58 protein-coding genes, 2 pseudogenes and 1 riboswitch (1 of these 61 running past the window's edge) are annotated in these 55,151 nt (G+C 72.6%); of the genes and pseudogenes, 20 read left to right on the forward strand and 40 right to left on the reverse strand.

Annotation, left to right across the window (positions count from 1 at the left end; genetic code table 11):
- The first annotated feature begins 19 nt into the window (after positions 1-19).
- A complete protein-coding gene (locus FHR82_RS35380) occupies positions 20-400 on the forward strand; it encodes a hypothetical protein (RefSeq protein WP_184814955.1) in 381 nt (126 codons plus the stop codon).
- Positions 401-411: 11 nt separating this feature from the next.
- On the opposite strand, the gene FHR82_RS35385 is transcribed toward FHR82_RS35380, so the two are convergent.
- Genes FHR82_RS35385 through FHR82_RS35395 form a run of 3 tightly spaced genes read right to left on the reverse strand, consistent with a single transcriptional unit; the run spans position 412 to position 2,704 of the window.
- Positions 412-657 (reverse strand): hypothetical protein, encoded by a 246-nt coding sequence (locus FHR82_RS35385; protein ID WP_184814956.1) that lies wholly within the window; start codon positions 655-657, stop codon positions 412-414.
- Positions 654-2,018: a HAMP domain-containing sensor histidine kinase gene (locus FHR82_RS35390; protein ID WP_184814957.1), complete on the reverse strand. Its 1,365-nt coding sequence runs from the start codon at positions 2,016-2,018 to the stop codon at positions 654-656. The genes FHR82_RS35385 and FHR82_RS35390 overlap by 4 nt, the downstream gene beginning before the upstream one ends.
- On the reverse strand, positions 2,015-2,704 hold the full coding sequence (locus FHR82_RS35395) for a response regulator (RefSeq protein WP_184814958.1): 690 nt from the start codon (positions 2,702-2,704) through the stop codon (positions 2,015-2,017). The genes FHR82_RS35390 and FHR82_RS35395 overlap by 4 nt, the downstream gene beginning before the upstream one ends.
- Before the next feature lie 58 nt (positions 2,705-2,762).
- Between FHR82_RS35395 and FHR82_RS35400 the strand changes: the two genes are divergently transcribed.
- Complete coding sequence (locus tag FHR82_RS35400) at positions 2,763-3,194, forward strand: ATP-binding protein (protein WP_184814959.1); 432 nt, start codon at positions 2,763-2,765, stop codon at positions 3,192-3,194.
- Here the strand turns inward: FHR82_RS35400 and FHR82_RS35405 are convergent.
- The 4 genes from FHR82_RS35405 to FHR82_RS35420 all read right to left on the reverse strand — a co-directional run bounded on the left by FHR82_RS35405 (position 3,186) and on the right by FHR82_RS35420 (position 5,226).
- Entirely contained in the window at positions 3,186-3,734 is a 549-nt protein-coding gene (locus tag FHR82_RS35405) for a hypothetical protein (protein WP_184814960.1), read from the reverse strand. The two genes, FHR82_RS35400 and FHR82_RS35405, sit on opposite strands and share 9 nt — an antisense overlap.
- Complete coding sequence (locus FHR82_RS35410) at positions 3,731-4,102, reverse strand: ATP-binding protein (RefSeq protein WP_184814961.1); 372 nt, start codon at positions 4,100-4,102, stop codon at positions 3,731-3,733. Before FHR82_RS35410 ends, FHR82_RS35405 begins: the two co-directional genes overlap by 4 nt.
- Positions 4,099-4,761: a winged helix-turn-helix transcriptional regulator gene (locus FHR82_RS35415; RefSeq protein WP_311771424.1), complete on the reverse strand. Its 663-nt coding sequence runs from the start codon at positions 4,759-4,761 to the stop codon at positions 4,099-4,101. Before FHR82_RS35415 ends, FHR82_RS35410 begins: the two co-directional genes overlap by 4 nt.
- Positions 4,762-4,842: 81 nt before the next feature.
- A complete protein-coding gene (locus tag FHR82_RS35420; protein WP_184814963.1) occupies positions 4,843-5,226 on the reverse strand; it encodes a VOC family protein in 384 nt (127 codons plus the stop codon).
- Positions 5,227-5,269: 43 nt separating this feature from the next.
- On the opposite strand from FHR82_RS35420, the gene FHR82_RS35425 reads away from it, so the two are divergent.
- The gene (locus FHR82_RS35425; protein ID WP_184814964.1) at positions 5,270-5,410 is read left to right on the forward strand and encodes a hypothetical protein; all 141 of its coding nucleotides are present in this window, start codon (positions 5,270-5,272) and stop codon (positions 5,408-5,410) included.
- Between the two features lie 4 nt (positions 5,411-5,414).
- On the opposite strand, the gene cobN is transcribed toward FHR82_RS35425, so the two are convergent.
- Entirely contained in the window at positions 5,415-8,987 is a 3,573-nt protein-coding gene (gene cobN / locus FHR82_RS35430) for a cobaltochelatase subunit CobN (RefSeq protein WP_184814965.1), read from the reverse strand.
- A 96-nt stretch (positions 8,988-9,083) separates the two neighbouring features.
- On the opposite strand from cobN, the gene FHR82_RS35435 reads away from it, so the two are divergent.
- From FHR82_RS35435 to FHR82_RS35445, 3 genes are read left to right on the forward strand one after another with little or no spacing between them, the layout of a single operon-like run.
- The gene (locus FHR82_RS35435) at positions 9,084-10,133 is read left to right on the forward strand and encodes a ferredoxin-like domain-containing protein (protein ID WP_311771425.1); all 1,050 of its coding nucleotides are present in this window, start codon (positions 9,084-9,086) and stop codon (positions 10,131-10,133) included.
- Positions 10,130-10,756 carry a precorrin-8X methylmutase gene (locus FHR82_RS35440; RefSeq protein ID WP_184814967.1) on the forward strand — a complete coding sequence of 209 codons (627 nt, stop codon included), beginning with the start codon at positions 10,130-10,132 and terminating at the stop codon, positions 10,754-10,756. The genes FHR82_RS35435 and FHR82_RS35440 overlap by 4 nt, the downstream gene beginning before the upstream one ends.
- Positions 10,753-12,261 (forward strand): precorrin-2 C(20)-methyltransferase, encoded by a 1,509-nt coding sequence (locus FHR82_RS35445; protein WP_184814968.1) that lies wholly within the window; start codon positions 10,753-10,755, stop codon positions 12,259-12,261. The genes FHR82_RS35440 and FHR82_RS35445 overlap by 4 nt, the downstream gene beginning before the upstream one ends.
- On the opposite strand, the gene FHR82_RS35450 is transcribed toward FHR82_RS35445, so the two are convergent.
- A complete protein-coding gene (locus FHR82_RS35450; protein WP_184814969.1) occupies positions 12,233-12,973 on the reverse strand; it encodes a cobalt-precorrin-6A reductase in 741 nt (246 codons plus the stop codon). The two genes, FHR82_RS35445 and FHR82_RS35450, sit on opposite strands and share 29 nt — an antisense overlap.
- Before the next feature lie 182 nt (positions 12,974-13,155).
- On the opposite strand from FHR82_RS35450, the gene FHR82_RS35455 reads away from it, so the two are divergent.
- Positions 13,156-14,226 carry a cobalt-precorrin-5B (C(1))-methyltransferase gene (locus FHR82_RS35455; protein ID WP_184814970.1) on the forward strand — a complete coding sequence of 357 codons (1,071 nt, stop codon included), beginning with the start codon at positions 13,156-13,158 and terminating at the stop codon, positions 14,224-14,226.
- Here the strand turns inward: FHR82_RS35455 and cobM are convergent.
- Together cobM and cbiE are read right to left on the reverse strand one after the other, a co-directional pair.
- Positions 14,150-14,911: a precorrin-4 C(11)-methyltransferase gene (gene cobM, locus FHR82_RS35460; protein ID WP_184814971.1), complete on the reverse strand. Its 762-nt coding sequence runs from the start codon at positions 14,909-14,911 to the stop codon at positions 14,150-14,152. The genes FHR82_RS35455 and cobM overlap by 77 nt on opposite strands.
- 37 nt (positions 14,912-14,948) lie before the next feature.
- Positions 14,949-16,148: a precorrin-6y C5,15-methyltransferase (decarboxylating) subunit CbiE gene (gene cbiE, locus FHR82_RS35465; RefSeq protein ID WP_311771426.1), complete on the reverse strand. Its 1,200-nt coding sequence runs from the start codon at positions 16,146-16,148 to the stop codon at positions 14,949-14,951.
- Positions 16,149-16,163: 15 nt separating this feature from the next.
- Positions 16,164-16,308: riboswitch (cobalamin riboswitch) on the forward strand.
- Between the two features lie 29 nt (positions 16,309-16,337).
- On the opposite strand from cbiE, the gene FHR82_RS35470 reads away from it, so the two are divergent.
- From FHR82_RS35470 to FHR82_RS35480, 3 genes are read left to right on the forward strand one after another with little or no spacing between them, the layout of a single operon-like run.
- On the forward strand, positions 16,338-18,299 hold the full coding sequence (locus FHR82_RS35470) for a putative cobaltochelatase (protein WP_184814972.1): 1,962 nt from the start codon (positions 16,338-16,340) through the stop codon (positions 18,297-18,299).
- Positions 18,299-18,913, forward strand: a complete 615-nt coding sequence (cobO, locus tag FHR82_RS46740; RefSeq protein WP_184814973.1) for a cob(I)yrinic acid a,c-diamide adenosyltransferase — start codon at positions 18,299-18,301, stop codon at positions 18,911-18,913. Before FHR82_RS35470 ends, cobO begins: the two co-directional genes overlap by 1 nt.
- Positions 18,910-20,274 carry a cobyrinic acid a,c-diamide synthase CobB gene (locus tag FHR82_RS35480; RefSeq protein WP_184814974.1) on the forward strand — a complete coding sequence of 455 codons (1,365 nt, stop codon included), beginning with the start codon at positions 18,910-18,912 and terminating at the stop codon, positions 20,272-20,274. The genes cobO and FHR82_RS35480 overlap by 4 nt, the downstream gene beginning before the upstream one ends.
- Here the strand turns inward: FHR82_RS35480 and FHR82_RS35485 are convergent.
- Together FHR82_RS35485 and FHR82_RS35490 are read right to left on the reverse strand one after the other, a co-directional pair.
- Positions 20,166-20,918 carry a CbtA family protein gene (locus tag FHR82_RS35485; RefSeq protein WP_184814975.1) on the reverse strand — a complete coding sequence of 251 codons (753 nt, stop codon included), beginning with the start codon at positions 20,916-20,918 and terminating at the stop codon, positions 20,166-20,168. The two genes, FHR82_RS35480 and FHR82_RS35485, sit on opposite strands and share 109 nt — an antisense overlap.
- A gap of 5 nt (positions 20,919-20,923) precedes the next feature.
- On the reverse strand, positions 20,924-21,136 hold the full coding sequence (locus tag FHR82_RS35490) for a CbtB domain-containing protein (protein WP_184814976.1): 213 nt from the start codon (positions 21,134-21,136) through the stop codon (positions 20,924-20,926).
- A gap of 190 nt (positions 21,137-21,326) precedes the next feature.
- Between FHR82_RS35490 and FHR82_RS35495 the strand changes: the two are divergent.
- Positions 21,327-21,848: pseudogene (locus FHR82_RS35495) on the forward strand (histidine phosphatase family protein); the annotation flags it as partial.
- Here the strand turns inward: FHR82_RS35495 and FHR82_RS48110 are convergent.
- The 5 genes and pseudogenes from FHR82_RS48110 to FHR82_RS35515 form a co-directional block, all read right to left on the reverse strand.
- Positions 21,738-22,172: pseudogene (locus tag FHR82_RS48110) on the reverse strand (VMAP-C domain-containing protein); the annotation flags it as partial. The pseudogenes FHR82_RS35495 and FHR82_RS48110 overlap by 111 nt on opposite strands.
- Positions 22,103-22,480, reverse strand: a complete 378-nt coding sequence (locus FHR82_RS35500) for a hypothetical protein (RefSeq protein ID WP_311771427.1) — start codon at positions 22,478-22,480, stop codon at positions 22,103-22,105. The gene FHR82_RS35500 and the pseudogene FHR82_RS48110, both read right to left, overlap by 70 nt.
- A gap of 12 nt (positions 22,481-22,492) precedes the next feature.
- On the reverse strand, positions 22,493-22,837 hold the full coding sequence (locus FHR82_RS35505; protein ID WP_311771428.1) for an effector-associated domain 2-containing protein: 345 nt from the start codon (positions 22,835-22,837) through the stop codon (positions 22,493-22,495).
- A gap of 186 nt (positions 22,838-23,023) precedes the next feature.
- A complete protein-coding gene (rox, locus tag FHR82_RS35510; RefSeq protein ID WP_184814980.1) occupies positions 23,024-24,442 on the reverse strand; it encodes a rifampin monooxygenase in 1,419 nt (472 codons plus the stop codon).
- A gap of 360 nt (positions 24,443-24,802) precedes the next feature.
- Positions 24,803-25,543, reverse strand: a complete 741-nt coding sequence (locus tag FHR82_RS35515; RefSeq protein WP_184814981.1) for an SDR family NAD(P)-dependent oxidoreductase — start codon at positions 25,541-25,543, stop codon at positions 24,803-24,805.
- Between the two features lie 104 nt (positions 25,544-25,647).
- On the opposite strand from FHR82_RS35515, the gene FHR82_RS35520 reads away from it, so the two are divergent.
- On the forward strand, positions 25,648-26,256 hold the full coding sequence (locus FHR82_RS35520; RefSeq protein WP_184815099.1) for a TetR/AcrR family transcriptional regulator: 609 nt from the start codon (positions 25,648-25,650) through the stop codon (positions 26,254-26,256).
- Positions 26,257-26,259: 3 nt separating this feature from the next.
- Here FHR82_RS35520 and FHR82_RS35525 read toward each other — a convergent pair whose 3' ends face one another.
- The 5 genes from FHR82_RS35525 to FHR82_RS47745 all read right to left on the reverse strand — a co-directional run bounded on the left by FHR82_RS35525 (position 26,260) and on the right by FHR82_RS47745 (position 31,351).
- Positions 26,260-27,150, reverse strand: a complete 891-nt coding sequence (locus FHR82_RS35525) for a patatin-like phospholipase family protein (RefSeq protein ID WP_184814982.1) — start codon at positions 27,148-27,150, stop codon at positions 26,260-26,262.
- Positions 27,151-27,174: 24 nt separating this feature from the next.
- A complete protein-coding gene (locus tag FHR82_RS35530) occupies positions 27,175-28,260 on the reverse strand; it encodes an ABC transporter permease (RefSeq protein WP_184814983.1) in 1,086 nt (361 codons plus the stop codon).
- Positions 28,260-29,150, reverse strand: a complete 891-nt coding sequence (locus tag FHR82_RS35535) for an ABC transporter ATP-binding protein (RefSeq protein ID WP_184814984.1) — start codon at positions 29,148-29,150, stop codon at positions 28,260-28,262. Before FHR82_RS35535 ends, FHR82_RS35530 begins: the two co-directional genes overlap by 1 nt.
- Positions 29,151-29,222: 72 nt before the next feature.
- Positions 29,223-29,888, reverse strand: coding sequence for a response regulator (locus FHR82_RS35540; protein ID WP_184814985.1), 666 nt, complete (start codon positions 29,886-29,888; stop codon positions 29,223-29,225).
- The gene (locus tag FHR82_RS47745; protein WP_311771429.1) at positions 29,885-31,351 is read right to left on the reverse strand and encodes a histidine kinase; all 1,467 of its coding nucleotides are present in this window, start codon (positions 31,349-31,351) and stop codon (positions 29,885-29,887) included. Before FHR82_RS47745 ends, FHR82_RS35540 begins: the two co-directional genes overlap by 4 nt.
- A 165-nt stretch (positions 31,352-31,516) precedes the next feature.
- On the opposite strand from FHR82_RS47745, the gene FHR82_RS35555 reads away from it, so the two are divergent.
- Both FHR82_RS35555 and FHR82_RS35560 read left to right on the forward strand, forming a co-directional pair.
- Entirely contained in the window at positions 31,517-33,535 is a 2,019-nt protein-coding gene (locus tag FHR82_RS35555) for a cellulose binding domain-containing protein (protein WP_184814986.1), read from the forward strand.
- A 109-nt stretch (positions 33,536-33,644) separates the two neighbouring features.
- A complete protein-coding gene (locus FHR82_RS35560) occupies positions 33,645-34,220 on the forward strand; it encodes an AfsR/SARP family transcriptional regulator (protein WP_184814987.1) in 576 nt (191 codons plus the stop codon).
- On the opposite strand, the gene FHR82_RS35565 is transcribed toward FHR82_RS35560, so the two are convergent.
- Positions 34,210-35,148, reverse strand: a complete 939-nt coding sequence (locus tag FHR82_RS35565) for a helix-turn-helix domain-containing protein (RefSeq protein WP_184814988.1) — start codon at positions 35,146-35,148, stop codon at positions 34,210-34,212. The two genes, FHR82_RS35560 and FHR82_RS35565, sit on opposite strands and share 11 nt — an antisense overlap.
- Positions 35,149-35,153: 5 nt before the next feature.
- Between FHR82_RS35565 and FHR82_RS35570 the strand changes: the two genes are divergently transcribed.
- Positions 35,154-35,771 (forward strand): WD40/YVTN/BNR-like repeat-containing protein, encoded by a 618-nt coding sequence (locus FHR82_RS35570; protein ID WP_184814989.1) that lies wholly within the window; start codon positions 35,154-35,156, stop codon positions 35,769-35,771.
- Here FHR82_RS35570 and FHR82_RS35575 read toward each other — a convergent pair.
- Both FHR82_RS35575 and FHR82_RS35580 read right to left on the reverse strand, forming a co-directional pair.
- On the reverse strand, positions 35,722-36,543 hold the full coding sequence (locus FHR82_RS35575) for an SGNH/GDSL hydrolase family protein (protein ID WP_311771430.1): 822 nt from the start codon (positions 36,541-36,543) through the stop codon (positions 35,722-35,724). The two genes, FHR82_RS35570 and FHR82_RS35575, sit on opposite strands and share 50 nt — an antisense overlap.
- Positions 36,536-37,720: a metal-dependent hydrolase family protein gene (locus FHR82_RS35580; RefSeq protein ID WP_184814990.1), complete on the reverse strand. Its 1,185-nt coding sequence runs from the start codon at positions 37,718-37,720 to the stop codon at positions 36,536-36,538. The genes FHR82_RS35575 and FHR82_RS35580 overlap by 8 nt, the downstream gene beginning before the upstream one ends.
- 153 nt (positions 37,721-37,873) lie before the next feature.
- Between FHR82_RS35580 and FHR82_RS35585 the strand changes: the two genes are divergently transcribed.
- Entirely contained in the window at positions 37,874-38,575 is a 702-nt protein-coding gene (locus tag FHR82_RS35585; protein WP_184815102.1) for a lysophospholipid acyltransferase family protein, read from the forward strand.
- A 60-nt stretch (positions 38,576-38,635) separates the two neighbouring features.
- On the opposite strand, the gene FHR82_RS35590 is transcribed toward FHR82_RS35585, so the two are convergent.
- The 10 genes from FHR82_RS35590 to FHR82_RS35635 all read right to left on the reverse strand — a co-directional run bounded on the left by FHR82_RS35590 (position 38,636) and on the right by FHR82_RS35635 (position 49,806).
- Positions 38,636-39,292: a GntR family transcriptional regulator gene (locus FHR82_RS35590; protein WP_184814991.1), complete on the reverse strand. Its 657-nt coding sequence runs from the start codon at positions 39,290-39,292 to the stop codon at positions 38,636-38,638.
- Positions 39,289-40,290 carry a proline racemase family protein gene (locus FHR82_RS35595; protein ID WP_184814992.1) on the reverse strand — a complete coding sequence of 334 codons (1,002 nt, stop codon included), beginning with the start codon at positions 40,288-40,290 and terminating at the stop codon, positions 39,289-39,291. The genes FHR82_RS35590 and FHR82_RS35595 overlap by 4 nt, the downstream gene beginning before the upstream one ends.
- Positions 40,290-41,177 (reverse strand): dihydrodipicolinate synthase family protein, encoded by an 888-nt coding sequence (locus FHR82_RS35600; protein WP_184814993.1) that lies wholly within the window; start codon positions 41,175-41,177, stop codon positions 40,290-40,292. Before FHR82_RS35600 ends, FHR82_RS35595 begins: the two co-directional genes overlap by 1 nt.
- Positions 41,174-42,475 (reverse strand): FAD/NAD(P)-dependent oxidoreductase, encoded by a 1,302-nt coding sequence (locus FHR82_RS47750; RefSeq protein ID WP_311771431.1) that lies wholly within the window; start codon positions 42,473-42,475, stop codon positions 41,174-41,176. The genes FHR82_RS35600 and FHR82_RS47750 overlap by 4 nt, the downstream gene beginning before the upstream one ends.
- Positions 42,456-42,725 carry a (2Fe-2S)-binding protein gene (locus FHR82_RS35610; protein ID WP_184814994.1) on the reverse strand — a complete coding sequence of 90 codons (270 nt, stop codon included), beginning with the start codon at positions 42,723-42,725 and terminating at the stop codon, positions 42,456-42,458. The genes FHR82_RS47750 and FHR82_RS35610 overlap by 20 nt, the downstream gene beginning before the upstream one ends.
- Positions 42,722-43,864 (reverse strand): NAD(P)/FAD-dependent oxidoreductase, encoded by a 1,143-nt coding sequence (locus tag FHR82_RS35615; RefSeq protein WP_311771432.1) that lies wholly within the window; start codon positions 43,862-43,864, stop codon positions 42,722-42,724. The genes FHR82_RS35610 and FHR82_RS35615 overlap by 4 nt, the downstream gene beginning before the upstream one ends.
- Positions 43,865-44,019: 155 nt before the next feature.
- Positions 44,020-44,844 carry a carbohydrate ABC transporter permease gene (locus FHR82_RS35620; RefSeq protein WP_184814995.1) on the reverse strand — a complete coding sequence of 275 codons (825 nt, stop codon included), beginning with the start codon at positions 44,842-44,844 and terminating at the stop codon, positions 44,020-44,022.
- Entirely contained in the window at positions 44,841-45,698 is an 858-nt protein-coding gene (locus tag FHR82_RS35625; RefSeq protein WP_184814996.1) for a carbohydrate ABC transporter permease, read from the reverse strand. The genes FHR82_RS35620 and FHR82_RS35625 overlap by 4 nt, the downstream gene beginning before the upstream one ends.
- A 4-nt stretch (positions 45,699-45,702) precedes the next feature.
- Complete coding sequence (locus tag FHR82_RS35630; protein WP_184814997.1) at positions 45,703-47,016, reverse strand: ABC transporter substrate-binding protein; 1,314 nt, start codon at positions 47,014-47,016, stop codon at positions 45,703-45,705.
- A 15-nt stretch (positions 47,017-47,031) separates the two neighbouring features.
- A complete protein-coding gene (locus FHR82_RS35635) occupies positions 47,032-49,806 on the reverse strand; it encodes a family 78 glycoside hydrolase catalytic domain (protein WP_184814998.1) in 2,775 nt (924 codons plus the stop codon).
- Positions 49,807-49,944: 138 nt separating this feature from the next.
- Between FHR82_RS35635 and FHR82_RS35640 the strand changes: the two genes are divergently transcribed.
- Together FHR82_RS35640 and FHR82_RS35645 are read left to right on the forward strand one after the other, a co-directional pair.
- On the forward strand, positions 49,945-50,868 hold the full coding sequence (locus tag FHR82_RS35640) for an AraC family transcriptional regulator (protein WP_184814999.1): 924 nt from the start codon (positions 49,945-49,947) through the stop codon (positions 50,866-50,868).
- A gap of 50 nt (positions 50,869-50,918) precedes the next feature.
- A complete protein-coding gene (locus FHR82_RS35645) occupies positions 50,919-51,326 on the forward strand; it encodes a hypothetical protein (RefSeq protein WP_184815000.1) in 408 nt (135 codons plus the stop codon).
- On the opposite strand, the gene FHR82_RS35650 is transcribed toward FHR82_RS35645, so the two are convergent.
- On the reverse strand, positions 51,307-52,107 hold the full coding sequence (locus FHR82_RS35650; RefSeq protein WP_184815001.1) for a class I SAM-dependent methyltransferase: 801 nt from the start codon (positions 52,105-52,107) through the stop codon (positions 51,307-51,309). The two genes, FHR82_RS35645 and FHR82_RS35650, sit on opposite strands and share 20 nt — an antisense overlap.
- Before the next feature lie 66 nt (positions 52,108-52,173).
- Between FHR82_RS35650 and FHR82_RS35655 the strand changes: the two genes are divergently transcribed.
- A complete protein-coding gene (locus FHR82_RS35655) occupies positions 52,174-52,761 on the forward strand; it encodes a TetR/AcrR family transcriptional regulator (RefSeq protein WP_184815002.1) in 588 nt (195 codons plus the stop codon).
- Positions 52,762-52,780: 19 nt separating this feature from the next.
- Here the strand turns inward: FHR82_RS35655 and FHR82_RS35660 are convergent, their stop codons facing one another.
- Entirely contained in the window at positions 52,781-53,278 is a 498-nt protein-coding gene (locus tag FHR82_RS35660; protein ID WP_225943854.1) for a DUF4383 domain-containing protein, read from the reverse strand.
- A gap of 160 nt (positions 53,279-53,438) precedes the next feature.
- On the opposite strand from FHR82_RS35660, the gene FHR82_RS35665 reads away from it, so the two are divergent.
- Positions 53,439-54,200 (forward strand): endonuclease/exonuclease/phosphatase family protein, encoded by a 762-nt coding sequence (locus FHR82_RS35665; protein ID WP_184815004.1) that lies wholly within the window; start codon positions 53,439-53,441, stop codon positions 54,198-54,200.
- A gap of 170 nt (positions 54,201-54,370) precedes the next feature.
- Here the strand turns inward: FHR82_RS35665 and FHR82_RS35670 are convergent, their stop codons facing one another.
- Both FHR82_RS35670 and FHR82_RS35675 read right to left on the reverse strand, forming a co-directional pair.
- Entirely contained in the window at positions 54,371-55,036 is a 666-nt protein-coding gene (locus FHR82_RS35670) for a hypothetical protein (protein WP_184815005.1), read from the reverse strand.
- Between the two features lie 12 nt (positions 55,037-55,048).
- Positions 55,049-55,151, reverse strand: the end of a protein-coding gene (locus tag FHR82_RS35675; protein WP_184815006.1) for an AbeC-like domain-containing protein. The gene runs 1,583 nt beyond the window's last position; only the last 103 of its 1,686 coding nucleotides appear in the window; its start codon lies beyond the right edge, outside the window — the gene reads right to left on this strand; the stop codon is at positions 55,049-55,051.

Consider the following 55,151-nt stretch of genomic DNA (forward strand, 5'->3'; position numbering starts at 1 on the left):
GAGACCCCGGCTCCGTCCGATGTCCCTGATCACCGTCATCGCCGCGGCCGCCGTCGCCACGGCAGGCTGCGCAGGCGGCACCGCCACGGGCGGTGGCACCGACGACGGCGCGACGGGAACGCCCACGCAGAACGGCGCGATCTCCACCGGCGCGGCGCGGCCCCCCACCGAGCTCGTGCGCGTGACCGGCAAGGTCGAGATCGGCTCGCAGCCCGGCTGCCTGGTGCTGAACGCCGAGTTCACCGCGTACGTCCTGGTCGGCGGGGACCCCGCGGCCCTGGAGGCGTACGAGGAGGACGACACCGTGGTCACGGTGACCGGTCAGGCGCACGCCCCGGCACCGCAGAACTGCACGGACGGCGTCCCGCTGGCGATCCAGAAGATCGAGCCCGCGATCTGACGAACACCTGACTACCGGGCCGGAGCCGGACCCGGACGGGACGCGGTGCCTGACAACGTGGTCGGCGCAGTCGTCGGTGCGGTGGTCGGCGCACCGCTCCCGGGGGACGGGTTCTGCTCGGTGTCGAAACTCGGGGTCGCGGGCGGCGGCTCCTGAGTGCTCTCCTCGATGAGCTGGGGTTCGTCCTCCGACCCGACCCCGCAGCCTGGCACGGCCAGCACGCACACGGCGGCGAGGCCCACGAGAACGGCTCTCATTCCGCCACCTCAGGCAGCTCCACCACGAACCGCGCTCCCCCGCCGGGCCGCTCCTCCACCCAGGCGCGGCCGTCGTGCCCGCGCACGTGCTGCGTCACGAGCGCCAGCCCGAGCCCGGCACCGCTGTCGGTCGCCTCGCGATCGGCGGGTGAGCCGCGGGAGAACCGTTCGAAGACGCGTTCCCGGTCGGGGGCGGGCACGCCGGATCCCGCGTCGTCGACCTCGATTCTGGCCCGGCCGTCGCGGCTCGTGATGCCCAGGCGCACCAGGCCCTTCCCGTGCCGGGTCGCGTTGTCGACGAGGTTGACCACCACCCGTTCCAGCCTGCGCCGGTCGCCGGTGATCCACGGGTGCGCCGCCACGTCGAGCACCTCGGGCGACAGGGCGGCGTGGTGCTCGGTCACGGCGAGGACCAGCCCGGCGAGGTCGACCAGCTCGAACGTGGACCGGTCCTGGTCGGGTCGGGAGATCTCGAGCAGGTCGTCGACCATCCGGCGGAAGCGGCGCAGGTCGGTGTCGAGCAGTTCCACGGCCTGCCGCGACCCTGCCGGCAGCTCCTCCCTGCGGCGGTACAGCACCGCCATGGCGTTGAGCATCGTGGTCAGCGGCGAGCGCAGCTCGTGGCTCACGTCGCCCGCGAACCGGGTGTCCCGCGCGACCCGCTGCTGCAGCCGTTCCGCGGTGTCGTTGAACGCCTCGGCGAGCGGGACGAGGTCCGGGTCGCCGGTCGCGGGCAGCCGCACCGCCAGATCTCCTCGGGCGGCTTCCGCCGCGGCCGCGGTCACCCGCCGCAGCGGCCGCAGCGCGTGCGTGGCCGCCCACCTGCCGAGCAGCGCACCGGCCAGCGCGCTCACGACCGCGCCCGCGACGAGGAGCCAGCTCAGGAAGCGGAACGTGCGGTCCAGCTCCCGCATCGGCGACACCTCGACGTAGGTCGCGGACTGGTCCGGGAGCGGCAGGCCGACCGCGAGCACCGGGACGCCGTCGAGCACGGTCCGCTGGTGCGCGCCCTGCCCGCCCCGCACGGTGTCGAGGAACGCGGCGGGCAGCCGGAGCGGGTCGACCCGGTTGCCGCCGGAGATCCAGTCGCCGTCGTCCACGAGCAGGACCGCGGACTCGACCTCCGCGCCGAGCCCGGTCATCAGCTCGGCGAGCCCGTCGGGGTTGCGGCGCAGCTGCGCCTCGACCAGGCGCGCGTTGCCGTTGGCCTGCGCGATCGCGCTGCGCTCGCGCTGACCGAGCATGTACCCGGTGGACAGGTGCCAGGTGGCGACGGCGAGCGCGCCCGCGACCACCAGCGACACGAGGCTGAACCACGCCATCACCCTGGCGCGCAACGGAAGGCGGCTGACGAGGCTCATGGCGTGCCCGCCCGGTAGCCGACACCGCGCACGGTGACCACGTGCGTCGGCTGCCCCGGGTCCGGCTCGATCTTGCGGCGCAGCCTGCGGACGTGCACGTCGAGCAGCCGGGTGTCGCCGAAGTACCCGTACTCCCACACCCGCTCCAGCAGCTGCTCGCGCGTCACCACCGCGCCGCGGGCCAGCGCCAGCGCGCACAGCAGCCGGAACTCGGTCTTCGTGAGCGCGATCTCCTCGCCGCCGCGCAGCACCCGGCCCTCGGTGACGCGCACGGTCAGGTCGCCGAACTCGACCACCGGCGGCACGTCCGGGTCCCCGGTCCGCACTCTGCGCAGCAGCGCGCGGATGCGGGCGCCCAGCTCGCCGGCGTCGACGGGTTTCGTCACATAGTCGTCCGCGCCGGCCTCCAGCCCGGCGATGACCTCGTTCGGCCCGGTCCGCGCGGTCACCATGATGATCGGCAGGTCGCCGCGCTCCCGGATGCGGGCGCACACCTCGAGCCCGTCCATGCCGGGCAGCATCAGGTCGAGCAGCACGACGTCGGGTTCGTGCCCATCCTGCGCGAGCCGTTCGAGCGCGGCCTCGCCGGTCGCGGCCTCGAGCACGTGGTAACCCTCGTCGGCCATCGCGAGGTGCAGCGCCTCCCGGATCCGGGCGTCGTCCTCGACGAGCAACAGGGTGGTCATGGTGAATCGTCAGCCGTTCGTCAGGTTCGTCGTACGTCCACGCGGCCAGGATGTCGAGGTGAGCGACACCGCGTCCGGCCAGGCGCCCCGCCTGCCGGCGGAGATCCACCTGACCGCGACCGACCCCAGGTTCCGCAGCGGACTGCCCACATGGTTGCGCGTCCCGCTCGACGGCTGCACCCGGGGCGCGATCCGTGAGGCGGCGGTCGTGCTCGGGGAGCTGGTCGGCAACGCGTTCGACCACGCGGCCCCGCCGTACCGGGTGCGGGTCACGGGCCGCTCGTCCGGCCACCTCATCCGGCTGTCGGTCACCGACTCCTCCCCTGGCCCGGCCGACGGGTGGCAGCTGGGCAGGGGGCTGCGGCTGGTGCGCGCCATGTGCCCGCAGTGGGGCGTCGAACCGGCACGGGTGCGCGGGATCGCGGGCAAGACGGTGTGGGCGCAGCTGCGGGTGCTCGTGCCGCCGTCCGCGGCCGGGCGCTCATCGTGACGGCTCCCCGCCCTGGGCCACGGTCAGGGTGTGGGCCAGAGCCGCCAGCTCGACGGACGGCGGACAGCTCAGCAACACCAGGTCCGACAGCGCGGTGCGGATGTCCACCCGGTCGCGCAGACGGGCGGCCCTGCGCCCGGTGGTGATGCCGATCGTCGCACCGCGGGCGACCACGTCCAGGATGCCGAGGACCCGGGTCGAGGGCAACAGGACCCGCATGCCGAACCGGACCGGGGCGACGCCCCGCACGTGCAGGCCGAGCAACGCGTTGGCGTGGTCCAGCACCGACCACGAGGTCTCGGCGGCGACCACCGCCGGCTCACCCTCGCGCCGGGGCCGGTCCAGCAGGTCGAACAGCGGCTGCGCGCCGCGGGCCAGCTCGCCGGGTGGTTCGGTCACGACCATCGCGAACACCGGCCACCGGCCCGCCTCCTCGGCGGTGGTGACCGGTCCGGCCACGCCGCGCGGCCACAGCAGCAGCACCTCGATCGCCACCGCGGTCGGCCACACCTCGCACGGCTCGCCGTGCCCCGGGGTCACAGCGGGACCTCCGCCCACACCGTCTTGGCACGGACCCGCCGTTCCACGCCCCAGCCGCGGGACAGCCCGTCGACCAGCGCGAGCCCGCCGCGGGTCCGCCACGCGCCGCCGCTGTGCGGGGCGCAGTCCTCGACGTACACCCGCAGCGCACTGACCGAGCGGTCGAGCGCGACCCGCAGCACGAACGGCGGCTCCCCGTGCTGCCGGGCGTTGCGGACCAGCTCCTCGGCCACGAACGCGGTACGCAGCCGCGGCACCACCGGTACGGCGGCGAGTTCGATCCGGACCCAGCCCCGCACCACCGCGGGCGCCGGCTCGTCAGCGGTCGGGAGGATCAGTGTGGCCGGGTCGGCGAACGGCAGCGTCACGCGGTCTCCCTGCTGGCGTACCGGCTGACGCCGACGCAGGCGAGCACCGTCCGGACCGCGTCGGGCGCGCCGGAGAACACCACGGTGCGGTCACGGACCGCGCGCAGCCAGCTGTGCCTGCCGAGCCAGGCACCGGCGAGACCGCTCAGCGTGCACACGGCGCGCACGTCGGCCTCGGGCGGCCGTCCGGGGTGCGGGGTGGCGCCGGACGGGGTGAGCGCGATCCACCACCGGCTGGTGCCGGGTGCGTCCGTGACCGTGAGCGCGACGGTCAGCGCGCGGTCCGGAAGTCGTTCCACCTGCGCACAGATGTCGCGCAGGAGCAGTTCGGTGTCGAGGTCGCGCAGACCGGGTGGGGCCAGCCAGCGCTGCCCCCACCGGCCGAGCTGGTCGACCACCGGCCGCAGGCCCCGCCCGGCCTCGGTCAGCCGGTACCGCTTCTCCCGGGCCCGGTTCGGCACCTCGGCGACCAGCCCGTGCGCGGTGAGCGTGCGCAACCGGGCGGTGAGCAGGCTCGCCGACATCCTCGGCACGCCCTTGGCGATGTCCGCCCTTCGCTCGCTGCCCCGCAGCAGTTCCCGCAGCACGAGCAGCGTCCACGGTTCGGTCACCACCTCGGCGGCACGCGCGACCGGACAGTGCTGCTCGTAGCGGTACACCAGCCGGCCCCTTCGTGGACGATCCGTCCGCACCATCCTGGCGGCGGGAACCCGCTGCTCACCTGACGACTTCCTGACGAATCAGGAAGGCTGCCGCTGGTCACGCCGGATCGGGTGGTCGTCGGGCACCTGCACCACAACGATCCGCAGCCCGTCCGGGTCACGCAGCCACATCTCCACGAGGCCCCACGGTTCCTCCTCCGGCGCGCGCTCGACCGGCACGCCGAGGTCCCCGAGCCGCCGCGCGGTGTCGGCGATGTCCCGCACCTGCAGCCACAGCACCACGTCCGGTCCCGGTCCGGTCTCGCCGCGCCCGGACACCTCGAGGAGCCCGTTGCCCAGGAAGAACACCGTGCCGCCGGGGAACTCGCGGTAGATGGCCAGCCCGAGCGTGTCGCGGTAGAACGCCACGGACCGCTCCGGGTCGCGCGGGTGCAGGATCATCCGGCTCATCAGGAACTCCATACCCCTCAGCATCCCGTCTCGGTTCCGGTCCCGCCCACCCGGGATGGCCGAGCAGCCCAGCGCACCGTCGCTCGACCTCGACGAAGCACCGGAGGCCCGCGGCCCGGACCGCGGGTGCGACCCGGAACCCGATGGTGACCAGTCCGCGGCGAGGTGCCCACGCCTCGCCGCGCTGCTCGGCTGATCGGTCAGGTGCCGGACTCGAGGTCGCCTTCCGCCTTCAGGTACAGGGCCTGTACGGCACGCAAGGTGTCGGCGTCGGGTTCGGCCCACAGTTCGCGTTCCGCCGCTTCCAGCAGCCGCTCCGCGATGCCGTGCAGTGCCCATGGGTTCGACTCGGTCAGGAACTTCTGGTTCTCCTCGTCGAGCAGGTAGGTCCGCGCGAGCTGCTCGTACATCCAGTCGGTCACCACGCCGGTGGTGGCGTCGTAGCCGAACAGGTAGTCCACTGTCGCCGCCAGCTCGAACGCGCCTTTGTAGCCGTGCTTGCGCATCGCGGCGAGCCAGCGCGGGTTCACCACGCGGGACCGGAACACGCGTGCGGTCTCCTCGGTCAGTGACCGGGTGCGGACCGCGTCCGGGCGGGTGCTGTCGCCGACGTAGGCGGCCGGGGCGCGGCCGGTCAGCGCGCGCACGGTCGCGATCATGCCGCCGTGGTACTGGAAGTAGTCGTCGGAGTCGGCGATGTCGTGTTCGCGGGTGTCGGTGTTCTTCGCCGCCACCGCGATCCGGCGGTACGCGGACTCCATGTCCTCGCGTGCCGGGGCGCCGTCCAGCTCGCGGCCGTACGCGAACCCGCCCCACACCGCGTACACCTCGGCCAGGTCCTTGTCGTCGCGCCAGTTGTGGCTGTCGATCAACGGGAGCAGACCGGCGCCGTAGGAACCGGGTTTCGACCCGAACACCCGGGTGGTGGCGCGACGTTCGTCGGCGTGACCGTCCATGTCGGACCGGACGTGGGCGCGGACGTAGTTGTCCTCATCGGACTCCTCCAGCGCGGCGACCATCCGGACCGCGTCGTCCATCAGGTACACCACGTGCGGGAACGCGTCGCGGAAGAAGCCGGAGATCCGCACCGTCACGTCGATCCTCGGGCGGCCCAGTTCCGCGAGCGGGACCACGTCCAGGCCGCTCACCCGCCGGGACGCCTCGTCCCAGCGAGGACGGACGCCGAGCAGCGCGAACACCTCGGCGATGTCGTCGCCCGCGGTGCGCATCGCGGACGTGCCCCAGATGGACAGTCCAACGGACTTCGGCCACTCGCCGGTGTCGGTGCGGTAGCGGGCGAGCAGCGAGTCGGCCATCGCCTGACCGGTGTCCCACGCGAGCCTGCTCGGGATCGCCTTCGGGTCCACCGAGTAGAAGTTGCGGCCCGTCGGCAGGACGTTGACCAGGCCGCGCAACGGCGAGCCGCTCGGCCCGGCGGGCACGTACCCGCCGTCGAGCGCGTGCAGCACGTGGTCGATCTCGTCGGTGGTGCGCGCCAGCCGGGGCACGACCTCGGTGGCGGCGAAGGTGAGCACGTCGACCACCGCGGGTTCGACGCGACCGAGCACCTCCTCGCACACGGAGGGAACGGCGTCGGCCGACCACGCCCGCGCTTCCATGGTGGCCACCAGAGCGGCGGACAGTTCCTCGACGCGGTCCACATCGGATCGCGCGGACGACCCGTCCTCGGCCAGTCCCAGCGCTTCCCGCAAACCGGGCAGCGCGTTCGCGTTGCCACCCCACACCTGCCGGGCCCGCAGCATCGACCCGACGAGGTTGACCCTGGCCTCGCCGGTCGGCGCGAGACCGAGCACGTGCAGGCCGTCGCGGATCTGCGCGTCCTTGACTTCGCACAGCCAGCCGTCGATGTGCAGCAGGAAGTCGTCGAACTCCGCGTCGTGCGGGCGGTCGGCGACCCCGAGGTCGTGGTCGAGCTTCGCGGCCTGGATGAGTGTCCAGATCTGTGCGCGGATCGCGGGCAGTTTCGCCGGGTCCATCGCGGCGATCGACGCGTGCTCGTCCAGCAGCTGCTCCAGCCGCGCGAGGTCGCCGTAGCTCTCGGCGCGGGCCATCGGCGGCACCAGGTGGTCGACGAGCACGGCGTGCGCGCGCCGCTTGGCCTGCGTGCCCTCGCCGGGGTCGTTGACGAGGAACGGGTAGATCAGCGGCAGGTCGCCGAGTGCGGCGTCGGTCGCGCACGACGCGGACATGCCGAGGTTCTTGCCTGGCAACCACTCCAGGTTGCCGTGCTTGCCGAGGTGGACCATGGCGTGCGCGCCGAACGTGTGCCGGATCCACCGGTACGCGGCCAGGTAGTGGTGGCTCGGCGGCAGGTCCGGGTCGTGGTAGATGGCGACCGGGTTCTCGCCGAACCCGCGCGGCGGCTGGACGATCAGCACCACGTTCCCGGCGCGCAGGGCGGCGAGCACGATGTCGTCACCGTCCACGAACAACTCGCCGGGCGCCGGTCCCCAGTGCCGCTCGACCGACTCACGCAGGTCGGCGGGCAGCGTGTCGTACCACGCGCGGTAGTCGGACGCCGTGATGCGGACGGGGTTTCCGGCGAGCCGTTCCTCGGTGAGCCAGTCCGGGTCCTGTCCGCCCGCCTCGATCAGCGCGTGGATCAACGCGTCACCGTCGCCGTTCGCCATGCCGGGGAGTTTGCCGACGTCGTATCCGTTGTCGCGCAGGGCGTTCAGCAACCGCAACGCGCTCGCCGGGGTGTCGAGGCCGACCGCGTTGCCGATCCGCGCGTGCTTGGTCGGGTAGGCCGACAGCATCAGCGCGATCTTCCGCTCGCCGGGCGGGGTGTGCCGCAGCGCCGCGTGCCGCACGGCGATGCCCGCGACCCGGGCCGCGCGCTCGGCGTCCGGCACGTACACGGACAGGCCGTCGGCGTCGAGTTCCTTGAAGGAGAACGGGACCGAGATCAGCCGCCCGTCGAACTCCGGCACCGCCACCTGCGTCGCGGTGTCCAAAGGGGACAGACCGTCGTCGCTGTCCGCCCACGCCGCGCGGCTGGAGGTGAGACACAGACCCTGGATGATCGGGATGTCGAGGGCCGCGAGCGCACCCACGTCCCACGCGTCGTCCACACCACCCGCGCCGGCGGCCGCCGGTGTCGTGCCACCCGCCGCGAGCACGGTGACCACGAGCGCGTCCGCCTTGCCCAGCAACGAGATCAGCTCGTCCGGCGCGGTGCGCAGCGACGCGCAGAACACCGGCAGCGCCTGCCCGCCCGCGTCCTCGATGGCGTCCGACAGGGTCTCGACGAACGCCGTGTTCCCGGCCATGTGGTGCGCGCGGTAGTACAGGACGGCGACGACCGGGCCGTCGGTGCGGCGCGGGGTGCGGTCCAGCCGTCCCCACACCGGTGTCGGGGCGGGCGGCGCGAACCCGTGCCCGGTCAGCAGCACGGTGTCGGACAGGAAGTGGGCCAGCTCACGCAGGTTGTCGCGGCCGCCGTGCGCGAGGTACGCGTGCGCCTCGGCAACCACACCGCCCGGCACGGTGGACAGTTCCATCAGCTCCGCGTCCGGCGCCTGCTCACCACCCAGCACGACGACCGGCCGCGGTCCGGCGAGCAGCGCGTCCAGGCCCTCCTCCCACGCGCGGCGCCCACCCAGTAAGCGCACGACCACCAGGTCGGTGCCCTCGACGAGATCCGGCAGATCGGCGGCGGTGAGCCGTGCCGGGTTGCCGAGCCGGTAGTCCGCGCCACTGGCCCGCGCGGAGAGGAGGTCGGTGTCGGAGGTGGAGAGCAACAGGATCACGGGATCCGACTTTATAGTCGGACCGTGGTCATCCGGAACCGTCAGACGGACGCCTGTCCCGGCGTGCTCGCCGTACACCGAGCGGCGGATGGCGGTGTGGCACGAATTCGTGTACCGGGCGGGCAGCTGTCCGCCGCCGCGTTCCGCGTGGTCGCCGGCGGCGCGGCCGAACTCGGCGACGGCACCGTCGAGCTGACGTCGCGGGCCAACCTGCAGGTGCGCGGGCTCGCCGACGGCGCGGAGACCGAACTGGCCGCGCGACTGTCCGGGGTCGGCCTGCTGCCGTCGGCGACGCACGACAAGGTGCGCAACATCCTCGCGTCTCCCCTGACCGGCCGCGACGGCGCGGGGCTCGCCGACGTGCGGCCGCTCGTGTCCGAACTGGACGCCGCACTGCGCGGAAACGCCGGGCTGGCGGCACTTCCCGGCCGGTTCCTGTTCGCGCTCGACGACGGCCGGGGGGACGTGGCGTGGCTCGGCGCGGACGTGGCCGCGCGCGCGGCCGCACCGGATGTCGCCGCGATCCTGTTGGGTGGCACCGACAGCGGGCTGCGGGCGCCACTCGCCGACGTGATCCTTCTCATGCTCGCGTGCGCGGAGGCGTTCCTGACCGAGCGCGCCGACGAGTGGCGACTCGCCGAGCTGGACGACCGCGGCCGTCGGCGTGTCGCCGCGCGGCTCGGTGCGTCGGTCGCCGAACCCCTTCCACCGCAACCGGTTCTGGCCGGTCCGCTCGGGCAGGTCACGCAGGCCGACGGGCGGACCTCGCTCGTCGCGGGCGCGCCGCTTGGCTGGCTCGACCGCGACCAGGCCGCCGCGCTCGCGGACACGGGCGCGCCGTTGGTGGTGACGCCGTGGCGCGCTGTCGTGGTCGCAGACCTCCCCGACCCCGGACCGGTCGCGCGGCGGCTACGGTCTGCCGGGCTGCTTCTCGACCCGGACGCGCCGAGAGTCACCGCGTGCGTCGGCAGGCCGGGGTGCGCGAAGGCCCTGGCCGACGTGCGTGCCGACGCGCGGCCGGTGGCCGGGGTCGACGTGCCGGTGCACTGGTCGGGGTGCGGACGCCGGTGCGGACGGCCGCGTGGTGAGGTGCTGGACGTGGTGGCGGACGGGAGCGGGTACGTGATGACACGAGGAGACCGATGACCGCGATGGACTATCTCCGTGACGGCGCGGAGATCTACCGCCGCTCGTTCGCGACCATCCGCGCGGAGGCGGACCTCGCCGCGTACCCGCCGGACGTCGAACGGGTGGTGGTCCGCATGATCCACTCGTGCGGCATGGTCGACCTGACCACTGACGTCGCGTACTCCCCCGGCGTCGTCGCCTCGGCCCGCGCCGCACTGCTCGCCGGCGCGCCGGTCCTGTGCGACGCGCGGATGGTCGCGTCCGGCATCACCCGCCACCGGCTCCCCTCGGACAACGAGATCGTGTGCACGCTGTCCGACCCGCGTGTCCCCGCGCTCGCGGCGGAGCAGGGCACCACGCGCAGTGCCGCCGCGCTGGACCTGTGGGGCGACCGGCTCGGTGGCGCGGTCGTGGCGGTCGGGAACGCGCCGACCGCGTTGTTCCGGCTGCTCGAACTCCTCGACGCGGGCGCGCCCCGGCCCGCCGCGGTGCTCGGGCTGCCGGTCGGGTTCGTCGGTGCGGTGGAGTCCAAGGTGGCGCTCGCGGCCTCGGGGCTACCGCACCTGGTGGTGCACGGCAGGCGCGGTGGCAGCGCGATGGCCGTGGCCGCCGTCAACGCGATCGCGAGTGAGGCGGAATGACGGGCACGTTGTACGGCGTCGGCCTCGGCCCCGGCGACCCGGAACTGATCACGCTGAAGGCGGCGCGGCTGATCGAGGCGGCGGACGTGATCGCCTACCACAGCGCGCGGCACGGGCGGAGCATCGCGCGTGGCGTCGCCGCGGCACACCTGCGTGGCGACCAGATCGAGGAGCAGCTGGTCTACCCGCTGACCGTGGAGACGACCGACCACCCTGGCGGCTACCGCGGCGCGATCGAGGACTTCTACACCGCGAGCGCGGCGAAGCTGGCCGCGCACCTCGACGCGGGCCGGGACGTCGTGCTGCTGTGCGAGGGCGATCCGCTGTTCTACGGCTCCTACATGCACATGCACACCCGCCTCGCCGGGACGTACCCGACGGAGGTGGTGCCGGGCGTGACGTCGGTGAGCGGTGCGGCGGCGGTGACGAGGCGGCCGCTCGTCGAGGGCGAGGAGGTGCTGACGGTCCTGCCCGGCACGCTGCCGCCGGAGGTGCTGGCGGAGCGCCTCGCGGGCACGGACCCGGCCGCGGTGCTCAAGCTGGGCCGCAACTTCGAGAAGGTGCGCAAGGCGCTCACCGACGCGGGGAGGCTCGACGAGGCGCTGTACGTGGAGCGGGCGACGTGGGAGACCCAGCGGGTCGCGCCGTTGTCCGAAGTGGACCCGGACTCGGTGCCGTACTTCGCGCTCGCGCTGCTGCCGAGCGGCCTGACCGTCGACCCGGCACCCGTCCCGGCCCGCGCGGACGCCGCCGGTCCGGGTGAGGTGGCGGTGGTCGGGCTCGGCCCGGCCGGGCGGCCGTGGGTCACACCGGAGGCACAGGAGGCCCTGGCCTGGGCGGACGACCTGGTTGGCTACGGCCCGTACCTCGACCGGGTGCCGCCGAACCCGCGACAGCGCAGGCACGCGTCGGGCAACACCGTCGAGGCCGAGCGGGCGGCGCTGGCACTGGAACTCGCGCGGGGCGGGTCCCGCGTCGTCGTGGTGTCGTCCGGTGACCCGGGGGTGTTCGCGATGGCCAGCGCCGTGCTGGAGGTGGCCGACGACCCGAGGTGGGCGGACGTGCCGGTGCGGGTGGTGCCGGGGCTGACGGCGGCCCAGGCGGTGGCGAGCCGGGCGGGTGCGCCGCTGGGGCACGACTTCTGCACGCTGTCGCTGTCGGACCGGCTCAAGCCGTGGGACGTGATCGCGGGCCGGCTGGCGGCGGCCGCGGCGGCGGACTTCGTGATCGCGATCTACAACCCGGCGTCCCGCAGCCGCCGCGACCAGCTGGTGGCGGCCAAGGACCTGCTGCTCACGCACCGGGCGGGCGACACCCCGGTGATCATCGGCCGGGACGTCGGCGGCCCGGCGGAGACGATCGAGGTCGTGCGGCTGGCCGCACTGAATCCGTCCACTGTGGACATGCGGTGCCTGCTGATCGTCGGCTCGTCGCGGACGCGGGTCACGGAGCTGCCCGACGGGACCCGGCGGGTGTTCACCCCCCGGCACTACCCAGCCAGCTGAGGGCCTCGTCGACGGTCGCGACGATCGGCACGTCCGGCGGCGTCGGCCTGCGCACCATGATGACCGGTATCCGCAGTTCACGCGCGACGGTCAGCTTGGCGGCCGTCTGGTCGCCGCCGGAGTCCTTGGTGACCAGCAGGTCGATGTCGTGGGTGGTCATGAGTTCGCGTTCGCCGTCCACTGTGTACGGACCGCGGGAGAGGATCAGCTCCTTGCGGGCCGGGAGCGGCAGGCCGGGCGGGTCGACGCAGCGGATGAGGAACCACCGCCCGGACCGGGCGAACGCGGCGAGCCCCTGGCGGCCGGTGGTGAGGAACACGCGCCTGCCGAGCCCGGGCAGCATCGAGGCGGCCTCGGCGAGCGAGTCGGCCCAGTGCCAGTCGTCGCCGGGGCCGGGCGTCCAGCCGGGACGCCGCAGGAGAACGAGCGGGATCCCGGCGTACCGGGCGGCTTTGGCCGCGGAGGCACTGATCCGCTCCGCGAACGGGTGCGTGGCGTCCACGACGGCGGTGACCTTCTCGGCAGCGAGCCAGTCGGCGAGCCCCAGCGGTCCACCGAACCCGCCGACCCGCACTTCGCCGGTGGGCATGCGGGGCCGTTCGACCCGTCCGGCGAGCGTCGAGATGACACGGGTGGCCCGATGTCCGGCCAGCTCGGCGGCCAGTTCGCGGGCCTCGCCGGTCCCGCCCAGAATGGCGACGCACCGGTTCACCGGCCCACCCCCGGCGACCGGCCAAGAGCACGGGCACCCCGCTGCCGCGGCGGCCGAACCTGTCGGTGCTCGCCGACAGCGTGCGAACCGGGGGCCCGCCGACCCGATTGAACGGACCGTTCAATCGGGCTCACTCCTCGGGTGGGGCGGCCTTCGGCCGTGCCGGATGGCAGGCTTGGCACGTGGGCACTCCTCTGCGCCGTGGCTGGACCACCGGCGCCTGCGCGACCGCGGCCGCAAAGGCCGCGTGCGCCGCGCTGCTCACCGGCGAGTTCCCCGACCCCGTCCAGATCGTCCTCCCCAAGGGGCACACCCCGGCCTTCGCCCTGTCGCAGACCGCGCTCACCGGTGACACGGCCATGGCGGCCGTCGTCAAGGACGCCGGGGACGACCCGGACGTCACGCACGGCGCCACCATCCGCGCCACCGTCCGTCGCGGCGCGCCGGGCAGTGGCGTCACCTTCCGCGCGGGGCCCGGGGTCGGCACGGTCACCAAGCCCGGTCTGCCGCTGCCCGTCGGTGAACCGGCCATCAACCCCGTGCCGCGACAGCTGATCCGTGCCGCGGTCGCCGAAGTCGGCGGGACCGATGTCGTCGTCGAGGTGTCCGTCGACGACGGTGCGGAACTGGCCACGCACACCTGGAACCCACGGCTCGGGATCCTGGGTGGACTGTCCATCCTGGGCACCACGGGCGTCGTGATCCCGTACTCGTGCTCGGCGTGGATCGACAGCATCCGCCGCGGCGTGGACGTCGCCCGCGCGGCCGGGCACCGGCACGTCGCCGCCTGTACCGGCAGCACGTCGGAGAAGGCCGTCGCGCGGTTGTACGGGTTGCCAGAGGACGCCCTGCTCGACATGGGCGACTTCGCGGGCGCGGCGCTCAAGTACCTGCGCCGCCACCCCGTCGAGCGGCTCACGATCGCGGGCGGATTCGCGAAGCTGTCCAAGCTCGCCGACGGGCACCTGGACCTCCACTCGGGACGGTCGCAGGTGAACCTCGACCGCCTCGCGGAACGCGCGGGCCTGCCTCACCTCGCCACCGCCAACACCGCGATGGAGGCACTGCGGCTGGCGCAGGCCGCGGGGGTGCCGCTCGCCGACCGGGTCGCCGAGGCCGCCCGCCACGAGGCCCTCGGCGTCCTCGCCGGGGCGCCCGTCGACGTGGACGTCCTGGTCATCGACCGCTCTGGTGGCCTGGCCGGACGCGCGCCTTCGAGTACAGGTGGGAGTCCGGGAAGCCCTCCGCGGTGAGCACCTCACCGACGATGATCACCGCGGTCCGCCTCACCCCGGCCTCGTGGACCTGCGCCGCGATCGTCGCCAGCGTGCCGCGCAGCACCACCTCGTCCGGGCGGGACGCGTACGCCACGACGGCCACCGGGCAGTCCGGCCCGTAGTTCGGCAGCAGCTCCTCGACGACCTGGTCGATGCGCTGCACGGCCAGGTGCAGCACCATCGTCGACCGCGTCCGGCCCAGCGACGCCAGGTCCTCCCCCGGCGGCATCGCGGTGGCGCGCGCCGAAATCCGCGTCAGCACGACCGTCTGGCCCACACCGGGCACGGTCAGCTCACGGCCGAGGGTGGCCGCCGCGGCCGCGAACGCGGGCACGCCGGGCACGATCTCGTACGGCACGCCCTCGGCGTCGAGCCGCCGCGCCTGTTCGGCGACCGCGCTGAACACCGACGGGTCACCGGAGTGCAGCCGCACCACGTCGTTGCCGCGCCGGTGCTCGGCGACCAGCTCGGCGACGATCTGGTCGAGTGTCAGGTCCGCGGTGTCCACGAGCCGCGCACCGGCCGGGCAGTCGGCCAGTACCTCGGACGGCACCAGGCTGCCCGCGTACAGGCACACCGGCGCCGTCGCGATCAACCGCTGCGCCCGCACCGTGATCAGGTCCCCGGCCCCTGGCCCCGCCCCGACGAAGTGCACCGTCATGCGTTCCGACCTCCATGATTCACTCCGCAAGCTCCGTTCATGCCTCTCTCGTCACCACCCACTGCGTCACCGGCATCATCGGCTTCCAGCCCGTGAACCCGCCTACCGGTGCGGCGCGGCTCACCTCGATCCGGGTCAGCGTGCCACCCACCGCGGCCTGCCACCGGGTCAGGACGGCCTCCGACTCGAGTGTCACCGCGTTCGCCACGAGCCGCCCGCCCGCGCGCAGCGCCGCCCAGCACGCCTCGACGACGCCGTCACCGGTCAGCCCGCCGCCGACGAACACCGCGTCCGGCCTCGGCAGACCCGTGAGCGCATCGGGCGCCCGGTCTTGCACGACCGTCAGGCCCGGGACACCGAGCAGACCCGCGTTGGCGCGGATCCGGTCGGCCCGCGCCGGCCGCGACTCGACGGCCACCGCCGTGCAGGACGGGTGCGTGCGCAGCCACTCGATCGCCACACTGCCCGAGCCCGCGCCGACGTCCCACAACAGCTGGCCCGGCAGCGGGGCCAGCACGGCGAGCGTGACAGCGCGGACCTCGCGCTTGGTGAGCTGGCCGTCGTGGTCGTAGGCGTCGTCCGGCAGGCCGGGCGTGCGGCCCAGCGGCGTGACGCCCGGCGCGGCGCGGCAGTCGAGCGCGATGACGTTCAGCGCGCCCGCGGTCGCGGACCAGGCCGCGGCCTGGCCGTCCTGCCTGCGCTCGGCAGGGCCGCCGAGGTCGTCGAGGACGGTCATCGCGGTCGGGCCGAACCCGCGGTCGGTCAGCAGCGCGGCCACCTCGGCCGGGGTGTCCGCGCCCGCCGACAACACGAGCATCCGCCGGTGCGGCAACGCGATCAGCGACGACACCGGACGGCCGACGAGGCTCACCACGTCGACGTCCTCGACCGGCCAGCCCAGCCGCGCGCACGCGAGCGACACCGACGACGGGTGCGGGAACACCCGCACCGCGCCCGCGCCGAACAGGCGCACCAGCGTGCCGCCGACGCCGAAGAACATCGGGTCGCCGCTCGCCAGCACGCACACCCGCCGGCCCGCGTGCTCGGCCAGCAGCGGTTCGACGGCGGGCAGCATCGGCGACGGCCACGTGACACGCGTCGCACCGGAATCCGGCAGCAACGCGAGCTGCCGGGTACTGCCGACGACGACCTCGGCCACGGCCACGGCGTTCCTGGCCGGCTCCGCGAGCCCGGCCCAGCCGTCCACGCCGATGCCGACCACGGTGATGGGTTCCACGGACCGGCACCGTAATCGACTTTCGGCGCGGTGTCTGACACGATGCGAGAGAACGAACAGCGAGGTGCGCGAGGAAACCAGCGCGAATCTGGTGCGGTCCCGCCACTGTGAGCCGGAGAGATCCGGTGAGCCAGACACTCGGCCCCCGCTGCGGCACCAACTCGGGCGCGGACCCGGGGAAGGACTCGCATGACCGCGGGCTACCCGTTCTCTGCCGTCGTCGGCCACGACGACCTCCGTCTCGCCCTCCTGCTCAACGCCGTCCACCCCGCCATCGGCGGGGTTCTCGTGCGTGGTGAGAAAGGAACGGCGAAGTCGACCGTCGTACGCGGGCTCGCCGCGCTCCTCCCCGCTGTCGCCGTGGTCGAGGGCTGCCGCTTCAGCTGCGATCCCGCCGCACCGGACCCAGCGTGCCCCGACGGGCCGCACGACGGCGCCGCCGCGACCAGGCCGGCGCGCCTCGTCGAGCTGCCCGTGGGCGCCACCGAGGACCGGCTCGTCGGGTCGCTGGACCTGGAACGCGCGCTGACCGCCGGTGTGCGGGCCTACCAGCCGGGACTGCTCAGCGCCGCGCACCGCGGCGTGCTGTACGTCGACGAGGTCAACCTGCTGCACGACCACCTCGTGGACCTCCTCCTCGACGCCGCGGCGATGGGCCGCGCGCACGTCGAGCGGGACGGGGTGTCGGTGTCGCACGCCGCGTCGTTCTTGTTGGTGGGCACCATGAATCCCGAGGAGGGTGAGCTGCGGCCGCAGCTGCTCGACCGGTTCGGGCTCACCGTCGAGGTGGCCGCGGCCCGCGATGTCGACGCGCGCACCGAGGTGATCCGCAGGCGGCTCGCGTTCGAGGCCGACCCGGCCGGGTTCGCGGCGCGGTGGGCACCGGAGGACACCGCGCTCGCGCAGCGGATCGTCACCGCACGCGCCGCACTGCCGTCGGTCCGGCTGCCCGACAAGGAACTGCGCCGGATCGCCGCGTTGTGTGCATCGTTCGATGTGGACGGTATGCGCGCGGACCTCGTCGTGGCCCGTGCCGCGGTCGCGCACGCCGCGTGGCGTGGCGCGGCGGAGGTCGAGGCGCGGGACGTCGAAGCGGCGGCCCGGCTCGCGCTGCCGCACCGCAGGCGCCGCGACCCGTTCGACGAGCCCGGCATCGACGAGGAGCAGCTCCAGCAGGCGCTCCGCGACGCCGAGCCCGACCCGCCCGACCCCGACGGCGGCCCCGGTTCCGGCAACAGCTCCGGCAACTCCGACGTGGACGGTCCGGCCGAGAACGGTGAACCGGCGGCCAATGGCAGCCCGCCGGGCGGTGGCGGCGACCAGGCCCAGCCCGCCGCCATCCCTGATCCGGCCTTCCGGGCGCGACTCCTGTCCGTCGACGGCATCGGCGAGGGCGCACCCGGGCGCCGGTCTCGCGCCCGGTCCGGGTTCGGCCGCACGCTGCGCGCGACGGAAGGCCACGGCCACGGGCTGCACCTCGTCGGCACGCTCGCCGCGGCGGCGCCCCACCAGCTGGCCCGTGGCCGCACCGGCGCGGGCATCGTGCTGCGACGCGGCGACCTGCGCCGCGCTGTGCGGGAGGGCAAGGAGAGCAACCTCGTCCTGTTCGCGGTCGACGCGTCCGGGTCGATGGCGGCACGCAAACGGATGTCGGCCGTCACCGGCGCGGTGATCTCGCTGCTGCTCGACGCCTACCAGCGGCGCGACAAGGTCGGGCTCGTCACGTTCCGCGGCGACGGCGCGGAACTGGTCCTGCCGCCGACGTCGTCGGTCGAGGCGGCCGTCACCCGGCTCCGCAGGCTGTCCACCGGCGGCCGCACCCCGCTCGCCGACGGGCTGCTCCGCGCGCACCGGACCCTTGCCACAGAACGGTTGCGGGACTCGCGACGCCGTCCCCTGCTCGTCGTCGTCACCGACGGCCGGGCCACCGTGCCACTGCGCGCGGACCCGGTGGCCGACGCCCTGCGTGCCGCCGGGCTGCTCGCCGCGGACGGGGTCGCGAGCGTCGTCGTCGACTGTGAGCGCGGCCCGGTGCGGCTCGGCATCCCCGCGCGGCTCGCCGCCGCGCTCTCCGGCGCGCACGTCCGGCTCGACGAGCTGTCCGCCGACCACGTCACCGGTGTGGTGCGGGCCGCACGGAGCGCGGCCTGATGCCACAGGGGAAACCGGAAGCCGTGCCCGAGGACGGCCTGACCACGCGCCAGCGCCGCAACCGGCCGCTGCTGATCGTCCACACCGGACCGATGAAGGGCAAGTCGACCGCCGCGTTCGGGCTCGCGCTGCGGGCGTGGAACCAGGGCTGGCCGATCGGCGTGTTCCAGTTCGTCAAGGCCGCCAAGTGGAAGGTGGGCGAGGAGACCGCGTTGCTGGCGCTCGGCGAGGTGCACGAACAGACCGGTCGTGGCGGGCCGGTCGAGTGGCACAAGATGGGGGCCGGCTGGTCGTGGTCCCGCAAGCAGGGCACCGAGATCGACCACGCGGAAGCGGCCCGGGAGGGCTGGCGGGAGATCACGCGCCGCCTCGCGGACGAACGCCACACGCTGTACGTGCTCGACGAGTTCACCTACCCGATGAAGTGGGGCTGGGTCGACGTCGGCGAGGTCGTCGAGGCGCTGGCGAACCGGCCCGGGCACCAGCACGTGGTGATCACCGGCCGGGACGCGGCACCCGAACTGGTCGCGGCGGCAGATCTCGTCACCGAGATGACGAAGGTGAAGCACCCCATGGACACCGGCGCGAAGGGCCAGAAGGGCATCGAGTGGTGACCTCGGCGGTCGTCATCGCCGCGCCGTCGTCGGGCAGTGGGAAGACCGTCGTGGCAACGGGGTTGATGGCCGCCCTGCGCAGGGCGGGTCACGGGGTGGCACCGTTCAAGGTCGGCCCGGACTACATCGATCCCGGCTACCACACGCTCGCCGCGGGCAGGCCCGGCCGTAACCTCGATCCCGTGCTGGTCGGCGAACACCTGGTGGGCCCGCTGTTCGCGCACGGGTCCGCCGGTGCGGACCTCGCGGTCGTCGAGGGTGTGATGGGCCTGTTCGACGGGAAGGTCGGCGCCGACGGGTTCGGGTCGACCGCACACGTCGCCGGGTTGCTGGGCGCGCCGGTGGTGCTGGTCGTCGACACGCGGGGTCACAGTTCGAGCATCGCCGCGCTGCTGCACGGTTTCCGCACCTGGCGGCCGGGCGTCCGGCTCGCGGGGGTGATCCTCAACCAGGTCGGCTCGGACCGGCACGAGGCGGTGCTGCGGGACGCGTGCGAGGACGTCGGGCTCGACGTGTACGGGGTGCTGCGCAGGAACGCGGCGGTCGAGGTGCCGTCGCGCCACCTCGGGCTGGTCACCGCGGCGGAGCACGGCCCGGCGGCGGTGCGGGCCGTGGACGCGATGGCCGACCTGGTGTCCGGTGGTGTCGACCTGGCCGCGATCGTCCGCCTGGCACAGTCGGGCCGGGAGTTCCCGTTGTGGGAGCCGGAGATCACGCCGGTGTCCGGCAGTCCGGTGGTGGCGGTGGCGGGCGGGCCCGCGTTCACGTTCGGCTACGCGGAGCACGTCGAGCTGATCGGCGCCGCCGGCGCCGAGGTGGCGGTGGTCGACCCGCTGCGGGACACCGCGCTGCCCGACGGCACGGCGGGAATCGTGCTGCCGGGCGGGTTTCCCGAGCAGTACGCCGCCGAACTGTCCGCCAACACGGCACTCCGGACCGCGGTCGCCGCCGCCGGTGTGCCGGTGCACGCCGAGTGCGCGGGCATGCTGTACCTCACGCGATCCCTCGACGGTCACCCGATGTGCGGGGTGCTGCCCGCGGACGCGACCATGACCACGCGGCTCACCCTGGGCTATCGCGACGTGGTGGCGCCGCACGATTCCGTGCTGCACCCGGCGGGCACCCGGTTGACGGGACACGAGTTCCACCGCACCACCGTCACGCCGGCCCATGGCGACGGACCGGCGTGGCGATGGCGCGGTGGCGCGGACGGGTTCGCGGGTCCGCTGGTCCACGCGTCCTATGTGCACACTCACCCGGCGGCGAGCCCGGCCTCCGTGGCGCGTTTCGTCTCCCGCTGCGCCAACCGATCGAGCAGCGCGGCGAACGCCACCCCGATCGCCACCCACAACACGGCCTGAGTGCCGAGCGACGCGAGCCGGAAGTCCCACAGCGTCTGCGCCGGGAAGTCGGCGGGCACCTCGTCGTAGGCCGGTAGCAGCGCGGCGACGACCGACACCGCGACGACGTACGCGAGCGCCGCCCCGACGCGGCCGAGCCACCCGGACCGGGCACTCGCCCGCACGGCGACCACCGCGAGCACCACGGAGAACGCGACCATCGCGAAGTAGGTCGCGGTCCGGTCGCCGATGGTCTCGGCGTGGCCGACGGCGGGCGGGTTCGGCGGGTAGACGAGGAAGGGCACGAACGCGACCGCGACGAACCCCACGGCGGTCAGGGACAGCGCGGTCGCACGGGGTGCCCGCGTGCCGATCCGCCCGTGGGCGAACGCGAAGGCGAGCGCGAACAACCCGCCGAGCGCGGTGCCGAACGCGCACGTGGCGACGGCGAGCCCGATGGTGCGCTGTACGTCCCTGCTCACTTCGGCCGACCCGTGATCGTGGTCGGGGGCCTCGGTCTCGCCGTGGTCGTGACCGCCCGGCCCCTGCTCCTCGATGGAGATCGCCACCTCGACCGGCGGCTCCCCCACGACGGCGGCGAAGGCGAACGCGAACACCCCACCGACCAGGCCGGCCAGCAGTCCGGCGACGAGCAACGCGCGCATGCCGGTCAGTGGCACGGGAAGCCGAGCAGGTGGCGACCGTCGTGCACGAGTTCGTGCAGGTAGGTCCCGTCGAACATGGAGACGGCACCCTGTTCCGTGCTCACGAAGTACATGACGATGAGGAACAACAGCCCCGCGAACACCGCCCACGGCAGGATCTGCCGGATGGGGATGGCGGGGAGCTCGAACGGGATGGGCGCGTGGGCGGCCTGCGACATGTCGCCTCCTCGGGCTCGTGCGGCCCGGTCAGTGGAGCGTTTCGACGGCGGAGGGTCTGACTCGTGCCTCGGGAGCACATACAGCGGCGCGACCGTGCCGGGCTCTCACCGGCTTCCTCATACCATCAGTTCTCTGGCAACGTATTCAGCCGCGTCGACCCTTGTCAACCTCGCAGGCGAACGGAGGAGAATGACCACACGCCTGGTCCTCGTCTGCCACGGCGCGACGTCCGCGACCCGCAGGGCGGCGTTCCCCGCCGACGAGCCCCTGGAGCACCCGGCCCCGTTTCCCGACCCGCCCCGCGCGGACGTGGTGCTGTGCGCCCCGCACACCCGCTGCCTGGAGACCGCGCAGGCCCTGAACCTCGACCCCACCCCGGACGACGGCCTGCGCGACTGCGACTACGGCAGCTGGCGCGGCCGCACCCTCGACGACGTGACGATGTCCGACCCGGCGGCCGTGCACGCGTGGCTGACCGAGCCCGCCGCCGCCCCGCACGGTGGCGAGTCCACACAGGACCTCCTGGCCCGCGTCGGCACCTGGCTGGACACACTCCCCCGCGACCACCGCCGCATCGTCGCCATCACCACCCCGGCGGTGATCAAGGCGGCCGTGGTGCACGCGATCCTCGCCACCCCGGCGTCGTACTGGCGCATCGACGTACCACCACTGTCCAGAACGGAACTGTCGGGCAGGCCTACGCTGTGGACGGTCCGGACTCTCGCCGCAGCGAGACCGCGGACCCGATGACACGTTGCGGGTCGTCCCACAGCACGACGAGGTCTGCATCCGCTCCAGCGAACGCACAGAACAGGTGTAACGAGATCCGATGGGCTCCGGGGGGAGCATGGAGTCCCCCGCCGACGGCCACTGGTCGACGTCGAGGTTCAGCAGTTCGCCCGGCAGCACGAACTCGATGCGGATGTCCGGCTGGTACCGCGCCCACCTGATCTCCACGTCCTCGATCACCACCGCGACCTGGCGCCGTACCTCGTCCAACGTGCGGTGAAGTCGGGCCCCGCCGTGGGCCGCCACCCTGCGGAGAGGTCGATCTGTGTCCAGTGCCGGAGTTCGTAGCGCTCACCGTCGAGCCCGAGCCGGCGGATCAACAGCACGAGGTAGGCCGGCTCGTTCGGTGCGGGACCCGGCGGCGGCGCCCGGAACTCGCGGCGCATCAGCTGGAGTTCGGTGATCACGTTCAGCCTGCCCGCCTGCAGATCGCACCACCACCGCAGCTCCGTCGCCAGCTCGGGCGGCCCACCCGCCGCGAGGTGCTCGACGAACACGATCGGTCTGGGGAGACCGGTCTCGTCGGCGTTCAACGTCTCCAAGGTGGGAAACACAGCCAGTCGGCATCACGATCCCGCGATGAACCGTGCGACCTCCAGCATGGGGGCAGAGCCGTCGTCGAGTTCACCCAGCACGTCGAGCAACGCGGCCAAGCCGCCCGGGCGGCGGTTCAGCACCTCGACGATGTTGACCAGGTGCTGCTGGATCCGCGGACTCTCCTTGATGGACAGTCCGCCGAGCCGGTCGGACAGCAGGCGGACGACGAAGTTGCGGTCGTGCTGGGTCGCCATGGCAGGAAGCTTCTGCAACGCGCGAACGAGAGGCCACAGGGAGCCACCCGCGCTGCTCGCCGCCGGGCGTGCGACGGCCGCCGCACGACGCGAGTTCTCCTCGATGTCCGCGCGGATCACCCGTCGCGGACCCAGATCCCGGTGTCCGGCCTGCTGTGGTCACCACGGCCGTCGAACACCGCGCAGTTGACGAGGACCAGGTCCCCCACCATGCACCTCCTCGTGGTCTGAGGACCAGTAAACATGGTGCTGCCGCCCGCCACGTCGTGGCGGGCGGCAGGTCCTGCGAGGACGGTCAGCGGCGCGCTAGGCGCCGAACCACCGGGGCAGGTGGGCGAGCAGGTCCTGCTGGTCGTCGCCGGCCCACGCCACGTGCCCGTCCGGCCGCAGCAGCACCGCGGGCACCTCCAGCTCCTCGCTGACGTCGACGACGTGGTCGACGCGGTCCGCCCAGCCCGCGACCGAGAGCCCACCGGTCTGGTCGAGCAACAGCCCGCGGCCACCGTGCATCCGCTCGTAGAGACGGCCCTCCTTCAGCCGCACGTCCCGCAGCCGCCTGCCGAGCAGCTCGTGGCCCTCCCCGAAGTCGTACCGGACCGCGGTCGCGGTGATCTTCTCGGCCATGAACCGGCGCACGTTCTCGAAGTCCATCAGCTCCGACAGCAGCCGGCGCACCGCCTGCGGTCCCGGTTCGAGGGACATCAGCTCCGCCTGTGCCCTGGTGTTGTCGAGCACGTCGGCGGCCACCGGCCGCCGTTCGGTTCCGTAGCTGTCGAGCAGGTCCCCTGGTGCCCAGCCGTTGACGGCGGCGGCCAGCTTCCAGCCCAGGTTGAACGCGTCCTGGAGGCCGAGGTTGAGCCCCTGGCCGCCCAGCGGCGGGTGGACGTGCGCCGCGTCGCCCGCCAGCAGCACCCGGCCGGCGCGGTACCGCTCCGCCAGCCGGGTGGCGTCGCCGAAGCGGGAGAGCCAGCGCGGTGAGTGCGCGCCGAAGTCGGTGCCCGCGGCCGCCACCATCGCCTGCTTCAGCTCGTCCAGTGTCGGCGTGCCGCCACGTTCCCCTGAGACCCCGCCCGCGGGCGCGACGGTGCGGTACACCCCGTCCCCGACCGGCCCGGCGCCGAACCCGAGGTTCGTCTTACGGACCTCGGCCGTCACCGCCGCGATCTCCTCCGCCGGTGCCGTCATCGCCACCTCGCCCAGCAGCCACTCGGTCGTGGCCGGCTCGCCGGGGAAGCCGACGCCGAGCGCCTTGCGCACCGTGCTGCGGCCGCCGTCGCAGCCGACGAGCCAGCGCGCACGCAGGTGCGTGCCGTCGGCCAGCTCGGCGGTCACCCCGTCCTCGTCCTGGCTCAGCCCGGTCAGCGCGCAACCGTGCCGGACCTCGACGCCGACCTCGGCGGCGCGCTCGCGCAGCACGCGCTCGACCACGGTCTGCGGCATGCCGAGGATGTACGCGTGGTTGCTGTCCAGCCGCAGCGGCGCCGGCTTGACGATGCCCGCGAAGGATCCCCCGACCGGGTACTGCGTGCCGAGCGGGAGCAACCGGTCCAGCAGCCCGCGCTGGTCCATCACCTCGATGCTGCGCACGTGCAGGCCGAGCCCGCGGACGACCTTGGTCGGCTCCGCGTCCTTCTCCAGCACGAGCACGTCCACCCCGTGCAGGCGCAGCTCGGTGGCCAGCATCGTCCCGGTCGGGCCGCCGCCGGCGATGATCACGTCTGTCATGTACTCCCCTGTTCGCACGTCACGATCCCCATTTCCCCTGGTAGGGGCATCGGGCCGGGGAATTGTCGTGCATGACCCGGGGCTTGCCGCAAGCCCCGGGGTGCGCTATAAGTTGGAAGTGGCAGGGAGTGGTCGTCGTCCCTGCCTTTGTTGTGCGCACAGTTGTCCCCCGGTCCTCAGCCCTTCAGCCAGACCGCGGCGCACTCCTCGATCCAGGACGCCAGGTCCGGCACGCCGTCGGTCGTCACCACGACTCGTTCCCGATGACGGAGATGTCGGCCGGGTCGGCGAACCACGGTGTGTGCCGGACGAAGTGCTCCCAGTCGCGCATGCCGCGATCCTGCCAGCGCCGCCCCTCGCTCAGGCGTTGGTGCCGCCGTCGACGGTGATGCTCGTGCCGTTGACGAAGCGCCCGCCGGGGCCCGCGAGGAACGCGACCGTGTTCGCGATGTCGGCGGCTTCGCCGTAGTGGCCCAGCGGGAGCAGCCCGCGCTGGTGGTCCGCGCCCTCCCCGTCGGCCGGGTTCATGTCCGTGTCGGTGGACCCGGGGTGCACGACGTTCGCGGTGATGCCGCGGGGGCCGAGGTCGCGGGCGAGGCCCTTGGTGAAGCCGTTCAGCGCGGACTTGCTCATCGCGTACAGCGCGACCCCGGGGAACGGCACGTGCTCGGCGAGGTTGCTGCCGATGGACACGATCCGGCCGCCCTCGGTCATGTGCCGGACGGCCGCCTGGCTCGCGACGAAGACCGCGCGGGTGTGGATCGCGAGCGTGCGGTCGACCTCCTCGAGCGTGACGTCGTCGATCAGGCCGTACGGGAAGACGCCCGCGTTGTTGACCAGGATGTCGAACCGGCCGAACTCGGCCGCGGTCCGCTCGACGGACCGCACCACCGCGTCGGCGTCGGTGTTGTCGGCCCCGATCGCCAGTGCGCGGCCGCCGTGGTCGGCGATCTTCTCGACCACCTCGTCCGCGTGGTCCTTCGCGGTGACGTAGGTGATCGCCACGTCGGCCCCCAGCTCCGCGAGCCGCAGGGCGACGGCCGCCCCGATCCCCCGGCTGCCACCGGTCACGAGCGCGGCCCTGCCTGCCAGTTCTGGCATCGTTCCTCATTTCTGTGCTGATTGATACATAAATACCGTGCCCGGCGTACGCTACGGGTGTCAAGGTTTTTTGTGTCACTCGATACAGAAATGGATGGCTCGTGATGGCCGGCCGGGGCAGACCACGCACCTTCGACCGCGCGGCGGCGCTGCGCGACGCCATGACGGTGTTCTGGGAGCACGGCTACGAGGGCGCGGCGATGGCCGACCTCACCGGGGCCATGGGCATCAACTCCCCCAGCCTCTACGCCGCGTTCGGCTCGAAGGAGGAGCTGTTCCGCGAGGCGGTCGCCCTCTACGAGCAGACCGAGGGCGCCGCGGCCATGGCGGCACTGGCCACCGGCCCCACCGCCAGGGCCGCGATCGCGGGCGCCCTGCACGCGAACGCCGTCGCCTACACCGAACCGGACAACCCGCGTGGCTGCATGATCGTCCTGGCGGCCACGACGTACACCGAACGCAGCGAGCAGGTCCGCGACCACCTGGCCGGGCTCCGCAGGGGCATGGAACGCCTCTTCCAGGACCGGGTCGACCGCGGCATCGCCGACGGCGACGTGCCCGCGGGGGTCGACGCGGCTGGGGTCGCCGCCTTCTACAACGCGGTCATGGAGGGCATGTCGGTGCAGGCCCGCGACGGCGCGAGCCGGGCCGCGCTGATCGCGGTCGCGAAGCGCGCCGACGCCGCGTGGGACGTGGTCACGGCCGCGGGGTGAGGTTCACCGTCCACGCGGGGCCGTCCCCGGCCGGGCGCGCGGGCCACCTTCGGCAGGGGTTGAGCCCCACCAGCGGACCGCCGCGGCCGCGGCGGCCGGGGCCTGCGCGAGACCGGCTCGCGCGGCCGGGGTGCGGACGGCCGGGTCGAGCGGGTCACCGGCGAAGATCGCGGCGGCCCGCTCGTCCGGCACGACCACCTCGACGTGCGCGCCGCGCGCGGTCAGCATGGCGACCTGCGGCCCGGTCGACGGGTCCGCGACCGGCGCCACGACCAGGACCCGGTCGTACCCGGCGGCCAGGTCGACGTTGTTGAGCGACCGGACCCCGCCGTCGACGTACCGGCCGCCGCCGATCGTGACCGGTGGCCACACGCCCGGCACCGCGCAGCTGGCGGCGACGGCGTCGACCAGGCCCACCCCGGACGCCCGGTCGAACACGACCGGCTCGCCGGTGATCGCGTCGACGGCGACCACGGCGAGCGGCCGCACGGGCCAGTCGTGCACGGGCAGCCGGGCGGCGATCACGGCCAGCCGTTCCGGTTCGGGCACGGTGTCGGCGGCGAGCGCGAGCCTGCCCTGCTGCCGCCGCAGCTCGGCCGGGTCGGCGGGCTCCTCGGTCGCGGCGGTCAGCTCCTCCCACAGCGCCAGGTGGGACGAGCCGGAGGGCGCGATCTCCCGGTTCTGCCGCGCCGGGTCGACCTGCCTGGCGAGCATGTCGGACACGGGCACGCCGGTCGCGAGCTGTGTCGCGACGACCGACCCGGCCGACGTGCCGAGCACGAAGTCCGCACCCGCCACGTCGACCCCGGCGTCCGCGAACCCGGCGAGCAGACCCGCCTCCCATGCGATGCCTGCGAGCCCGCCACCACCGAGGACCAGCGCACGTGTCGTCATGCCGCGATGATGGCACGCGGCCGGTCAGTCGGCGTGTGCCCAGGCCTTCGTCAGCCTCACCCTGGTGCCGGTCTGCAGCAGCGAACCCGAGTACACCCGGCTCGCCAGCAGGACGATCAGCACGACCGACGCGGCGAGCAAACCCAGTGCCGCCAACGGTTCCCACACCTGCGCCTCGTTCGCGAACAACCGGACGGGCATCGCGATCGCCGCCGAGAAGGGCACATAGGACAGCACGGTCATCACGGTCGCGTTGTCGGAGAAGAACATCACCGCGAAGTACGGGCCCATCACCAGCATCATCACCACGCCGGTCGTGGACCCGAGGTCCTCCTGCCTGCTCACGAGCGAACCCGTGACCGCCCACATCGCGGCCAGCAACACGAAACCCAGGCACAGGAACGGCACGAACCACCCCAGCGCGGGCGCCATGACTTTCAGCAGCTCGGCCTGGCCGCCGATGCCGAGCGCGATCGGCGTGGCCACCGCGACCACCACCACCTGGCCGAGTGTCAGCAGCGCGTGCCCGACGATCTTGCCTGCGAGCAGTGCCCGCACGGGGATCGTCGCGACGAGGATCTCCACGATCCTCGTCTGCTTCTCGGTGACCGTGCTCTGCGCGATCGCGATGCCGCCGACGCCGAACATGAGGAACAGCACGGCGAACACCATGATCACGACCTGCCGCTCCCCCTGCCCGACCGCCGCGGGGTCGAGCAGGTCCACTGGCGGCGCGACGGACAGCTGCGCGACGATGTCGTCGGGTGCGTTGTCGAGAGCCACCACCCGCACGCCGCCCGGCGAGTCGCCGGAGTCGTCCGGCACGATCGCCGCGTCGACCTCCTCGGACCGGACGAGCTCCTCGGCGGCCGCGACGTCGGCGACCTCGCGGACCTCGAGGTCGGCGCCCGCCAGCACCCGCGACACCTCCGGACCGACGGCGGCGACCTTGTCGGGGCCGTTGCCGAACACCGTGGGCAGGATCGAGAACGCGAAGATCCCGGCCACGATGACCCCCAGGCCGATCCAGAACCCCTTGGTGCCGAGGGTCGCCTTGATCTCCCGCTCGGCGACCAGCCGCGTCGCCGACGAGAACGAGCTGCTCGCCATCAGATGACCTCCTTGAAGATCTCGTCGAGGGACGGCACGACCGGGGCGAAGCTGCGGACCTCGCCCCGCCGCAGCGCCGCGGCCAGCACCTGCTGGTCGACGCGGCCGCCGTTCGTGTCGGTCAGGTCGAACACCACGCGGGGTCCGTCGAGGTCGACGATCCGCACGCCGGGGTGGTCCCGCAGCCAGCCGGCGTCGGCGCCGACGACCAGCTGGAACCGCGCCGACCCGTACTGCGCGCGCAGCTCGTCCCGCGCTCCCGCGGCGGCGATCGTGCCGCCGGAGAGGATCACCACGTCGTCGCAGAGGCGTTCGACGACCGCGAGCTGATGGCTCGAGAACAGCACCGGCACCCCGGCGGCGGCCCGCTCACGCAGCACCGCCAGCACGGTCTCGACGGCGATCGGGTCCAAGCCGGAGAAGGGTTCGTCCAGGATCAGCGCGTCCGGCTCGTGCACCAGCGCGGCGGCCACCTGCACGCGCTGCTGGTTGCCGAGCGAGAGCGCCTCCAGCTTGTCGTCCGCGCGTGCGGTCAGCTCCAGCTGCTCCAGCAGGCGGCTCGTGTTCGTGTTCGCCTGCTCCTCGGTCAGCCCGTGCAGCCGGGCGAGCCAGACGATCTGCTCGGCCACCTTCATCTTCGGGTACAGCCCGCGTTCCTCCGGCATGTAGCCGAACCGCTGCCGCACCGGCTGCGTCACCGGCGCCCCGTTCCACGTCACCGACCCGCCCTGCGGCGCGAGCACCCCGAGGATGATCCGCATCGTCGTGGTCTTGCCGGACCCGTTCGCGCCGAGGAACCCGGTCATCCGACCGGGACGAACGTCGAACGACACCCGGTCGAGCACGCGGTGGTCGCCGAAGCTCCGGCTGATGGTCGTCACCTTCAACATGCCACAACGCTAGGGAACCGACCCCCTGCCGCGCGTCCGGCGCACGACCGACCGCCGGGTCCCCCGCGCGGACTACGCGAAGGGCTCGGCCCCGCCCGGCGCGACGATGCCGCGTTCGTACGCGAAGACGACGGCGTGCGTGCGGTCCCGCAGACCGAGCTTGGCCAGCACCCGCGACACGTGCGTCTTCACGGTCGCCTCCCCCAGGTACAGCTCGGCGGCGATCTCGGCGTTGCTCGCGCCCCGGGCGAGCTGGACCAGCACCTCGAACTCGCGGTCGGTCAGCTCCGGTGGCCGGTGCGCCCGGACGGGCGGGGCGGCCGTCGAGAACCGTGCGATGACGCGGCGCGTGACCTCGGGCGACAACAGCCCGTCGCCGCGTGCGACGACGCGGACCGCGTCGACCAGGTCCTCCGGTGAGGCGTTCTTGAGCAGGAACCCGCTCGCCCCGGCCCGCAGCGCCTCGAACAGGTAGTCCTCGCTGTCGAACGTGGTGAGGATGACGACTTTGGTGTCCACGGTGGCGAGGATGCGGCGAGTGGCCTCCAGGCCGTCGACGCCCGGCATCTGCACGTCCATCAGCACCACGTCCGGGTGCAGCCGGGTGGCCAGCTCCACCGCGGCGAGCCCGTCGCCCGCCTCGCCCGCGACCTCGAGGTCGTCCTCCATCCCGAGGATGACCCGGAACCCCGCGCGGACGAGGTCCTGGTCGTCGGCGAGCAGCACCCGCAAGGTCACGTCACACCGTCCTCTGTGGCCGGTCGCGCGCCCACCGGCAGGCTCGCGCGGACCCGGTAGCCGACGTCCCTGCGCGGTCCGGCCTCCAGCTCACCTCCGTGGACCGCGACCCGCTCCCGCATGCCCGCGAGCCCGAAACCGTTGCCGTCGGGCCGGTTCGCCGCACCTCGGCCGTCGTCGGTGACCTCGACCTCCAGTGTGCTGTCGAGGTAGCGGACGCGGACCTCGGCGGTGCGCGCACCCGCGTGCTTGACCACGTTGGTCAGCGCCTCCTGCACGACCCGGTAGGCCGACACCGCCACCCCTTCCGGCACCGGCCTCGGCTCGCCGTACACGCCGTGCCGGACCTCGAGACCCGCCGACCGGGCCGAGGACACCAGCTCAGGCAGCCGGTCCAGTCCTGGCGAGGTCGTGTCCTCCTGCTCGCTGTCCTCGGCACGCAGCACCCCGAGCAGGCCGCGCAGCTCGCCGATGGCGGTCCTGGCGGTCTGCTCGACCGTCCGCAGCGCGGTGCGGGCGAGGCCGGCGTCCTTGTCGAGGGCCCGTCGCGCCGCACCGGCCTGCACACCCATCACCGACACGTGGTGGGCGACCACGTCGTGCAGGTCGCGGGCGATCCGCACGCGTTCGGCGATGATCGCGCCGCGGGTGTTCTGCTCCTGCGACGCGCGCAGCTCTTCGGCCCGCCATTCGAGCTCGGCCCGCCTGCGCGCGGAGAGCCACGCGAGGTTGCCGAACCAGTACGCGGCGGCGAAGAACATCACGTTGAACACGAAGCCGTACAGGATCGACGCGAACATCGGGTCGAGCGGCCCCGCCGCATCGGTGAACTCCGTCGAGTCCGGCCACGGCAGCGACAGGATCATGGAGACCACCATCCAGCCGAACATCACGACGATCACGCCGATGCGCGACCAGCTCGCGATCGTCCGGTTCCGCTCCCACGCGCCCTCGGTGTAGATCGCGAGGAACAGCACGATCGACGGGATGAGGTTGTCGCCGATCTGCCGGACCTGCGCGGCGATGAACAACACGGAGACCACGACCAGCACGGCGAACGGGTACCGGCGCCGCCAGACGAGCGGCACCGGCAGCGCCACGCTCCAGATCAGCTGCTCGGAGAGTCCGGGGGCGGCGCCGAAGATGAACGCGCCCATGCTGTTGATGAGCACGGTCATGCCCAGCGCGCCGACCAGCACCGCGGCCGCGATCCCGATGTCGAGCCGCTGCTGGGCCGGTGTGGGCCCGGGCCGCCGCCACCTGTGCCAGTCCGGTTCCTCCCGCCCCATGCGGGCCAAGGTAGCGCACTCCTCGGGCGGCCACGCAGGTCGCGGTCGCGGGTTGGTGCCCGACCAGCTCGCCAGGAAGCCGAAGGTGGCCGACGCGCCCGGTGCCGGCGCACCGTGCCAGCCGGCGTTCCGCGCGGTCACCGCCGCACCGCTCTGCGTGACGGTCGCTTCCACGCCTGGCCGCCCCACTGGTCCACCACCGTGCATCAGCACTGTCGGTCACCGCCACCTGTTCGGCCCAGCCCCCGATGATCAGGACCGCGTGCGCCCGTTGACAAAACACCGGAACTACCGGAGCCTGGGAGCGCTCCCAGAGACCGCTGTCGACGAGGACGAACCATGAGACGATTCCGCTCTGCCGCGTTGTCGGTGTTCGTTCTCGCCGCCGTGCCGATGGCGGGTCCGCCCGTCGCCGCGGCGGACGCCGACGTGACGGTGGTGGTGAACGCCGGGGCCGGCCTGGAGAAGGTCGACGAGCTGGCCATCGGGGTGAACCACGCGATCTGGGACGCGCAGCTCGGCACCCCGGAGGTCGCGGACCTGATGCGGGACGCTGGCGTGGGGGCCATGCGGTACCCGGGTGGTTCCTACTCCGACATCTACCACTGGCGCGACCACACGGCGCCGGGTGGGTACGTCGCACCGAACACCGACTTCGACCACTTCATGGCGGGCGTGCGGCGCACGGGTGCGAAGGCGATCGTGACGGCGAACTACGGCACCGGCACGCCGCAGGAGGCGGCGGACTGGGTGCGGTACGCGAACGTCGAGAAGGGGTACGGCGTCCGGTACTGGGAGATCGGCAACGAGCTGTACGGCAACGGGCACTACGGCGCGGCGTGGGAGGCCGACGACCACCCCGACAAGAGCCCGGCGCAGTACGCGGCGCTGGTGCGCGACTACGCGCGGGCGATGAAGGCGGTCGACCCGACGATCAAGGTGGGCGCGGTGCTCACCACGCCGGGCGAGTGGCCGGACGGCATCACCGCCGAGGGTGACGCGGGGCCGTGGAACCAGGTCGTGCTGTCGATCGCGGGCCCGGAGATCGACTACGGCATCGTGCACTGGTACCCGACGGGCGAGTCCGGTCCCGAGGTGCTGCCGAAGACCGACCGGATTGCCGACCAGGTCCGGCTGGTGCGCGAGCAGGCGCGCAGGTTCGCGGGCAGGGACATCGGCATCGCGATGACGGAGCTGAACACCCCGTACGGCCGCAACACCCAGCCGGGTGCCCTGTTCGCGGCCGACGCGTACGCGACCCTGATGGCGAACGGCGTGTTCACGGTGGACTGGTGGAACGTCCACAATGGAGTCGAGCGCGCGTCCACGATCGCGGGCCAACCCGACTTCCACGACTTCGGCCTGCTCTCCAGCGGCGGCTGCACCGCGGACGGCACCGTGTGCCAGCCCGCGATGAACACCCCGTTCGCGCCGTACCACGCGTTGTCGATGCTGTCCCGCTTCGCACGGCCCGGTGACCAGCTGGTCGGCGCGAGCACGTCGGACCCGCAGGTGGTGGCCCACGCGGCCCGCCGCACCGACGGCGGCCTCGCGGTGCTGCTGCTCAACCGCGGTGAGGACACGGAGAAGACGGTCGAGCTGGACTACGCGGGTTACTCCCCCGCGGCGGCGGCCCAGGTGCTGACGTACGGCAACGGCGCGACCGCCATCACGACGACCCAGGGGGCGGCGGACGCGGTGACCCTCCCGCCGTACTCCCTGACGACGCTGCTGCTGCGCCCGTCCGCACCGTCGACACTGCCAACGACCCCGGGCCGTCCGGTGGCCACGGCGGTGACCGACCGCTCGGCGACCCTGACGTGGCCCGCGACGACCCCGGGCGTGAAGTACGAGGTACACCGCCAGTTCGGCACGACCAGCGAGGCGTGGGGCGAGACCACGGGCACGACGTTCACCGCCCGCAACCTGACACCCAGCACGCGCTACACGGTCAACGTGGTGGCGAGGGACGGCGCGGGCCGCGTGTCGTGGGCCTCTCCCCCGCTGACGTTCCAGACCACGAGCCCGGCGACGTCCACGTGCCAGGTCAGGTATGCCGAGACCACCAACTGGGGCAACGGTTTCGTGGCGGACGTGGCCATCACGAACACGGGCACGCGGCCGATCGACTCGTGGACGCTCACGTTCACCTGGCCCACCACGTGGCAACACGCGGACAGCGGCTGGAACGCGACCTGGTCACAGTCGGGCACCACGGTCACGGCGACGAACGTGGACGGCAACCGCCTCCTGGCCCCCGGCGCGTCGACGACGGCGGGTTTCGTCGGCTCCTACCAGGGCCCGGACGTGCAGCCGACATCGTTCACCCTCAACGGGATCCGCTGCTCCACCACTTAGTGCCGTGTCCACCGACGTTTGCCGGGGCCTACAGCGGTCCGGCCAAGACGACGTGACGCCGTACCGGGATGGGGCTGGTATGCCGTGAAAGCGCCTTTCACGGCACAACGTGGCGCGCACGCTGTGGCCGGAGGCCACGACGACGCGCGCCAACGCCAACCTCCGGTCCTCGCTGTGGCGCGCGCTGCGCACGGAACCGGGCATCATCAACGCGTCGACGCAGGAAATGGCCCTGGCGACGGACATCCACGTCGACATCCACCACGCGATCACCTGCGCGCACCGGCTGCTGGACAAGTTTTCGGCGTGCGAGGACATCCTGACCCGTCAGACGCGGGAACACCTGTCCGCGGACCTTCTGCCGGAATGGTCCGAAAACGAGTGGGTGCTGCTGGAACAGGAGCAGTACCACCAGCTCCGGCTGTACGCCCTGGAGGCGATGGCCCGCAGGCTCACCGTGGTCGGCCGCCACGGCGAGGCCGTCGCGGCGGGCCTGGCGGCCGTGCAGGCCGAGCCGTTGCGGGAAAGCGCGCACCGCGTGTTGATCGACGCCCACCTGGCGGCGGGCAACCGCGCGGAGGCCCAGCACCAGTTCGACCAGTGCCGCCGCGTCCTGCTGGACGAACTTGGCCTGGAACCCCCGGACACACTGCGGGATCTGCTGACGCAGACGATCACCCGGTGACCCGCCCGGGAACGAGGCCTCGTCGTTCGGCGAGAACGCCTGCCTGGAAACGGGTTCTGGCGCCCAGTGACGCGGACAGTTCGCTGGTGCGGCGGTGCACGGTGCGCAGGCTGATGCCGAGCTGGCGGGCGATGGCCTCGTCCTTCAACCCCGCGGACAGCAACGACAGCAGCCGGTCGTCCTGGCCGTCACCCGTCGGTGGCAGCACGGGTTCGGCCACCTGCCACAGCAGGTCGAACAGCTTCACGAGGGCGTCGAGCAGTGTGGGTGCGTAGACCACGAGGGCGCTGTCGATCATGCCGCTGGTCTGGCCGGTGAACGGGAGGATCGCCGTGGTGTGGTCGGCGATCGCGAGTTTGAGCGGCACGTCCGCGTAGAGCCGCGCCTCCTCACCGCTCACCATCGCCTCGTGCAGCAGCGCGAGTGCGCCCGGCACCTCGAGTGCCTCCGGTGCGTAGATGCCGCGCACCCGCACCCCGCGCGACAACAAGGTGTGCTCGGCCGAGTTGGGCTGTTGCGGGTCCTGCGCGTACGGCGGCCGGTCGAGCACCCGCAGCTCCGCGGTGGCGGCCTGCTGCAGCTGGAGGAACTGCGCCGCGACCGCCTCCTTGCCGAACACGATGCGCAGCTGGTCCTCCGGCCGGTGCTCGGCGGGCAGCTCCGACGCGAGTGCCGCCGCGGCGCGGCGGATGGCGGCGACCTCGGTTTCGCGGCGGGCCACGAGCAGGTCGACGGCGGTGTCCGGCGGGGTGGCGACGAGGCGGGCGGGCCGGCCGGGGAGCCTGCTGACCAGACCGAGTGACTCCAGGGTGCTCGTCGCGGCGCGGATCGAGCGGGGGCCGCGGCCCGCGGTGGCCGCCAGCTCGGTGACGGTCTGCCTGGGGTTACGCAGGAGAACGCGGTAGACGCTCTCCGCGTCCGGGGGCACGCCAAGTGGTGCTGGGTGACGGCACGGTCCGCGACTCCTACGACGCCGGCGCCTCGTTCCACACGACGGGTCAGCCTCCCGCGGCCGACCTGTGGGTGTACAGCGCGGCGATCGACCCCGCGAACCTGAACCACATCGCGGTCGGCACGATGGGTGAGGGCGTCTACACGACCTGGCTCGGTGGCCGGCTGTGGACGCGGGCGACGCTCGGCAAACCGGGTGAGCGGGTGAACGCGTTCTCGGTCGCGGTGTCGCCGGCGAACCCGTTCGTGGTGTGGGCGCAGGGCATCAACCAGGCGGAGAACGACGCGCACGTGCCGTCGGAGGGCAGGCACATCTACCGGTCAACGGACGGCGGCCGCACGTTCGACGTCGCGGTCGACCACGTGCCGGGCGAGGTCACGCTGGTCAACGGTGCGCTGCTGGCGCCGCACCCGGCCGACGCCGGTGTCCTGTACTTCGTGTTCGGCACGTCGTTCGCGAACTACGGCACGGACCTGTTCCGGTTCGACGCGCGCCGCGACTCGCTGTCGGTCCAGCACAACGGCCACGACGGCATCGAGTCGATCTCGTTCAACCCGCGGGACCCGGCGGTGATGTATCTGGGCTTCGCGGCGGAGTGAGCCCGACCGTCGCGTCGACGGGCACCCATGCCGGGTGCTTGCCCGCGCGGTCGTCGCCGGAGGAGCGGCCGCGGATCCGGCGGTTCAGCCACGGGAGCACGTGCTCGCGGTAGTAGCGGGCCTCGGCGAGCACGCCGCGGCGGCCGTTCGGCGATGGCGCCACGGCGTGTGCGGTGACCGGGTACCCGAGGGCGGCGAGCACCCGGGACGCGACGCGGCGGTGGCCGTCACCGCCCAGGTGCAGGCGGTCCGCGGACCAGTAGCCGGGTCCGCGGATCTCCTGGTCGTTGAACATGTCGACGAACACCAGGTCGTGGCGGGCGGCCAGCTCGGCGACGGCCACGGTCAGCTCGGTGCCTCGGCGGTGGATCATGTGGCCGAACGGCAGCCGGGCGGACGGGTCGGCGCCGCTGAGCAGGACCAGCCGCACACCGGCGTCGGCGCAGCGCTGGACGACGCGCTCGGTGAGCCGCACGAGCCGGTCCAGGTCGATACCGGCGCGCATCATGTCGTTGCCGCCGCCGTTGAACGAGAGCAGCGTCGGCGGCGGCGTCATGGCGAGCGCCGTGTCCAGCTGGGTGGTGGCGATGGGTTCGATCAGCCTGCCGCGGACGGCGAGGTTGGCGTAGTGCACGGTCTCGCCGGTCGCACTCGCGAGCCCGGACGCCACCAGGTCGGCCCAGCCCCGTGAACTACCGTCGGGCAGGTCGTCGCCGACGCCCTCGGTGAAGCTGTCCCCGATCGCCACGTACCGCATGCCCGCGTCACTCACCGACCACGACCCCGGCCTGGACGACGGTCCGGCGCGGCCCCCACAGCACGGCGGGCTCGGTGAACGGGTCGCCGTCGACGATCACCAGGTCGGCGACGGCGCCGACCTGGACGCGGCCGAGGTCGGGCCTGCCGATGAGGTCGGCGTTGACGGACGTGGCCGAGCGCAGCGCGTTCAGCACCCCGTCGATCTCGGACTGCAGGCGCAGGCCGTTGAGCTGCTCGTCGTCGAGGTCGCCCATCAGGTCGGTGCCGAAGCCGATCGCGACTCCGGCGGCGCGGGCCAGCTCGATGGCGTTGGCGCCCGCGTGGAGCACCTCGAGGTTCTTCTCCTGGCTGACGGGGGCGAGCCCGTTGTCCGCGCCGCGCCGGGAGATCGCGTCGTAGGTGGCGAGGGTGGGCACGAGGAAGGCGCCGCGGGAGGCCATGAGGGCGGCGGTCTCGGCGTCCATGAGGTTGCCGTGCTCGATCGAGCGGACGCCGTTCTCGACGGAGTGCCGGATCGCCTCGGCCGAGTAGGCGTGGGCGGCGACGTAGCTGCCGCGCCTGGCCGCCTCGTCGGTGACGGCGCGGATCTCCTCGGCCGAGTACTGGGGGATCCGGATCGGGTCGGCGAGCGACATCACCCCGCCGGAGGTCATCATCTTGATCGCGTGGGCACCGCGCCGGAACCGGTCGCGGGCGGCGGCCCGCACGGCGTCGACACCGTCGACGACCTCGACCATGTGGACGTGGCAGCCGCACACGTCACTGTCGACTCCGCGTGCGTCCCCGTGTCCGCCGGTCTGGCTGAGGGCGGCGCCGGTGTAGAGGTAGCGGGGTGCGGGGATCGTGCCCTCGGCGATGGCCCGCGCGATGCCGGGGTCTCCACCGGCGACGTCGCGGACGGTGGTGAACCCGCGCGCCAACGCGGCCTTCAGCCGCCGGGCCCCGGTGAGCGCGAGGTAGCTGAGCGGGGCGCCCTCGATGGAGAGCAGGTCGAGCGAGACGCCGTAGGCGTGGCAGTGCGCGTCGATCAGTCCGGGTAGGACGGTCCCGCCACGGGCGTCGAGCACCCGGTCGGCCGCGCCGGACCCGCCGATGGCCGAGATGCGGCCGTCTTCGACGAGCACCGGCCCGTCGACCAGCTCGGCCGACTCCCCGTCGAACACCGCCGCGTTGATGATGGCGAGACTCACGCGCTGCTCCCTCTCCTCCGTGACCTTGAGCACCGTACCCAGGCGAAACCGGAACCGGTCGGGTGGCTCGATCGTTCCCCCCAAAACGGACACGTGTGGAAATGGGGCACAGTGGAGCTTGTCTACCCGCCGGTGATCGCCGCCTGCAAGACCATGTTCCGGGTCCTGGACCTGAAGCTGGACGTGCGTGGCGCAGAGCACATCCCGGCGTCCGGCGGGGCCGTGCTCGCCTGCACGCACGTCAGCTACCTGGACTTCATCTTCTGTGGCCTGGCCGGCCTGCCCTCGGGCCGCAAGACCAGGTTCATGGCGAAGGAGCAGATCTTCCGCAACCGGATCGCGGGCCCGCTGATGCGTGGCATGCGCCACATCTCGGTGGACCGGGCGGCGGGCCAGGCCTCGTACCAGGAGGCGGTCGCGAAGCTCAGGGCGGGCGAGGTCGTCGGTGTCTTCCCGGAGGCGACGATCAGCAGGTCGTTCACGGTGAAGCCGATCAAGACGGGCGCGGTCCGCATGGCCGAGGAGGCAGGCGTCCCGGTCATCCCGATGACGGTGTGGGGCAGCCAGCGCCTGTGGACCAAGGGCAGGCCGAAGAACCTCACGCAGCGGCACGTCCCCGTCCTGATCCGGGCGGGCGACCCGTTCCACCCGGGCAAGGACGACGACCTGGAGGCACTGACAGCCGACCTCCGCGAGCGGATGAGCGCCCTGCTGGACCAGGCACAGGCCGACTACCCGGAGAAGCCGGCCACGAAGGAGTTCTGGCTCCCGGCGCACCTGGGCGGCAGCGCCCCGACGCCGGAAGAAGCAGCGGCCCTCGACGAGCGCCCCAGGGGCAGCAAGCCCACGACGTAGGGGATCGACCCGCGGGCCATCCGGGGCCCTGTCCGTCCGGCGCGGGCAGGGGCCCTCGGCTCACTCTGCCCAGATGCCCCGCACATGCCGGATGTGGCGATCCATCAACCGTTCCGCCCCGTCGACGTCACCAGCCTCGATGAGGTCCAGCAGCGCCGCGTGTTCACGGGCGGAAGGCACCAGCTCCCCCTGGTCGGCCAGCTTCCGCAGCCCGTAGATCCGCGACCGGGACCGCAGCGACCGCACCGTCTCCACCAGGTGGGAGTTGCCGCCCACGGCGAGCAACCGAAGGTGGAACTCCATGTCGGCGGCGACGTGAGTGATGAGGTCCCCCGCCGCGGCGGCCTCCTCGATGGTCGCGGCGAGGGGACGCAACGACTCGAGCACCGACGGGGCGACCCCGGCAGCGGTGATCCGGGCAACGGTGGGCACCTCGATCAACGCCCGCAGCTCACTCAGCTCGTCGAGGTCCTTCGACGAGACCGAGGTGACCCGGAACCCCTTGTTCCGCACCGAATCCACGAGTCCCTCACTCGCCAGGTCCAGCATCGCCTCCCGGACCGGGGTGGCGGACACCCCGAACTGGGCGGCCAGGCTGGGCGCCGAGTACACCACCCCGGGCCGCAACTCGCCGGAGATCACCGCGGCCCGCAGGGTCTGCGTGATCTCCTCCCGCAGGTTCCGCCGAACACCCAGCGCGGCAAAGGAATCAGTCACAACTGGAACCCCTGGGGAAATGGGTCGTCGGGATCGAGGAAGTACTGCGCGGTACCGGTGATCCACGCCCGTCCGGTGATCTCGGGCACCACGGCGGGCACGTCGCCGACCGACGTCGAAGCGACGAGCCGCCCGGTGAAACGCGTGCCGATGAACGACTCGTTGCGGAACTCGGTGTCCAGTGGCAGCTCACCACGAGCGTGCAGCTGCGCCATCCGGGCGCTGGTCCCGGTCCCGCAGGGTGACCGGTCGAACCACCCGGGATGAATGGCCATGGCGTGCCGGGAATGCCGGGCGTCGGAGCCGGGCGCGGCGAGGTAGACGTGGTGGCACCCGGCGATCGAAGGGTCCACCGGGTGCACGGGTCGATCAGAGGAGTTGATGGCGTCCATGATGGACAGTCCGGCGGCGAGCAACCGTGGCCCCTCCTCCCGGGAGAACGGCAGCCCGAGCTGCTCCACCCCGAGGATGGCGTAGAAGTTCCCGCCGAACGCCATGTCGTAGCGCACCGGGCCGAACCCGGGCACGGGGACCTCACGGTCCAGCCCCACCGAGAACGACGGCACGTTGCGGATGGTCACCGACCGCGCGACCCCGTCGGACACCGCCACGTCGGCCACGACCAACCCGGCCGGGGTGTCGAGCCGGACGGTGGTGACCGGCTCGGCAACGGGCACCATCCCGGTCTCCACCAGCACGGTCGCGACTCCGATGGTGCCGTGCCCGCACATCGGCAGGCACCCGGACACCTCGATGAACACCACGCCCCAGTCGGCGTCCTCGCGGGCGGGCGGCTGCAGGATCGCGCCGCTCATCGCGGAGTGTCCACGCGGCTCGTACATCAGCAACTGCCGGACGTGGTCGAGGTGCGCCATGAAGTACTCGCGCCGCGCGGACATCGTGTCCCCGGGAATCACCCCGACCCCACCGGTGATCACCCGGGTCGGCATCCCCTCGGTGTGCGAGTCGACCGCGTGGAAGACACGTTTCGCACGCATCAGGACAGTCCCTCGGCCAGTGCGCGCTCCGTCGCCTGCCGCACCGCCGCCTCGTGTTCGGGGGTCAACGGCACCCTCGGCTGGCGGCACGGGCCTCCGTAGCGCCCCACGATGTCCATGCTCAGCTTGATCGCCTGCACGAACTCGACCCGGGAATCCCATCGCAGCAACGGGTGCAGCACCCGGTAGAGCGGCAGCGCGGTGGCGAGGTCGCTCTCGGCGGCCGCCTGCCAGAACTCGACGGTGGACTTCGGCAGCGAGTTGGGGAACCCGGCGATCCACCCCGGCGACCCCGCGACGGCCAGTTCGAGGGCGACATCGTCCGCGCCGCACAGCACGTCAAGTCCGGGTGCCAGCTCAGCGATCCGGTAGGGCCGCCGCACGTCCCCGGTGAACTCCTTGACCCCGACGATCAACCCTTCCTGGTACAGCTCCGCGAGCAACTCGGGCACGAGGTCGATCTTGGTGTCGATCGGGTTGTTGTACGCGACGACGGGCACGCCGGCCTTGGCGACCTCGCGGTAGTGCGCGAGCACGGCGCGCTCGTCGCCACGGTAGGCGTTGGGCGGCAACGACATCACCGCGGGACACCCGGCTTCGGCCGCCTGCTCGGCCCACCGCCGCGACTCGGCCGAACCGTACGCGCCGGTGCCGGGCATCACCGTGAACCCGTCGGGTGCGGCCTCGACCGCCGTGCGCACCACCCTGGCACGCTCCTCGACGGTCAGCGTCGGGTACTCCCCCAGCGACCCGTTGGGCGTGACACCGTGGCACCCGTTGGCGGCCAGCCACGCCACGTGCTCGGCGAAACGGTCGAAGTCGACCTCCCCTCGGTCGGTCATCGGCAGCGCGGTCGCCACCAGAACTCCGTGCCAGGGCTTGCTCATGCGTCCTCCACACCTTCCGCGAGATTCCCGAGAGTCACCGGCGCCGCGATGGGCCGCGCCGCCAGCCCACGCAGATCGGCCGCGGTCACCGGCCGCCCACACGCCTCCGCGACCAGACACGCGGTCGCGTACCCGCACACCCGCCCCTGGCAGAGCCCCATCCCCGGCCGGGCGAGCAGCTTGACACCGCGCGGATCGGTGGCGCCGAGGTCCACGACGGACTCCCGGACCTCCCGCACCGTGACCTCCTCGCAGCGGCACACGATCGTGTCGTCGGCCGGCCGGCCGGCGCCGACCCGGTAGGTGTCGTGCATGGCGGCCGCGAACGCCCGCAGCGCGGCCCGCTTCCGCAGCAGCGACCGCCGGGGGCGCGCCCCGGCGGCGTGTGCCCCGGCGATCGCACCCTCCACGACGGACAGTTGAGCGCCACCGACCCCGCACACCTCACCGGCCAGGTAGACACCGGGCACCGAGGCGCGCTGCCACTCGTCAGCCGTGGCGACGAGGCTGCCGTCGGCGTCGAGCCGGGTGTCGCACCCGAGCTGGAGCGGCAGCTCCAGCTGCGGGGTGAACCCGTACCCGACCGCGACCGCGTCGCACTCGATCTCCCGCTCGGACACGGGCCGCCGGTTCCGGTCGAGCCGGGCGACGGTGACAGCGTGCACCCGGTCGTCACCGTGCGCGGCGACCACTGCGGTCCTGGTGTGGAACGGGATCCGGTGCCCGTGCAGTGCCCTGAGGTACCGGGCGCCTTCGACGAGCTTGCCGGGGTTGCGGGCCACGGCCAGGGGGTGGCGGGCGAACCCGAGAGGGGAGCCGGCTTCGAAAACGCCGGTGACACGGTGGCGGAGCGCGGCGGCGACGGGCAGCAGGAAGGGCCCGGTACCGGCGACGACGACCCGGTCCCCGACGGGCACGCCGTGGCCCTTGAGCATCGCCTGCGCGCCGCCCGCGGTGAACACGCCGGGCAGGGTCCAGCCGGGGAACGGGAGCTGCCGGTCGTACGCGCCGGTCGCGACGATCACGGTGCGGGCGCGGACCTCACCGGCGGTGGTGTGGAGGACGAAACCGTCTGCTTCCACTTCGACGTGCCAGACCGCGTGACCGGCCAGGATGTCCTGCCGCAGGGACGCGGGGATCGGGTTGTGCCCGTCCCGGTGCCGCCAGTACTGCCCTCCTGGCCGACCGGCGGAGTCGAGGAGCGCGACCCGCGCACCGCGACCGCGCGCGGCGGCGGCCGCCGCGAGCCCGGCAGGACCGGCCCCGATCACGGCGATGTCAGCAGGCGAGGTGGTCACGACCGGCCCCCTCCTGGGACGACACCACGTCACCGTCGCGGACCTCGGTCAGGCAGGCCCGCAGACCGGGGCGCCCGTTGACGACGACCAGGCAGTCGAAGCAGACACCGATGCCGCAGAACAGGCCGCGGGGCGCACCGCCGTGCCGGGTGGTCCGCCACGAGCGGTACCCGGCCGCGAGCAGGGCGGCACCGACACTCTGCCCGGGCTCCGCCGTGACCTCTTCGCCGTCGAAGGAGAACGTGGTCATGCCGCGAACCTCTCCGGCCGGAACGGCGCCAGGTCGAGGTCCGGTGTGGCGCCGGTCAGGGTCTGAGCGATGAGGTGCCCGGTCGCGGCGGACAGGCCGATGCCGGCGCCTTCGTGGCCGCACGCGTGGACCAGGCCCGGCACGCGCGGGTCGGGGCCGATCACCGGCAGGTGGTCCGGGCAGTACGGCCGGAACCCGAGGTAGGTCCGCAGCAGTGTCACGTCGGCGAGGAACGGGAACAACCCGATGGCCTGGGCGGCGAGTTCGCGGATCACCGGCAGCGACATGCGCCGGTCGAACCCGACCCGTTCCCGGCTCGCTCCGATGAGGACGGTCCCGGCGCGCGTGCCCTCGACCACGACCGAGGTCTCGAGCCCGGCGTCGTCGCTGGCGACGCCTGCCACGTAGTCGGCGGTGTACACCTTGTGCCGGATGACCCTCGGCAGCGGCTCGGTGACCAGCACGAACCCCTTCCTGGGCAGTACCGGCAACGGCGCCCCGGCGAGGTCGGCGACCTCGCCGCCCCAGGTTCCGGCGGCGTTGACGACCCATCCGGCGGCGCGGTCCCCGGAGCCGGCGCGGACACCGGTGACCGCGCCGTCCCGGCCGAACAGGAACCCGCGCACCTCGGTGCCGGTGTGGACGGTCGCGCCGAGGTCGCGTGCGGCACGCAGCAGTGCCGCAGCGGCGAGCATGGGCTGGACCTGCATGTCCTGCGGGTAGTGCGCGCCGCCGGTCACGTCGCGGGTGAGGTTGGGTTCCAGGGCGGGCAGGTCGCCCGCGGTCACGTCCACGGCGTCGACGCCGCACGCGCGCTGCCGCCCGGTGAGGTCCGCGAGCCCGGCCAGCGCCGGGGCCGACCTGGCGACGACGACGCCGCCCTTGTGCTCCAGTTCGAGCCGGTCCGCGCCGATCCGCTCCCCCAGGATTCGCCACCGCCGCACGGACAGCAGCGCGAGGTCCAGTTCGGGCCCGGGTTCCTTGTCGGAGACCAGGATGTTGCCCTCGCCGCCGCTGGTGGTGCCCGTCGCGACGCCGCCGCGGTCCAGCACGGTGACCCGCAGCCCGGCGGCGGCGCAGTGGTACGCGCAGGCGGCGCCGACCATCCCGGCGCCGATCACCAGCACGTCCACCGCCACCTCAGTAGTATGTCACATGGCACTGGGTTAGCGAGAGCAACGAACTATGACCACCGGACCGCGTGGTCGGTTAGCGTCCGTCCGCGCGCACGGTGGTCGGCACCGTCACCCCTGCAGGTGGCCTCGTGCGACCGACGGCGACGGCCACCGTGCGCTCACCCCTTCACCGCGCCCGCGGTCAGCCCGGCGACGATGCGGCGGTTGGCCACCAGGAACATGAGCAGCGGCGGCACGGTGATCAGCAGGATGTCCATGAACAGCAGGTTGTACTGCGTGGCGTACTGGCTGGAGAAGTTGTAGAGGGTCAGCTGCACGGTCGCGTTCTGCTCGCCGGGCAGGAAGTACAGCGGGTTGACGAAGTCGTTGAAGATCACCACCGACTGCACGACGATCACCGTCACCGCCACCGAGCGCAGCAGCGGGAAGATCACCTGGAAGAACACCCGCAGCGGGCCGGCGCCGTCGATCACCGCGGACTCGTCGAGCTCCCGCGGCACGGTCGCGAGGAAGTTGCGGAAGAGCAGGATGGAGAAGGACAGCCCGAACGCGACCTCGACGAGGATCAGCCCGGCCATCGTGCGGAACAGCCCGACGCCCTGCAGCACCCAGATGGTGGGCACCACGGCGGGCGGGATGATCAGCCCGGCGAGCACGAGGAAGTTGACCAGCCCGGTCCACCGGGTTCTCCTGCGCTGCAGCACGAACGCCACCATCGCGGCCAGGATCACGAGCACGGTCACGCTGCCGACGGTCAGGATCGTGCTGTTGATGAACGCGATGACCAGCATGTAGTCGCGGGCGGTGACGACCTCGACGAGGTTTTCCACGAACCGGAACTGGTCGGGCCACGAGAAGTCCAGCTCGGCGGCGCCGCGCGGGTCCTTCACCGCCTGCAGCACGATGAACGCGAACGGCACGACGAACACGACGACCGACACCAGGACGGCCGCCGACCCGAGGAACCAGCCGCGCCGCCTCACAGCTCCACCTCCTTGCGGCCGAGCCAGCGCGACAGCGGCAGCACGATCGCGGTCACGAGCACGAACAGGACGACGTTGCCCGCGGTCGACAGGCCGTAGAACCCGGCCTGGTACTGCTTGTAGATCACCGATGCGATGACGTCCGAGGTGAAGCCCGGCCCGCCTCTGGTCATGGCCCAGATGAGGTCGAAGGACCGCAGCCCGCCGATGAGCGACAGGATGATCACCGTGGTGGTGGCCGGCATGGACAACGGCAGCAGGATGTGCCGGAACGTCGCCCACCGGCCCGCACCGTCCACTCTGGCCGCTTCGAGGTACTCGCGGGGGATGGACACGAGGCCGGCGATGTAGATGACGGTGGCGAGCCCGACGCCCTTCCACACGTCGACGAGCGCGACGGACAGCAGCGCGTAGGACGGGTCGGTCAGCCACGCCGGGCCCTGGACGCCGAGTGCCGCGAGCGCGTCGTTGATCAGCCCGTTGCTGGGGTGCATGAGGATCGTGAACGTCAGCCCGACGCCGATGGTGCTGACCAGCACGGGGAAGAACACCGCGGAGCGCAGGAAGCCGCGGGCGATGATGTTCGAGGTCAGCAGGATCGCGATGGGCAGGCCGAGCACGACCTTCAGCCCGGAGGTGACGACGGCGTAGATCAGCGTGTTGGTGAGCCCCTGCACCAGTGCGGGCTCGCCGAAGAACGTCACGAAGTTCTCGACGCCGATGAACTCCTGGTCGAACAGGGTCCACCTGGTGAGGGCGAAGTAGAACGACGCGAACGTCGGCACCAGGAACAGCGTCCCGTAGACGACCGCGGCGGGCAGGTAGAACCAGTGCGGGTAGGGCGAGCGGGTCATGTGCCTACCAACCCGGCAGCCCGAGTTGCTTGGCCTGCTTGGCGACGTCGCGGTCGTACAGGGCGGCGCCGTCCTCGGCGGACCGGATGCCGGAGCCGACCTCGACGGTGATCTGTTCGAGTGCCGGGCCCTTCACCGGGGACACGAACTCGAGCGCGGGTGTGCGGGCGCCGTCGGTGTCGAAGTAGGGCAGCATGTCCTGGATGGCCCTGGGCAGGTCGGCGGGCAGCTCGCAGCCGTCGACGACGTACGGGCCGGTCGGCGCGTAGGCCTTGGTCTGCACGTCGCACCCTGCCGGGCTGGCGACGAAGTCGAGGAACTCCTTGACGGCGGCCAGTTCGGCGCCCTCGGTGGTCGTCGGCACGTACACGCCGCCGGGCAGCCACACGGTCAGCCCGTTCTCGGCGGCGTCGGCGCCGGGCACGGCGAACAGGCCGACGTCGTCGACCTCGCCGGGGTTGTTCGTCTCGAGGGTGCCGATGACGAACGTGAGGATCGGGTAGTGCGCGCCCTTGCCGGTGGCCAGTTCCTCCAGGCCGTCCTCGTACTTCTGCGCGGCGAAGTCGGCGTTGAGGTACCCGGCGTCGTGGATCTCCTGCAGGTGCCGGAAGCCCTGCAGCGCGGCCGGGGACGTCGCGTAGCTGGTCTGGTTGGCCGTGTACCTGTCGGCGAAGTCGGGTTCCGCGGCGGCGACGTTGTGGAAGTCGGCGAGCACCCACAGCTGGGAGGTCCAGGTGTCCTGGTAGGTCTGGACGACCGGGGCGACACCGGCGGCTTTGATCTTCGCGTTGTTGGCCATGAACTCGGTCCACGTCTTCGGCACCGCCAGGCCGATGCGGTCGTAGACGGCGCGGTTGTAGAGCACGCCACCACCGACCGCGGCGCCGAACGGCGCGCCGAAGATCCGGTCGCCGGAGGACACGGTGGGGGTGAACGTCTCGTCGAGGCGGTCGACGAACGGCTCGTCGTTGAGCGGCAGCAGCGTTTCCCGCGGTTTGAGCGCCTGGAGCAGTGAGCCGGAGTTGTACAGGAACATGTCGGCCATGTCCCCTGTGGACAGCCGGGTCTTGACCACGTTGTCGCCCTCGCCGCCCTGGGGGCGGACCTCGACCTCGATGACGACGTCGGGGTGGTCGGCCATGAACGCCTCGGCGAGCCCTTCCGCCGGCCGGACGCTCGCGTCGGAGTTGTCGACGAGGAACGTGATCGTGGTGCGGCCTTCGCTGTCGCTGGAGCCGAGATCACCGGGGCTGCACGCGGTGATGGCGAGTGCCGTGCCGAGCGCCGCGGCGAGCACCGTTCGTCGGGTGGGGTTCATCGAAACCTCCGGGGATCAGTGGCCGGGTTCGAACAAGGGGGCGAGGAGGCGCCGCAGTTCGGCGGCGTGCGGGGCGAACCCGCCGTGGGTGATGGCGTCGACCAGCTGGGTGGCGGGGGCGTCGAGATAGCGGGCGAGCCGGGCGGCGGCCGCTTCTTCGCCCGGTACCTCGCCGGTGGCGGTGGCGGCCTCGACGACCCGGGTCCAGGTGGGTTCGTGGTCGAGGACGTCGCGGACGGTGGGGTCGCCGGGCAGGCCCGGTCCGGTGCCTGGTCCGGTGCCGCACGGGTCGGGGACGTCCCAGTCGTGGCGGCCGTGGTGGACCCACACCGGCTGGTGCCTGCCGGGGACGTGCACGGTGGCGGTGGCGCCGACGGGGACGGTGACGTGCAGCAGGAACCGGCCGTCGGCGCGTTGCCAGGACACGGCGGCCTGGCCGTACGGGGTGTCGTGGCGCGCGGTGGCCCAGGTCAGCGCCGGCCGCGGCCGAGGGCGGACCAGCAGTTCGCGGTAGCCGGGGCTGGCGGGGGCGAGCCCGGCGACGGCGCGGTGCAGCCAGTCCGCGACCGCGCCGAGCGCGTAGTGGTTGAACGAGGTCATCTCGCCGGGGTTGACGGTGCCGTCGGGCAGCAGGCTGTCCCAGCGTTCCCACACGGTGGTGGCGCCCATGGTGACCGGGTAGAGCCAGGACGGGCAGCCAGTCTGCAGCAGCAGCCGGTAGGCGACGTCGAGCTCGCCCGCCTCGGTGAGCGCGTCCATGATCAGCGGGGTGCCGACGAACCCGGTGGCGGTGCGGAACCCGGCGGTGCGGACGAGGTCGGCGAGCCGCTCCCCCGCACGCGCGCGTTGCTCGGGTGCCGGCAGCAGTCCCCACACGAGGGCGAGTGCGTACACCGTGGCCGAGTCGCTGAGGAGCCGCCCGCCCTCGGTGGCGTACTCGCGGGCGAACGCCTCCCGCACCTGCGCGGCCAGGTCGGCGTACCGGCGGGCCACGGGGTCGTCGCCGAGCAGGTCCGCGGTGTCGGCGACGACCTGTGCCGAGCGGGCCAGGTGCGCGGTGGCGACGACATCGGGGTCCGCGCGCGCGGCGAACGGGTCCTCGGGCGGCGCGGCCGGGTCGAGCCAGTCACCGAACTGGAAGCCGCCGGTCCACAGCCGGTCCTTGCCCGCGAGGCCCGCGACGTGGTCGACCCACGCCCGCATGCTCGCGAACTGGCGGGCGAGCAGTTCGCGGTCACCGGTGCGCTGGTGGACGGTCCACGGCACGAGCACGGCCGCGTCACCCCAGGCGGCCGCCGCGCGGGGCGGGCCGGCGAGCACGTCGGGCACGACGAACGGCACGGCGCCGTTGTCGTGTTGTTCGCAGGCGAGGTCGGCGAGCCACGAGGTGAGGAAACCGGTGCTGTCGAAGAGGAACTCGGCCGCAGGCGCGAAGACCTGGATGTCGCCGGTCCAGCCGAGCCGCTCGTCGCGCTGCGGGCAGTCGGTCGGCACGTCGAGGAAGTTGCCTCGGGCGCTCCACACGACGTTCTCGTGGAACCGGTCGAGCAGCGGGTGGGAGCAGGAGAACCAGCCGGTGCGGCGCAGGTCGGTGCCGACGACGACCGCGGTGACGTCCTCGGCGCGCAGGCCGGGCACGCCGGTGACCTCGGCGTACCGGAAGCCGTGGAAGGTCAGGGCGGGTTCGAGCACGGCGTCACCGTCGGCGAGGACGTAGCTGTCGGTGGCGCTGGCGGTCCGAAGTGGACGGACGCACAGCTCGCCGTCCGCCAGCACCTCCGCGTGCCGGACGACGACCTCGGCACCGGCCGCGGCACCGCGCACGCGCAGCCGGACCCAGCCGACGAGGTTCTGCCCGAAGTCGACGATCGTGGCACCGGACGGGGACGTGGTCATCGCGACGGCCGGGAGTTCGCCGGTGATCCGCACCGGCGGACCGTCCGGCGCGACGAGCCGCGACAGGTCGGTGTCGAGCACGTCGACGGGCACGGCTTTCCCCGTGACACCGCGGAGATCGGTGCGCTGGCCGTCGTAGAGGTCGTCGGCGAGCACACCGCTCTGCCGGGCGGTCCAGGTGCCGTCGGTTGCGAGGACGTGCACGGCTCCGTCCGCGGTGGTGACCTCCAGCTGCGCGAGCAGGCCGAGCCGGTCGCCGTAGTGGGCGCGGTCGCCGCGGAAGCCCAGTCTGCCGCGGTACCAACCGTTTCCGAGCAGCACCTCGACGGTGTTCTCCCCCGGCAGGACGAGGTCGGTGACGTCGTGGGTCTGGTAGCGCAGCCGGTGGTGGTAGCTCGTCCAGCCCGGAGCGAGGACGTGGTCGCCGACGCGGTGGCCGTTCAGCTCGGCGACGTAGACGCCGTGCGCGGTGGCGTGGAGGCGAGCCGAGACGACGTCGGCGGGCACGGTGAGCGTGGCCGCCAGCACGGGTGCGGGGTCACCGATACCGCTGTCCGGGCTGATCATCCGCGCGGTCCAGTCGGCCGGGGACAGCCCGGCTTCGACGGTCGCGGGCAGGCTCCAGGGGGACCACTCGTCGTCGCGGACGCGGACGCGGACCTCGACGCGTTCGCGGGCGGCGAGCGGGTCACCGGGCCACGGGACGAGGACCTGCTCGGCGGACTCGACGACGAACGTCTCCTCCCCCAGCGCGATCTCGTAGGCGCGCTGGCGGTAACCGGTGCCCGCGTCCGGGACCCGCCACGACAGGCGGGGCCGCCGGTGCCCGATGCCCAGCACCGGCGCGTCGTGGTGCTCGAACCTGATCCCGGTGGGCGCGGCGGCACTCGGCATGGACACTCCTCATCGAGTGAAACGATTCAAGTCCTGGTCCGATCATGTGCCCGCCGCACCACCCGGTACTAGCCCGAGGTGCACCCGTGTTAGCACGATGTTCACCTCGGGCCGGTGCGCGCCTTATCGTGGTGCGCCATGGAGGCCGGTCCGGTCCGCGGCGTGAACGACCTGCTGTACTTCACCGACGGGTCGCTGGCGTACGCCGGCCGCTACCGGCACGACCCGGGACACCACGTGCACACGCACAGCTTCGTCGAGGTCGCGGTCGTGACGGGCGGCGAAGGCGTGCACGTGTCGGTGGCGGGCCACGCGCCGCTCACCGTCGGGGACGTGGTGCTGCTGCGGCCCGGCGTGTGGCACGGGTACGAGGACTGCACGCGGCTCGAGGTGTTCAACTGCTGCTTCGCGACCGACCTGCTGCACCGCGAGCTGGCGTGGACGCGGGAGGACCCACTGCTGGGCTACCTGCTGTGGACGGGCCCGTATTCGCTGGAGCGGCGCGGAGTTCTCGCGACACACCTGGACGAGCCTGCCCTCGCGGCGTGCGTTGAGCACCTCGACGCGTTGGAGCGGCTGCGGTCGGCCAGGGTCGGGCTGCACCGCGGCGACATCATCGGCAGGCTCGCGTTGTTCCTGTCCGCGCTGGCCCGCGCGGTGGCGGGCGAGGACGCCGAGGAACCGACCAGCCCCACGCACCCGGCGGTCCTCGCCGCGATGCGGTTGATGGAGGCGCGGCCGGAACACCGGTGGACGCTGCGGGAGCTCGCCGACCGCCTGCACCTCGCCCCCGGCTACCTGGTGCGGCTGTTCAAGTGCGCGACCGGGTTGCCGCCGATGGCGTACCTGACCCGGCACCGCGTGGAACTGGCGGCGACGCGGCTGCTGCACACCGACCAGCCCATCGCGCAGATCGCGCGCTCGGTCGGCTGGCCGGACCAGAACTACTTCGCGCGCCGCTTCAAGCTCCACTTCGGACTGAGCGCCTCGGTGTACCGGACCCGGTTCAGCCACGACGCGGCCCGCCTCGTGGCCGGTGACGTCGTGAAGGGCCGTGTGTAAGGCGTTCACCCGACAGCACCGGACCGGCCACGTGCCTAACGTCGACGTACGTGAGGAACCGCCATGTCTTCGTCCTGCCCGCCGTCGCGGCCGTCGCCATCGTGGCGGCGGCCTGTTCCGACTCGGTCACCCCGCCACCCGCGCGGCCCGGCGAGCCGCCGAGCCTGGAGCTGAAGCCCACCGAGACGCAGGCACCGGAGAACGCGGGATTCGACGAGTGCGGTCTCGTCGAAACGGACGAGCTGGCGGCAGTGCTGCGCAAGGATTTCTTCCACCTCGTGCCGACCGGCGCGAACGGGCAGCCTGCCGCCGTCACCTACGAACGCGCGGCCGACGGCCGGTACGTGCCGCACGGCATCCAGGTCCTCACCCTCACCGGCGACCGGATCGCCAGGATCACCGCCTTCAACGACCCCGGTCTCGTGGCCCTGTTCGAGGTCAGCCCCGTGCCGCGGTGAACACGACCGCCGAGTAGGTCATCGTGAAGGCGCCACCCCCGGCGTCGATCGCGGCGCCGACGCCGGACAGGAGGTCCGCGAGCTGCTCCGGCGTGAGCCTGCTGTTGCCGCCGAACGTCGGGACGTGGTCCAGCCACTCGTCCTTCGTGTAGTGCCGGGTCCAGTCGAACGACCACCGTTCGGGCTCACCGAACCCGCCCGCCGCGGCAAACCCTTCCGCGGCCTTGTCGAGGAACAACGAGTACCCGTTCGCCTGCTTCGCCGCGTCGTAGGCGGGAAACCCGGGCAGAACGCGGCGGTACACGTCGGCGAAGGCCGTGCTCAGGTCGGCGGGCGGGACGCCGACGTTCCAGAACAGGGCGATCCGCCCGCCGGGCCGTAGCGCCTCGGCCGCCTTCGCCGCGCCGGCGACCGGGTCCACCCAGTGCCAGGTCTGCCCGGCCACGACCGCGTCGAAGGCGCGGCCCCGGGTGTCCCAGGTCTCGAAGGACGACACCTCGACCTCGATCCCGTGCCGCCGCGCGACCTCGGCCATCCTCTCGTCGACCTCGACGCCGAGCACCGCGCAGCCCGCGGCCCGGAACTGGCGTGCCGCGATGCCGGTGCCGCAGCCGACATCGACCACGTCCGTGCCGGGGCTGGCGGAGACGATCCGGTCGACCATGGCGTCGGGATAGCTCGGCCGCGTGCGGTCGTAGCGCTCGGCCACCGCGCCGAACGACTCCGCGAGGTCTCTGGCCCGGTGTGCTTCGCGGGCGGGTTCCGCCGGTATAGTGGGCATGTGCCCACACTAGTGGGCGCTTGCCCACTCATGCAACCGACGCGATCGACGGAAGGCAGGACACACGTGCCGACAGGAGTGGCACTCCGCGAAGTGCGCAGGCAACTCTTCGACGCCGCGGAACGAATCCTGCTGCGCGACGGCGCGAACGCACTCACCAGCCGCGCGGTCACCACCGAGGCCGGATGCGCGAAAGGCGTGCTGCACCGCCACTTCGCCGACTTCGACGCGTTCCTCGCCGAACTGGTCATCGACCGCATCGACCGCATGGACCCCCAGGCCGCCGCCCTGCGCGACGCCGCGGGCACCGGCACGGTCGCGGGCAACCTCACCGAAGCACTCACCGCGCTGTTCGAGTCGGTCGCGATCGCGATCGTCGGCCTCATCACCGCCCGCGACGGCCTGCGCGCCCGGCTCCGCGAAACCATCCCGGCAGGCGTCCCCGTCCTCACCGAGGGCGCGACCATGATCGCCGGCTACCTCACCGCCGAACGCGACCTCGGCCGCATCGCACCCGACCGCGACCCGGACATCCTGGCGTTCACGCTGATCGGCACCGCCCACCTGCTCTACGCGGGCACAGACGGTGACCGGCCCGAGGACGGCGCCGTCGAGGAGATCGTGACCACGATCGTCGGCGACGCCGTCCGCTGACCAGGACCACCCAGAAGACTCAGACCCGGCAGAGCATCCCCGCGGGCACCCGGCCGGCCGCGGTCAACCGCGGGCAGCGCTGGTCCGCACGCCCCGGCGGCCGGTTGCGGACCGGACGCCGGTTGTAGTCCTGCTCCCGCAGGTACACGACCTCGGGCGGCGCCGACGCGGCGACCGCGTCACGCCCGCCACCGCTCAGGACCGCGATCCCGATCATGGTGGCCACCAACGACAGGTGCAGACCGACATTCGCGGTGTGGAACGGGACGAGCGTCGGATCCACCACGGAACCGAACTGCCACAACAGGAAGTACACGACACCGCCACCGATCAGGAACGCCTGCGCGCCCCGGCCGTGCCTGCTCAGCGCGAAACCGGCGATCCCGAACCCGAGGTGCACGACGTTGTCCAGCACACCGGCACCGACGTCGAGCACCGCCGCCAGCACGAACAACGCGGCCACGACGAACGTCGCGACCTGACCCGGCTCATGACGTGTGCGCTCGTACTCCCTCATTCCCGCCATCCCCTCTGCCGACGTGGCTGGGACGCCCCACCGCGGTGGTGCACGTACACCATGCCTCCGAAACCCACCGACGCGCGCGGCGACGCGCCGGTTCCACCCGAAGATCAACGAAAGTGGCAGGCTCCCCCACCCCCGCGGTTAGCATCGCGGCGTGATCACCGTGGCGACCTGGAACCTGCTGCACCGCGTCCACGCCGAGAACTGGGACGAGCCGGTCACCCGACGCTGGCCCAACGAAGCCGAGCGGATCACCGCGGTCACGGCCCGGCTGACCGCCCTCTCCGCGCAGGTCATCGCACTGCAGGAGGTGAGCGGCGACCAGCTCGCGAGCCTCCGCGCCGCGTTGCCCGGCCGGACGATCCACTCCTTCCGGTACCCACGCGTCCCGAACCCGCGCAAGGGTCGCGACCTCCTGCACGACCGCACCGAACACCTGGTCCTGCTCACCGACACCCCCGGCACGCTCGTCACCGCCGAGTCCTTCCTGGACGACCGCGGCAAGGGCGCACTGGTCGTCGACCTCGCGGGTACGACCGTGATCGCGACCCACGTCAGCGGGGACCTACGCCGCGCAGGCCAGCTCACCCGCCTCGCCGAACTCGCCGGGCGGACCACCGTGCTCCTCGGTGACTTCAACTCCGTCGGCGGCACCATCAGGAACGGTCTCGGCCCCGGCTTCGCGGTCGCGGGCTTCCAGGCCGACAGCCTGCCGACGCGCCCCGGCTCGGGACGCGGCTTCATCGACCACGTCGTCACCCGCGGCGCCACGACGGGCGTCGCGCGGGTCGAGGACTCGGACGGCCTGTCGGACCACAACATCGTCCACGCGACCGTCACCCTGGCACCGCGAGACGAGACGGGACGTCCCGGCGCCGCCACCCCCGCGGCACGCCGACCGGGCGGGACGGGCTGATCACGCCGACCTCCCCCTCGTTGGCGCTCTCACTTGCCCCTCCCCTTCCTGGCGTTTTTGAGTGAGCGTTCCCCGTGTTGGTAACCCCCACGACGCTGCGGCAATAAAATCGGACATCTATATAGTAAATACCTGTTTATTATCCATGAGCAACGGAGGTCCTCGCCGGGTCAGAACAGCCGCAACCACGCGGGTGCGCTGAACTCCTTCGCGGTGACCTCCACGCGGGTGAAGTCGCCGGGGTCGAGGTAGCCGGGGCGGATCACGTCGTCGTGCACCGCGTTGCCGACCAGCAGCGCCAGGTCGGTGTACGGGTTGCCCGCGACGGCCTCCCGCAGCACGACGCTGTCGACGAGCCGGTGCAGGTCGATCACGAGCTCGCCGGTGAACCCGAGCGGGCCGGTGCCCACGAGGCCGGTGCCGACGGCCATGCGCAGCCGCATGCGGTCGCGGTAGCGGCGGTTGTCGCGGCCGAGGCGTTCGTGGACCGCCGAGAGCATGATCGGCAGCATCCGCGTCGGGTCGACACCGACGGGCAGGAACAACACCCGTGAGTCGCCCGCGTCGCTGCCGCGGACGTCGTTCTTCTCGACCCCGAGGTCGGCAACCACCTGGTCGAGGAGCGCGTCGAGGCGCTGCTGCAGGTCGTCCTTCGCGGCACCGTCACGGCGACCGAACCCGACGATGTCGACGACGAAACCGAGCCGCGGTGTGAAGCCCGCGACGTCCCGCGCCGGTGCGGGCGCCTGCGCTCGGGTCACCTCCCCGACGGTGTTGCCGTCGCCGATCACGAAGTTGCCGCCGACGTCGCCACCGACGCTGATCTTGTTGTCCATCCTCGATGTCCTCTACTCCTGGGGACGCGGCGCGGCCGCGGTGTCGCCGACCTCGTTGTCCGATCCGACGACGACGCTGCCGCCGACCGAACCCGCGATCTGCACGTTGTTGTTG

The sequence above is a fragment of the Actinophytocola algeriensis genome (assembly GCF_014203735.1).
Taxonomy (GTDB): domain Bacteria; phylum Actinomycetota; class Actinomycetes; order Mycobacteriales; family Pseudonocardiaceae; genus Actinophytocola; species Actinophytocola algeriensis.

What these genes read in the sequence shown, in the direction of transcription:
- FHR82_RS35395 (WP_184814958.1), bottom strand. Translation starts at nt 2,704, where the DNA reads ATGACCACCCTGTTGCTCGTCGAGGACGACGCCCGGATCCGGGAGGCG.
- FHR82_RS35555 (WP_184814986.1), top strand. Translation starts at nt 31,517, where the DNA reads ATGAGACGATTCCGCTCTGCCGCGTTGTCGGTGTTCGTTCTCGCCGCC.
- cobM (WP_184814971.1), bottom strand. Translation starts at nt 14,911, where the DNA reads ATGACGGTGCACTTCGTCGGGGCGGGGCCAGGGGCCGGGGACCTGATC.
- FHR82_RS35600 (WP_184814993.1), bottom strand. Translation starts at nt 41,177, where the DNA reads ATGAGCAAGCCCTGGCACGGAGTTCTGGTGGCGACCGCGCTGCCGATG.
- FHR82_RS35640 (WP_184814999.1), top strand. Translation starts at nt 49,945, where the DNA reads ATGGAGGCCGGTCCGGTCCGCGGCGTGAACGACCTGCTGTACTTCACC.
- FHR82_RS35515 (WP_184814981.1), bottom strand. Translation starts at nt 25,543, where the DNA reads ATGCCAGAACTGGCAGGCAGGGCCGCGCTCGTGACCGGTGGCAGCCGG.
- FHR82_RS35440 (WP_184814967.1), top strand. Translation starts at nt 10,130, where the DNA reads ATGACCGCGATGGACTATCTCCGTGACGGCGCGGAGATCTACCGCCGC.
- FHR82_RS35535 (WP_184814984.1), bottom strand. Translation starts at nt 29,150, where the DNA reads ATGTTGAAGGTGACGACCATCAGCCGGAGCTTCGGCGACCACCGCGTG.
- FHR82_RS35530 (WP_184814983.1), bottom strand. Translation starts at nt 28,260, where the DNA reads ATGGCGAGCAGCTCGTTCTCGTCGGCGACGCGGCTGGTCGCCGAGCGG.
- FHR82_RS35660 (WP_225943854.1), bottom strand. Translation starts at nt 53,278, where the DNA reads ATGAGGGAGTACGAGCGCACACGTCATGAGCCGGGTCAGGTCGCGACG.
- FHR82_RS35625 (WP_184814996.1), bottom strand. Translation starts at nt 45,698, where the DNA reads ATGACCCGCTCGCCCTACCCGCACTGGTTCTACCTGCCCGCCGCGGTC.
- FHR82_RS35520 (WP_184815099.1), top strand. Translation starts at nt 25,648, where the DNA reads ATGGCCGGCCGGGGCAGACCACGCACCTTCGACCGCGCGGCGGCGCTG.
- FHR82_RS35470 (WP_184814972.1), top strand. Translation starts at nt 16,338, where the DNA reads ATGACCGCGGGCTACCCGTTCTCTGCCGTCGTCGGCCACGACGACCTC.
- FHR82_RS35490 (WP_184814976.1), bottom strand. Translation starts at nt 21,136, where the DNA reads ATGTCGCAGGCCGCCCACGCGCCCATCCCGTTCGAGCTCCCCGCCATC.
- FHR82_RS35585 (WP_184815102.1), top strand. Translation starts at nt 37,874, where the DNA reads ATGTTCCGGGTCCTGGACCTGAAGCTGGACGTGCGTGGCGCAGAGCAC.
- FHR82_RS35630 (WP_184814997.1), bottom strand. Translation starts at nt 47,016, where the DNA reads ATGAACCCCACCCGACGAACGGTGCTCGCCGCGGCGCTCGGCACGGCA.
- FHR82_RS35525 (WP_184814982.1), bottom strand. Translation starts at nt 27,150, where the DNA reads ATGACGACACGTGCGCTGGTCCTCGGTGGTGGCGGGCTCGCAGGCATC.
- FHR82_RS35420 (WP_184814963.1), bottom strand. Translation starts at nt 5,226, where the DNA reads ATGGAGTTCCTGATGAGCCGGATGATCCTGCACCCGCGCGACCCGGAG.
- rox (WP_184814980.1), bottom strand. Translation starts at nt 24,442, where the DNA reads ATGACAGACGTGATCATCGCCGGCGGCGGCCCGACCGGGACGATGCTG.
- FHR82_RS35445 (WP_184814968.1), top strand. Translation starts at nt 10,753, where the DNA reads ATGACGGGCACGTTGTACGGCGTCGGCCTCGGCCCCGGCGACCCGGAA.
- FHR82_RS35385 (WP_184814956.1), bottom strand. Translation starts at nt 657, where the DNA reads ATGAGAGCCGTTCTCGTGGGCCTCGCCGCCGTGTGCGTGCTGGCCGTG.
- FHR82_RS35380 (WP_184814955.1), top strand. Translation starts at nt 20, where the DNA reads ATGTCCCTGATCACCGTCATCGCCGCGGCCGCCGTCGCCACGGCAGGC.
- FHR82_RS35595 (WP_184814992.1), bottom strand. Translation starts at nt 40,290, where the DNA reads ATGCGTGCGAAACGTGTCTTCCACGCGGTCGACTCGCACACCGAGGGG.
- FHR82_RS35425 (WP_184814964.1), top strand. Translation starts at nt 5,270, where the DNA reads ATGGCCGAGCAGCCCAGCGCACCGTCGCTCGACCTCGACGAAGCACCG.
- cobO (WP_184814973.1), top strand. Translation starts at nt 18,299, where the DNA reads ATGCCACAGGGGAAACCGGAAGCCGTGCCCGAGGACGGCCTGACCACG.
- FHR82_RS35670 (WP_184815005.1), bottom strand. Translation starts at nt 55,036, where the DNA reads ATGGACAACAAGATCAGCGTCGGTGGCGACGTCGGCGGCAACTTCGTG.
- FHR82_RS35390 (WP_184814957.1), bottom strand. Translation starts at nt 2,018, where the DNA reads ATGAGCCTCGTCAGCCGCCTTCCGTTGCGCGCCAGGGTGATGGCGTGG.
- FHR82_RS35635 (WP_184814998.1), bottom strand. Translation starts at nt 49,806, where the DNA reads ATGCCGAGTGCCGCCGCGCCCACCGGGATCAGGTTCGAGCACCACGAC.
- FHR82_RS35610 (WP_184814994.1), bottom strand. Translation starts at nt 42,725, where the DNA reads ATGACCACGTTCTCCTTCGACGGCGAAGAGGTCACGGCGGAGCCCGGG.
- FHR82_RS35650 (WP_184815001.1), bottom strand. Translation starts at nt 52,107, where the DNA reads ATGCCCACTATACCGGCGGAACCCGCCCGCGAAGCACACCGGGCCAGA.
- FHR82_RS35485 (WP_184814975.1), bottom strand. Translation starts at nt 20,918, where the DNA reads ATGCGCGCGTTGCTCGTCGCCGGACTGCTGGCCGGCCTGGTCGGTGGG.